The organism is Pseudomonas sp. LjRoot277, assembly GCF_964253845.1.
Taxonomy (GTDB): domain Bacteria; phylum Pseudomonadota; class Gammaproteobacteria; order Pseudomonadales; family Pseudomonadaceae; genus Aquipseudomonas.
This window is the reverse complement of the sequence record NZ_CAXURI020000001.1, coordinates 1,058,269-1,115,364: the sequence shown is the minus strand read 5'-3', so window position 1 is coordinate 1,115,364 and position 57,096 is coordinate 1,058,269. Positions and strand designations below refer to the sequence as shown.

The following is a 57,096-nucleotide window of genomic DNA, read 5'->3' as shown; positions in this document are numbered from 1 at the left end:
CGTTCGGTGGGTGGCCGCTGGCTGATGCGCATGGAAGATCTCGATCCACCACGGGAAGAGCCCGGCGCTCAAGCGGCGATCCTTAAAGCCCTGGAAAGCTACGGTTTCGAGTGGGATGGCGAAATGGTCCGACAGAGTGACCGGCACGATGCCTACGCCGAAGTCCTCAATCGCCTGTTCAACCACGGCCTGGCCTACGCGTGCACCTGTTCACGCAAAACACTTGCGCCCTATCACGGGATTTATCCGGGGCTGTGCCGCAACGCCGGTCATGACACTAAAGATGCGGCGATTCGCCTGCGTGTCCCCGAGCTGGAATATCACTTCATTGATCGCGTGCAAGGCGAATACCGCCAACACCTGGGCCGGGAGGTCGGTGATTTCGTGATCCGCCGCCGCGACGGGCTCTACGCCTATCAACTGGCGGTGGTACTGGATGACGCCTGGCAAGGCATCACCGATATTGTCCGTGGCGCCGACCTGCTCGACTCCACACCGCGCCAGCTCTACCTGCAAGAACTGCTTGGCCTGCCGCAACCGCGCTATCTGCATATCCCGCTGATTACCCAGCCCGATGGCAATAAGCTCGGCAAGTCCTACCGTTCGCCGCCGTTGACCGAAGATCAGGCGACTCCCTTGTTGCTGCGTGCGTTGCGCGCACTGGGGCACAATCCCGATGCCGAACTGGCTTACGCCACCCCACGGGACGTGTTGAACTGGGGCATCGCCCACTGGGATGCAGTGTTGATCCCGCGCACACTCAACCTGCCCGAAGCACAACTACAGTGATCACACTTGCAGTGGCGCGCCCATCCGTTACCATCGCCGCACGTTTTCGGGCACGCGCATAAAAAAGAGAGGCCGGGATGTACATCTATCGCTTGGTCCTGCTCCTGGTAGTGGGGATTTATCTGTTCTCCCCGGCCATCATGGATTGGTGGATCGACGCCACTGGCGCCTGGTATCGCCCTTATCTGCTCTGGCTGATTCTGATCGTCGTGACCTTCATCCTGCAGAGCCAAAAAGATGCCGATGAGCTTTAGCCTGACCCAGATGATCCTGATCAGCGCCGCGTACCTGGCGGTGCTGTTCGGCGTAGCCTGGGTCAGCGAACGGGGCATGATCCCCCGGGCGATCATTCGCCACCCGCTGACGTACACCCTGTCGCTGGGCGTGTATGCCAGTGCGTGGGCGTTTTACGGCACGGTGGGCCTGGCCTATCAGTATGGCTACGGATTTTTGTCCAGCTATCTAGGCGTCTCCGGCGCCTTTCTGCTGGCACCGGTGCTTTTGTATCCGATCCTGAAAATCACCCGCACTTATCAACTCTCGTCTCTGGCCGACCTGTTCGCGTTTCGTTTCCGCAGCACCTGGGCCGGTGCACTGACGACAATTTTCATGCTGATCGGCGTGTTGCCGTTGCTGGCGTTGCAGATTCAGGCGGTGGCCGACTCCATCGGCATCCTCACCCGCGAGCCGGTGCAACATCGCGTGGCCCTGAGCTTCTGCGCACTGATTACGCTGTTCACGATTTTCTTTGGCTCGCGCCACATCGCCACCCGCGAGAAACACGAAGGCCTGGTGTTCGCGATTGCTTTCGAGTCGGTGATCAAACTGATCGCCATCGGCGGTGTTGGCCTCTATGCGCTGTACGGCGTGTTCGATGGCCCGCAACAGCTGGAACTGTGGCTGCTGCAAAACCAGACTGCCCTCGCCGCCCTGCACACGCCATTGCAGGAAGGCCCATGGCGCACGTTGCTGCTGGTGTTCTTCGCCTCGGCGATCGTGATGCCGCACATGTACCACATGACATTTACCGAAAACCTCAACCCGCGCTCATTGGTGAGTGCGAGCTGGGGCTTGCCGCTGTTCCTGCTGTTGATGAGCCTGGCGGTACCGTTGATTCTCTGGGCCGGACTGAAACTCGGCGCCACCACCAACCCGGAATACTTCACGCTGGGTATCGGCATCGCCGCCAACAACAAGGCCCTGGCGCTATTGGCCTATGTCGGTGGATTGTCGGCGGCCAGCGGGTTGATCATTGTCACCACCCTGGCGCTGTCCGGGATGGCGCTGAACCACTTGGTGCTACCGCTCTATCAGCCGCCGGCCGAAGGCAATATCTACCGCTGGCTGAAGTGGACCCGCCGGGCGCTGATCGTCGCGATCATCATGGCCGGTTACGGTTTCTACCTGCTGCTGGGCGCGGAACAGGATCTGGCGAATCTGGGCATCGTCGCCTTCGTCGCCACCCTGCAATTCCTGCCGGGCGTACTGTCGGTACTGTACTGGCCGACCGCCAACCGCCGCGGTTTCATCGCCGGTTTGCTCGCGGGGATTCTGGTGTGGCTGGTGACCATGCTGCTGCCACTGGTCGGCAATCTGCAGGGCTTCTACATACCGCTGCTGAACATGATCTACGTGCTGGACGACACCAGCTGGCACATGGCGGCGATCGCCTCGCTGGCGGCCAACGTGCTGATGTTCACCCTGATCTCGCTGTTCACCAACGCCAGCAGCGAAGAGGCCAGCGCCGCCGAAGCCTGCGCCGTGGACAACGTGCGCCGGCCGCAACGCCGCGAACTGCACGCCGCCTCCCCTCAGGAATTCGCCACACAGCTTGCAAAACCATTGGGCGCGAAAGCGGCGCAAAAAGAAGTCGAACAGGCCCTGCGCGACCTCTATCTGCCTTTCGATGAGCGTCGGCCTTACGCCTTGCGCCGCTTGCGCGACCGTATCGAAGCCAACCTCTCCGGCTTGATGGGGCCGAGCGTGGCTCAGGACATGGTCGAGACATTCCTGCCTTATAAGGCCGGCGGCGAAAACTACGTCACCGAAGACATCCACTTCATCGAAAGTCGCCTCGAGGATTACCACTCGCGCCTGACCGGGCTTGCCGCCGAACTCGATGCCCTGCGCCGCTATCACCGCCAGACCCTGCAGGAGTTGCCGATGGGCGTTTGCTCGCTGGCCAAGGATCAGGAAATCCTCATGTGGAACAAGGCCATGGAGGAGCTGACCGGGATTGCCGCGCAGCGTGTGGTTGGTTCGCGGCTGAGCACTATTGCCGATCCCTGGAAAGAGCTGCTGCAAGGCTTCATCAATCTGCCGGACGAGCATTTGCACAAACAGCACCTGGCGCTCGACGGCCAGACCCGCTGGCTGAACCTGCACAAAGCGGCGATCGATGAACCGCTCGCACCGGGTAACAGCGGCTTGGTGTTGCTGGTGGAAGACTTGACCGAAACCCAGATGCTTGAAGACAAACTGGTGCACTCCGAGCGCCTGGCCAGCATCGGCCGACTCGCCGCCGGCGTGGCCCATGAAATCGGCAACCCGATCACCGGCATCGCCTGCCTGGCGCAGAACCTGCGAGAAGAGCGCGAAGACGATGGCGAGCTGAAGGAAATCAGCGGGCAGATCCTGGAGCAGACCAAACGCGTGTCGCGCATCGTTCAGTCGCTGATGAGCTTCGCCCACGCCGGCAGTCATCAGCACAGCGACGAGCCCGTCTGTCTGGCCGAAGTGGCTCAGGATGCCATCGGTTTGCTGGCCCTGAACCGACGCAATTTCGAAGTGCAGTTCTACAACCTGTGCGATCCCGATCACTGGGTCGAAGGCGACCCGCAGCGGCTTGCACAAGTACTGATCAACCTGCTCTCAAACGCCCGCGACGCCTCGCCTCCCGGCAGTGCGGTGCGGGTCAAAAGCGAAGCCGGCGAACACACGGTCGACTTGATCGTGGAAGACGAAGGCAGCGGTATTCCGAAGAACATCATGGATAGATTGTTCGAACCTTTCTTCACCACCAAGGATCCTGGCGAAGGCACCGGTCTGGGCCTTGCACTGGTCTATTCCATCGTTGAAGAGCATTATGGACAAATCACCATCGACAGCCCGGCTGATGTTCAAAGCCAACGCGGCACCCGTATCCGGGTGACCTTGCCGCGTCATGTCGAAGCGACGTCCGCTGTGAACTGAGACCGTCGAGAGTATCGAATCAATGCCGCACATTTTGATCGTCGAAGACGAAACAATTATCCGCTCCGCCTTGCGCCGCCTGCTGGAACGTAACCAGTACCAGGTCAGCGAAGCCGGTTCAGTGCAGGAAGCACAAGAACGCTTCACCATTCCCACGTTCGACCTGATCGTCAGCGACCTGCGTCTGCCTGGCGCGCCTGGCACCGAGTTGATCAAACTCGGCCAGGGCACTCCGGTGCTGATCATGACCAGCTACGCCAGCCTGCGTTCGGCGGTCGACTCGATGAAGATGGGTGCGGTGGATTACATCGCCAAGCCTTTCGATCATGACGAAATGCTCCAGGCTGTCGCGCGAATCCTGCGTGACCGGCAATCGGTGCAAGCCAGCGGCGAACCTGCCGTCGGCAAAGCCGGCAACGGCGCCGCGAAACCGGGCGCCAGCAACAACAACGGCGAAATCGGCATCATCGGCTCCTGCCCGCCGATGCAGGATCTGTACAGCAAGATCCGCAAAGTCGCGCCAACCGACTCCAATGTCTTGATTCAGGGCGAATCCGGCACCGGTAAAGAACTGGTGGCGCGTGCCCTGCACAACCTGTCCAAACGTGCCAAGGCGCCGATGATTTCGGTGAACTGCGCGGCCATTCCGGAAAGCCTGATCGAGTCCGAACTGTTCGGCCACGAAAAAGGCGCGTTCACTGGCGCCAGCGCCGGGCGTGCCGGCCTGGTAGAAGCCGCGGACGGCGGCACCTTGTTCCTCGACGAAATCGGCGAACTGCCACTGGAAGCCCAGGCCCGCCTGCTGCGCGTACTGCAGGAAGGTGAAATTCGTCGTGTGGGTTCGGTGCAGTCACAGAAAGTCGATGTACGCCTGATCGCCGCGACTCACCGGGACCTCAAGAGCCTGGCGAAAATCGGCCAGTTCCGTGAAGACCTGTATTACCGCCTTCACGTGATCGCCCTGAAACTGCCGGCCCTGCGCGAACGTGGCGCCGACGTCAACGAAATTGCCAATGCGTTCCTGGCGCGACAGAGCGCGCGGGTCAACCGCACCGACCTGAAGTTCGCCCCGGATGCCGAGCAGGCGATTCGTCATTACTCCTGGCCGGGTAATGTTCGAGAGCTGGAAAACGCCGTAGAACGTGCGGTCATCCTGTGCGAGAGCCCGGAGATTTCCGCTGAGCTGCTGGGGATCGACATCGAACTGAGCGATCTGGACGATGACGATTTCATCGGCCTGCCCCCACAACAGGGCAGCGCCACCGGTAACAATAGCCATGAGCCTACCGAAGACCTGTCACTGGAAGACTACTTCCAGCACTTCGTTCTCGAGCATCAGGACCACATGACCGAAACCGAGTTGGCGCGCAAACTCGGTGTCAGTCGCAAATGCCTGTGGGAACGCCGTCAGCGCCTGGGCATTCCGCGGCGCAAGACCGGAGTGGCCAGCGAGAGCTGAACGTCACCTGTCTGATGCGCAGGTAACACGTGACAGGGTTAAAAAACTGTTACCTCACCTTTTTCACGTAACAGAAGCCGGGGCTTACGGTAACGAAGCCCCGGCTTTTTTTGGCCTCTGAAAACCTCATCAGCCGGCCTAACCCCTTGTTTTGCTAGGCCTCGCAAAAGTTGGCACGCACCCTGCTATATGTTTAGTACAAGAACAATAACAAGCAATGCACAAGACAATAAAAATAAGACGTATCGACTCACGCACAATAAAAACAAGACGGCGAGAGGCGCAGCTAACTGATTCTTTTGGAGAGGCGTTGTATTTGGGGCTTGCCCCACGACCAGGCCGAGAACAATAAAAACTGTCACAAGACAGAGCCTGCACTGGTTGGATCGCAAGATCACTGCAACACAGCGACCAAAGCAATCCGTTTGCTCTTGGCTCCCGATTGGGAGGGTCATGAAGGAAAAACTTCATGGCGAGGGCACTTAACAAAAACAAAAAGCCCGAATCAAAAATAAAAATAGAGCATGCAACTACTTTCTTGGGGAGCTTCGGCTCCCCTTGTAGTTTCTGCCGTTTAGCCCTTGTAGCGGCACTTTGTAGCAGCTGTCGAGCAACGCGAGGCTGCGATCGACTGCGGAGCAGTCGCAATACAGGCAACCGGTTTCTTCTGACACACCGCAATCTCAGGTTTTACGACGGCTTCGCCGCCGAACGCAGCCTCGCGCTGCTCGGCAGCTGCTACATGTCCAAGCGTACAAACCCCTGCTTAAAGCGCTTGCGCAGCTTCCTACACCATCCCCCGACTAAATGCTAGAATCCCCGCCCATCATGCGGTCATTCTTCGTTTTGGCCGAACATTCCTTCAAACAGTGCATCCCATGCTGAAGAAGCTGTTCCAGTCATTCCGTTCTCCCAAGCGTCATACGCAACACATTCGCAGTACGCCTGAAGTGCTCAACAGCGGCCAACATTCGCTGCAAAAGGCCCAATTCAGTCGCTACGCGGTGAACATCGTCGAACGCCTGCAGAACGCCGGTTACCAGGCATACCTGGTCGGCGGCTGCGTGCGTGACATGCTGCTCGGCATCACGCCAAAAGACTTCGACGTCGCCACCAGTGCCACGCCTGAACAGGTTCGGGCCGAATTCCGCAACGCGCGGATCATCGGTCGTCGCTTCAAGCTGGTGCACATCCACTTTGGCCGCGAAATCATTGAAGTCGCGACCTTCCGCGCCAATCACCCGCAAAACGATGAAGAGGAAGACAGCAACCAGTCCTCGCGCAACGAGAGCGGGCGCATCCTGCGCGATAACGTCTACGGCACGCTGGAAGAAGACGCGCAACGCCGCGACTTCACCATCAACGCCTTGTATTACGATCCGGTCAGCGAGCGCATCCTCGACTACGCCAACGGCGTACACGACATCCGCAATCACCTGATCCGCCTGATCGGCGACCCGAAGCAACGCTACCAGGAAGATCCGGTACGGATGCTGCGAGCCGTGCGTTTCGCCGCCAAGCTGAATTTCGGCATCGAAAAACACAGCGCCGCGCCAATCCGTGAGCTGGCGCCGATGCTGCGCGAGATTCCATCGGCCCGCCTGTTCGAAGAAGTGCTCAAGCTGTTCCTCTCCGGCCATGCCGCGGACACCTTCGAGATGCTGGTCGACCTGCAGCTGTTCGATCCGCTGTTCCCGGCCAGTGCCGAGGCGCTGGAATACAACCCGACCTATACCCACACACTGATCAGCGACGCGTTGATCAACACCGATCTGCGGATCAAACAGAACAAACCGGTGACCCCGGCGTTCCTGTTTGCGGCCCTGCTTTGGCCTGCCCTGCCGGCCCGTGTGTTGCGCCTGCAAGAGCGTGGCATGCCGCCGATTCCGGCGATGCAGGAAGCGGCTCATGAACTGATCGCCGAACAGTGCCAGCGCATCGCGATTCCGAAACGCTTCACCATGCCGATCCGCGAGATCTGGGACATGCAAGAGCGTCTGCCACGCCGCAGCGGCAAGCGCGCCGACCTGTTGCTGGACAACCCACGGTTCCGTGCCGGTTACGACTTCCTGCTGCTGCGCGAAAGCGCCGGCGAGCAGACTGATGGCCTGGGCGAATGGTGGACGGATTATCAGGACGCCAACGACAGCGAACGTCGCGACATGATCCGCGACCTCAGCGGCAAGGATGATGGCACTGGCGCCCCCCGCAAGCGTCGCCGCAGCGGTGGCGCCAAGCGCAAACGCACCGCCGGCGCACCGAGCGCCACGGGCGAGTAATCCATGGAACGCATCTACATCGGCATGGGCAGCAATCTGGCTGACCCCGCCGAACAATTGCGCTGCGCCGTCGACGCCCTGGCGCAGTTGCCGCAGACCGAACTGATCGGGGTTTCCGGGTTTTATCAGAGCGACTCGCTGCTGCCCGGCCAACCGCGTTATACCAACGCGGTTGCCGCCCTCGACAGCACGCTCCCGCCACTGGAGCTGCTTGATGCGTTGCAAGGCATCGAGAACGGACAGGGCCGCGAGCGCCTTGAACGTTGGGGGCCGCGAACGCTGGATCTCGACATCGTACTGTTCGGTGATCGACTGATCGATGAACCTCGCCTCAAGGTGCCTCACTACCATATGCAGGAACGAGCTTTCGTTCTCTATCCACTGGCCGAACTGGCGCCTGCGGATTTGCGTGTGGCCGATGGCCGCAGCCTGAGTGATTTGCTCGCTGCCTGCCCGTTCGTCGGGTTGGAGCGTCTCCCTCCGAATTAATGTAAATCCCCTGTGGGAGTGGGCTTGCTCGCGAAGGCGGCGTGCCATTCGGCATCAATATTAACTGACACACCGCCTTCGCGAGCAAGCCCGCTCCCACATTGGTTTTGTGTCGAACATGAGATCGGTAGTTGCTGAATCGCATCAGTTACCCCGGTAACACCCCACACGTAACAATGCGGTAACACACACAATTGACTTCCCGAGTTCTCCTCACGACTATAGGCGTCCCGCTGCCGCCGACACGGCGTTGAAGGGCGCAATCCAGGCCTTAAAAGCACGACAACAGACCGTGCGCCTGTATTTAACGAAGAATCACGCGCGTTACTCGCAGTAGTTTCCACAGCGCCTGAATGAGGAACTTTTCATGCCAGCCATCACCCTGACCACTCTGCAAGGTCTCAAGCAAAAAGGTGAAAAGATCACCATGCTGACCTGCTATGACGCGACCTTCGCCCACGCCTGCAATGAGGCTGGCATCGAAGTGCTGCTGGTGGGCGACTCCCTTGGCATGGTTTTGCAAGGTCACGACAGCACCCTGCCGGTCACCACCGCTGAAATGGCTTACCACGTGGCGTCCGTCAAACGCGGTAACACCGATGCATTGATCCTCGCCGACCTGCCCTTCATGGCCTACGCCACCACCGAACAAGCCATGATCAACAGTGCCCTGTTGATGCAGGCGGGTGCGCACATGGTCAAGGTTGAAGGTGCGTTGTGGCTGGCGGACTCGATCCGTCTGCTGGCCGAACGCGGTATCCCGGTGTGCGCGCACATGGGGCTGACACCGCAATCGGTGAACATCCTCGGCGGTTATAAAGTCCAGGGTCGCAACGAAAACCAGGCGCGGCAGATGCGTGCCGATGCGATCGCCCTGGAACAGGCCGGCGCGTCGATGTTATTGCTCGAATGCGTACCGAGCGAACTGGCCGAAGAGATCACCCAGGCGGTAAAAATCCCGGTGATCGGCATCGGTGCCGGCAGTGGCACCGACGGCCAGGTACTGGTTCTGCACGACATGCTCGGCCTGTCGATCACTGGCCGTGTGCCGAAGTTCGTAAAGAACTTCATGGCCGGGCAACAAAACATTCAAGCGGCGCTCGGTGCGTACGTCACTGAAGTCAAAGCGGCGACTTTCCCTGGTATCGAACACGGATTCTCTGCATGAACACCGTAAAAACCGTACGCGAATTGCGGGCCGCCGTGGCCCGTGCCCGCAGTGAAGGCAAGCGCATCGGCTTCGTGCCGACCATGGGCAACCTGCACAGCGGTCATGTGGCACTGGTGACCAAAGCCACCCAACGGGTGGATTTCGTGGTCGCGAGCATTTTCGTCAACCCGCTGCAGTTCGGCGCCGGCGAAGACCTCGACAAGTACCCGCGCACCCTCGCAGCCGATCAGGAGAAGCTGCTCCAGGCCGGTTGCCACTTGCTGTTCGCGCCGACCGTTGAAGAAATGTACCCCGACGGCATGGTCGGCCAGACCCGCGTCAGCGTTCCGCAACTCTCCGAAGGCCTCTGCGGCGCCAGCCGTCCCGGGCATTTCGAAGGTGTGGCGACGGTGGTCACCAAGCTGTTCAACATGGTTCAGCCGGACCTGGCGATCTTCGGCCAGAAAGACTTCCAGCAACTGGCGGTAATCCGCGCCCTGGTGCATGACCTGAACATGCCGATCCAGATCATCGGCGAACCGACGGTACGTGCAGCCGATGGCCTGGCGCTGTCGTCGCGCAATGGTTTCCTCAGCGAAGAACAGCGGGCCGTTGCGCCGGTTGTGTATCGCGGTTTGAGCCAGATTGCCGACGCGATCAAACAGGGCGAACGGGATTTCCCGGCGTTGATCGGTGCGCAGATCAAGCAGCTTGAAGCCGCTGGTTTGCGTCCTGACTATCTGGAAATTCGTCATGCGCTGACCTTGCGCCCGGCGACTGCGCAAGATCGGGATCTGGTGATTCTGGTGGCAGCGTTCCTGGGCACTACGCGGTTGATCGATAACCTGCACCTGAACCTCGACGCATCCGCCTGAACGCTGCAATACCCCTGTGGGAGCGGGCTTGCTCGCGACTGCGGTGGATCAGTAGGCATCAATGCTGAATGACACACCGCTTTCGCGAGCAAGCCCGCTCCCACATTGGGTCGGCGGTGACTCCAAACACCGTATTGCTGGCCCTCAAGCCTTTGGGCACAATGCCCGCCGTTCGATTCCGACCTGGGGAAACACTCATGCACGCCATCATGCTCAAGGCCAAGCTGCATCGCGCCGAAGTCACCCACGCTGTACTCGATTACGAAGGTTCTTGCGCCATCGACGGCGAATGGCTGGACCTGTCTGGCATCCGTGAGTACGAACAGATCCAGATCTACAACGTCGACAATGGTGAACGCTTCACCACCTACGCGATTCGTGGCGAAGAAGGTTCGCGCATGATCTCGGTCAACGGTGCCGCAGCGCACAAGGCCAAGGTCGGTGATCGCGTGATCATCTGTGCATACGCCCACTACAGCGAAGCCGAGCTGCTCAACTTCAAGCCACGCATGCTCTACATGGCGCCAGGTAATGAACTGAGCCATACCAGCAATGCCATTCCGGTTCAGGTTGCCTGATCCAGTCTTAGCCCCTCCCCCTTCCGTTTGTCGGACCGTTCCCTGCTCGATGTATAAAAAAGTACCGGGAACGGGTCAGACAAAGTCAAGACAGATCGCAGCGCGAGGTTTACTGTATTCGCCCTGTGTCATGAAATCGTGTCGACGCAGTTGACCGGACGCCCACCCACAGCGCTCCGGTACTTTTAGTGTTCAAAAGGCCGTTCAAGTAAAAAGGAAACCCGCAGCGATGGCGTATTACCGCACCCCTCAAGACGTTACCGCTCTGCCCGCCTGGCAAGCGTTGAATGACCACCGCCAAGCCATGCAAGATTTCAGCATGCGCGAAGCCTTTAATGCCGATCCGCAGCGTTTTACCCAATTCACCCTCAGCAGCTGCGGCCTGTTTCTCGACTACTCGAAGAACCTGATCAACGCTCAGACCCGCGATCTGCTGGTGGGCCTGGCCAACGAAGTCGACCTCCAGGGCGCGATCAAAGCGCTGTTCGAAGGCGAAATCGTCAACTCCTCCGAAGGTCGTCCGGCCTTGCACACCGCCCTGCGCCGTCCGGTCGGCGACAAGCTGAAGGTCAACGGCGTCAACGTGATGCCGGAAGTGCACAAGGTCCTGAACCAGATCACCGACCTCGTGGGCCGTATCCACGACGGTTTGTGGCGTGGTTACTCCGAGAAGCCGATCACTGACGTGGTGAACATCGGCATCGGTGGCTCGTTCCTCGGCCCGGAGCTGGTCTCCGAAGCGCTGCTGTCCTACGCCCAGAAAGGCGTGCGCTGCCATTACCTGGCGAACATCGACGGCAGTGAGTTCCACGAACTGACCATGAAATTGCGCGCCGAAACCACGCTGTTCATCGTTTCGTCGAAATCTTTCAACACCCTCGAAACCCTGAAGAATGCCCAGGCCGCACGCGCCTGGTACCTGGCTCAGGGTGGTTCTGAAGCCGAGCTGTATCGTCACTTCATCGCCGTCTCCAGCAACAATGCAGCGGCTGTGGCATTCGGGATCCGCGAAGAAAACATCTTCCCGATGTGGGACTGGGTTGGCGGCCGTTACTCGCTGTGGTCGGCCATCGGTTTGCCAATCGCGCTGGCCATCGGCATGTCGAACTTCAAGGAACTGCTGTCCGGTGCCTACACCATGGACCAGCATTTCCAGAGCGCACCGTTCGATCAGAACATGCCGGTGCTGCTGGCCCTGCTCGGCGTGTGGTACGGAAATTTCTGGGGCGCGCAAAGCCACGCGATCCTGCCGTACGACCACTACCTGCGCAACATCACCAAGCATTTGCAACAGCTGGATATGGAATCCAACGGCAAGAGCGTGCGTCAGGACGGCACTCCGGTCTCCACTGACACCGGCCCGGTGATCTGGGGTGGCGTGGGCTGCAACGGTCAGCATGCGTATCACCAGTTGCTGCACCAGGGCACTCAACTGATCCCGGCCGACTTCATCGTGCCGATCGTCAGCTTCAACCCGGTGTCCGACCACCACCAGTGGCTGTACGCCAACTGCCTGTCGCAAAGCCAGGCGCTGATGCTGGGCAAGACCCTTGCCGAGGCCGAAGCCGAGTTGCGCGACAAAGGCATGAGCGAAGAAGAGGTGCAAAAAATCGCGCCTCACAAGGTGATCCCGGGCAACCGTCCGAGCAATACGTTGGTGGTCGAACGCATCAGCCCGCGTCGTCTAGGCGCATTGGTGGCGATGTACGAACACAAAGTCTTCGTGCAAAGCGTGATCTGGGGCATCAACGCCTTCGACCAGTGGGGCGTGGAGCTGGGTAAAGAGTTGGGCAAAGGCGTCTACAACCGCCTGGTCGGCAGCGAAGAAACCCCGGCTGACGATGCTTCGACCCAAGGCCTGATCAACTACTTCCGCGGCCGTCACCGCGGCTAACCCTGTGGGAGCGGGCTTGCTCGCGAAGGCAGTTTGTCATTCAGCATTTATGTCGACTGACCCACCGCCTTCGCGAGCAAGCCCGCTCCCACATTGGTTTTGTGTCTGGCTTGAACCCTTTCGCTACTCGGCGCATCTTTATTACTTGTCGCAAAACAAGAATAAGGAACCGTCATGTTCGATATCAGCACGTTCCCCCAAGCCGATGCCGTCCGCCGGGCTGCACAATTAAGTCAAGACGACTACAAGCGCCTGTACCGCCAGTCCATCGAACATCCCAGCACCTTCTGGGCCGAACAGGCCACACGCTTTCTCGACTGGAGTAAGCCGTGGGATACCGTCCAGCGCTATAACCTGAAAACCGGTGAGGCGAGCTGGTTCGCCGGCGGAAAGTTGAATGTCAGTTACAACTGCATCGACCGTCACCTGGAAAAGCGCGGCGATCAAATCGCGATCATCTGGGAAGGCGACGACCCCGCCGAATCCGCGCAGATCAGCTACAAAAAACTTCATCACAACGTCTGTCGCCTGGCCAACGTGCTCAAAAGCCGTGGCGTGAAGAAAGGCGACCGCGTGTGCATCTACATGCCGATGATCCCCGAAGCTGCCTACGCCATGCTCGCCTGCACGCGCATTGGTGCGGTGCATTCGGTGGTGTTCGGTGGTTTCTCTCCGGACTCTGTGCGTGACCGGATTCTCGATGCCGACTGCCACACCGTGATCACCGCCGATGAAGGCGTGCGCGGCGGTAAAGTCGTGCCGCTCAAGCAGAAAGTCGACAAGGCGCTGCACAGTTGCCCGAACGTCAGCACCGTCATCGTGGTCGAGCGCACCCAAGGCGAAGTGGACTGGGTCGAGGGCCGGGACATCTGGTATCACCAGGCGCTGCGCGACGTCAGCGACGATTGCCCGCCTGAACCGATGGACGCCGAGGACCCGCTGTTTATCCTCTACACCTCCGGCAGCACCGGCAAACCCAAAGGCGTGCTGCACACCACCGGCGGCTATCTGCTACAAGCGGCGATGACCTTCAAGTACGTGCTCGACTACCGCGACGACGAAGTTTTCTGGTGCACCGCCGATGTCGGCTGGGTCACCGGCCACAGTTACATCGTCTACGGTCCGCTGGCCAACGGCGCGACCACGCTGATCTTCGAAGGCGTACCGAGCTACCCGAGCGGCTCGCGCTTCTGGCAGGTGATCGACAAGCACCATGTGAACATTTTCTATACCGCCCCGACCGCCCTGCGTTCCCTGATGCGTGAAGGCCCCGAACCGTTGAAGGAAACCTCCCGCGCAAGCCTCAGATTACTCGGCACTGTCGGTGAGCCGATCAACCCGGAAGCGTGGGAGTGGTACTTCAATGCCGTCGGCGAACAGCGTTGTCCGATCGTCGATACCTGGTGGCAGACCGAAACCGGGGGCATCATGCTCAGCCCTCTGGTCAGCGCTCAACGAATCAAACCCGGCTGCGCCACGCAACCAATGTTCGGCGTGCAACCGGTGCTGCTCGATGAAGTGGGCAAGGAAATCAAAGGCGCCGGCAGCGGCGTGCTGGCGATCAAGTCCAGCTGGCCGGCGCAGATCCGCAGCGTCTACGGCGACCCGCAACGAATGGTCGACACCTACTTCAAGCCCTACCCCGGTTACTACTTCACCGGCGACGGCGCACGGCGCGATGAGGACGGCGATTACTGGATCACCGGGCGCATTGACGACGTGATCAACGTCTCCGGGCACCGCATCGGCACCGCGGAAGTGGAAAGCGCGCTCGTGCTGCACGACAGCATCGCCGAAGCGGCGGTGGTCGGTTACCCCCACGACGTCAAGGGCCAGGGCATCTACGCCTTCGTCACCCCCATGAACGGCACCGAACCCAGTGACGAACTGAAGAAAGCACTGCTCGCTCACGTCAGCGAGGAAATCGGCAGCTTCGCCAAACCGGACCTGATCCAGTGGGCGCCGGCCTTGCCGAAAACCCGTTCGGGCAAGATCATGCGGCGCATTCTGCGCAAGATCGCCTGCAACGAACTGGACAGCCTGGGCGACACCTCGACCCTGGCCGACCCGAGCGTGGTCCAGGAGTTGGTCGATAAACGCCTGAACCAATAATCGCTTGTTTCAAAAGCCTGCGCGGCCGTTAATGGCCGCGCCTCCTTTTCCGCCACTGAGTCGCCATGGAATTCATCCGAACCCGTATCGAAACCCAGATCATGAGCCTGACCGGTCTGTCGCTGGGCAAGCTCGACCTGGAAAACCCCAAGGGCGATCCCGGCCTGTTCGGCCCCGATTCGGTGAGCTGGCAAGTGCATGGTGACTTCAGCAGCATGCTGATCGGCGGCATCAGCGCCCTGATGCTGCAGGCACTGCATCCACTGGCCCTGGCCGGGGTCTGGGACCATTCGAATTTTCGCGAGGACATGCTCGGCCGACTGCGCCGCACCGGGCAGTTCATTTCCGGCACCACCTTCGGTTCGCGAAAGGACGCCGACTGGCTGATCGAGAAAGTCCGCACCATCCACCTGCAAGTGACCGGCACGGCACCAGATGGCCGGCCCTACGCCGCCAGCGATCCCGATCTGTTGACCTGGGTGCACGTGGCCGAAGTCAGCAACTTCCTCGCGGCCCATTTGCGTTACCGCAATCCGAACCTTTCCCTTGCTGATCAGGACCGTTACTACGCGGAAATCGCGCTGGTCGCCGAACGGCTCGGCGCCCGTGACGTGCCGCGTTCGCGGCAGGAAATTGCCGATTACCTTGAACGCATTCGCCCACAGCTACTGTGCGATGAGCGCAGTCGAGAGGTGTTACGGCTGTTGTTGAACGCCCCGTCCCCCAGCCGTTTGGCCAGACCTTTCGGCGGTTTGATGATGAAGGCCGGGATCGACCTGCTGCCGGACTGGGCCAGTGACATGCTTGGCGTCAGCCAGAGCCCGCTGCAACGCAAGCTGATCCGCGCCAGCGTCAATCGCAGCGTGCCGATGCTGCGCTGGGCGGTGCGTAACGGCTCGGCGCACCGGGCCAAACGACGGATGGGTTTGCTCACCTGAGCTCAGGCCCTACACAAAATAACGCTGAATGTCGGTTATCTGTGGCGAGGGAGCTTGCTCCCGCTGGGCTGCGAAGCGGCCCCATAACCTCTGTACTTGTCGAAGATTTTGCGAGCGCTTCGCACTCGAGCGGGAGCAAGCTCCCTCGCCACAGGTGCAATGCTGTTAAACTCCCGCGCCAAATTCCCTCCTGCAAGGCGCCCAGCATGTCTTCCTTGAATCAGGCGCTGCGCGCCGCCCTCGATCGTCGCCAAGACCTGCTGGCCGAACTGCATCAGCAAGGCACCGATTGCTATCGCCTGTTCCACGGCAGCCAGGAAGGCGCCGGCGGCCTGACGATCGACCGCTACGGCCCGCAATTGCTGGTGCAAAGCTTTCACCAGTCGCTGGAACGAGATGCGCTGCTGCAACTGCATGACACCATCAATCAGCACCTGGGCCTCGAAACGCTGCTGGTCTACAACGATCGCTCCCGTGGCAACTCGCGCATTGACCGTGAAGACACCGTCTACCGCGCCGACGAAGCCGCCCTGCAAGACTTGATCGGTCACGAATGGGGCTTGAATTACCGGGTTCGCGGCCGTCACGCCGGCCAGGATCCGCTGCTGTTCCTCGACCTGCGCAACACGCGCGGCTGGGTCAAACAGCACAGTAAAAACAAAAGTGTGCTGAACCTGTTCGCCTACACCTGTGGCGTCGGCCTGAGTGCTGCGGCCGGTGGCGCGAGCGAAGTCTGCAACCTCGACTTCGCTGAAGGCAACCTGGCTGTCGGCCGTGAGAACGGCCTGCTCAATCCGCAGTTGCCGACCATGGACTTCATCCAGTCCGACTACTTCCCGGCCATCCGCCAGTTGGCCGGCCTGCCGATCAGCCTGCGCCGCGGGCAAAAACTGCCGAGCTATCAGCGTCTGGAACAGCGTCAGTACGACCTGGTGCTGCTGGATCCGCCAGCCTGGGCCAAGAGCGCTTTCGGCACCGTCGACTTGCTGCGCGACTATCAAAGCCTGCTGAAGCCGGCATTGCTGACCACCGCCGACAATGGCGTGCTGATCTGCTGCAACAACCTGGCAAAAGTCAGCATGGACGATTGGCGTGAGCAGGTTTTGCGTTGTGCAGAGAAAGCCGGTCGTCCAGTTCGTGAATGGACAGTGATGAAACCGGGCGGCGATTTTCCGTCAATGGATGAGCAGCCGCCGCTAAAAACCCTGATTCTGCAACTCTGAGATTTGTCCGGAAAATCAGATAATTCCTATAAAGCTTGATCACTTCGGAACCGGAAACGCGTGCCATACTCCAACGCACTCCGATTCAGACAGATGAAGCCACACATGCCCAAAGGATTGATTCGCGCTATTGGCGCTCTGTTGACCGCTCTAGCCCTCTACAGCCTGCTGGGGTTTCTGATTTTTCCGGGCATCGCGTTGCGGGTGGCCAATCAACAATTGGCCAATTACGCAACGACGCCCGCGACGATTCAGAGGATCGAACTCAACCCGTTCAGCCTTGAAGTGACCCTGTGGGGCCTGATCATCGGCGAGCCGGGCAAGGAGCAGGTCGGCTTCGAGCGACTGTATGCAAACTTGCAGATCGACAGCCTCTGGACCAAGGCGCTGCACCTGTCCGATATCGAAATAGACAAACCCAAGACCGAAATCCTCTTCGGCAAGGACGGCAAGCTCAATCTGCTTGGCCTGTTCAAAATCCCCGCCAGTGAACCGACCCCGGCCGACCCGAACGCCAAACCGTTCCCGTTGCGCATCGAGCGGATCAAACTGGCCGGCGGTGTCGTGCACTTCCAGGATCAACGCCCCAGCGAACCCATCGAATTCCTCTACGACAAACTCGACTTCGAACTGAAAAACCTCAGTACCCTGCCTGAAGACAGTGCCGACATGACCTTGGTGGCCATCGGCCCGGCAGGTGGACAGATCGACTGGACCGGCAATTTCAGCCTGATCCCGATCGCCTCCGAAGGTAAGCTGAAGATCACCGATGGCAAGATGAAATCCTTTTGGCCCTATGTGCGTGACGCGGTGCCACTGGTGCTTGAAGACGGCGTCCTCAGCCTGAGCACCGACTACAAACTGAACCTGGCCAAGGAGACCGAGCTGCTGTTGAGCAACGTCGCCGTCAGCATCGCGCCGTTTGCGATCAAAGCACCAGACGGTCGACCGCTGGCGAAGCTTGAGCGGCTGGACATCAGTGACACCACCGTGGACCTGGCCAAGCAGCAAGTGGTCGTCGGCAAGATCCGCAGCCAGAAACTGGAAACCTGGGCCGCCCTCGAAGCCGACGGGCAACTCGATTGGCAGAAACTGTTCGCCAGCCAACCGTCCAAAGAAGCCGTCAAAGCCAAGGCCGAGCCGGCCAGCACGCCGGCAGCCGCCGATTCACCGAAACCCGAACCGACGCCACCGAGCAAGCCATGGCAAGTGCTGCTCAAAGACGTGCAACTGCGCAATTACCAAGTGCATCTGGCTGACCGCAAGGCGCAACCCGCCGTAGCGCTGGATGTCGGCCCGTTGAACCTGGACCTGCAGAATTTCGATAGCCTCAATGGCTCGCCTTTTAACCTCAAGCTCGATACGGGCGTGGGCAAGCAAGGCAAGATCACGGCAGACGGTATCGTCAATCTCGCCCCGGTCAGCGCCAGGTTAAACGTACAAACCAAGGACATCGACCTGCGCGTCGCCCAGTCCTACATCACCCCGTTCATTCGCCTGGAACTGCGCAGCGGCATGCTCGGCAGTGATCTGGCGGTCGATCTGAAAAGCACCGAGCCGCTGGCATTCAGCGTCACCGGCCGTGCTCAGGTCGATCAACTGCATACCCTCGACACCCTCAAAACCCGCGACTTCCTCAAGTGGCAGCAGTTGGTGCTTGAAGGCCTGAACTATCAGCACGGCGACAGCCTGTCGATCGACAAGGTCAACCTGTTCCAGCCTTATGCGCGCTTCATGATCAACGATGACCGCACCACCAATATCGATGATCTGCTGATTCCGCAACCGCCCGACTCAGGCGCCAAAACTGCTGAGGCCAAACCTGCCAGCAAGGAAAAACCGCTGGGCATCCACATTGGCGGCATTGCCATCAATGACGGCTCGGCCAACTTCGCCGACTTCAGCCTGACCCCGAATTTCGCCACGGCCATTCAACAGCTCAATGGGCAAATTGGCACCATCGACAGCCGTCAGGCGAAACCGGCCAGCGTCGATATCAAAGGCAAGGTCGACCGTTATGCACCGGTCACCATCAAGGGCTCCGTCAACCCGTTCGACCCGATGGCCAGCCTCGACATCGCCACCAGTTTCAAACGTGTTGAACTGACCACGCTCACGCCCTACTCCGGCAAGTTCGCCGGTTACCGCATCCGCAAGGGCCGCCTCAATCTCGACCTGCATTACAAGATCACCAACGGCCAACTCCTGGCCGAAAACAAAGTGGTGGTCGAGCAGCTGCAACTGGGTGAAAAGGTCGACAGCCCAGACGCCGTGAGCCTGCCGCTGAAGCTGGCGATCGCGTTGCTCAAGGATGTCGACGGCAAGATTTCCATCGAGCTGCCGGTGAGCGGCGACCTGAACAACCCGCAATTCAGTGTCATGCCTATCATCTGGCAGACCCTGCGCAACCTGATCGTGAAGGCCGCCGCGGCGCCCTTCAAAATGATTGGCGGGCTGGTCAGTGGCGGTGGTTCAGAAGATTTGGGCACTGTGTCGTTCGCCCCAGGCTCAAGCGACCTGAGCAAGGATGCCGAGGGTTCGCTGGTGAAACTGTCCCAGGCCCTCAAGGAACGTCCGGCCCTGCGCCTGGAAATCGAAGGCACGGCGGCTGCAAGCAGTGATGGCCCGCTGATCGCCGAGCAACGTCTGGAGCGGGAATTCCAGTACAACTACTACAAAATGCTCCAGCGTCGCGGTGACAAGGTGCCGGCTCAGGCTTCATTGCTGGAAGTACCGGATAACGAGAAAGGTCCGCTGCTGGAAGGGATCTATCGCACGCGCCTGAAGACGCAGCCACCCGCCGAATGGAAGGATCTTGGCAAGGAAGAACGCACGGTAAAAATGCGCGAAGGCGTGATCAAGTTCTGGAGTTCCAGCGACGTGCTGTTGCGTCAGTTGGGTCAGGAACGCGCCAGCAGCATCAAGGACTATCTGGTCGACAAGGGTCAGTTGGCCGATGACCGCGTGTACTTCATCGACGCTAACCTCGGCGAGGCGGAAAGTGACGGTCGGGTGGTTACGCCACTGCATCTGGACGCCGAGTGATGGGCGCGAAATGGCTGATGAGCCTGGCTCTGGCGATGGCCGCCAGTCAGGCCTCGGCAGCCGATACCCTGCGCTGCGGCAGTCAATTGGTCAGTGTCGGGGACAGGTCCAGCGAAGTGTTGCAGAAATGCGGAGAACCGGTCAGCCGTGATCTGTTGGGCTACAAGCGCAGCGCTAACCGACGGGAAGAGTTTCAAGTCGAGGAATGGACCTACGGGCCCAACGGCGGGATGTACCAGTACCTGCGTTTTGAAGGTAATCGTTTGAAGCAGATCACCAGCAAGCGCGGTAACTGAACCCACCACAACCCTAATGTGGGAGCGGCGGTGCGACGATTCGACTTGCTCGCGAATGCGGACTCACATACAACATTGATGTGGACTGACACACCGCTTTCGCGAGCAAGTCGAATCGTCGCACCGCCGCTCCCACATTTTGTTTTGCGTCGCTCAAAAATAGAACAGGCCCCTGACACGAATGCCGGGGCCTGTAATGGCCACATCCTTATGGCCTTTCGCATGAACTCTCCTGAGGCGGCAGACGTATTGCTCGGCCCGTCTGCCGCGCCTTCTCCCAGTCCAGGCGAGAAGCCTTGCCTTACTCGGCTTTCAGGCCGTCAGCGGAGACCGCTTTGACGCCTTTGATTTTCTTGGTGATCGCCACGGCGGTGGCTTTCTGAGCGTCAGTTACCGCAACGGTAGACGACAGAGACACTACGCCTTTGTTGGTTTCGACTTTGATGTCGGTACCAGGAATGCCTTTTTCAGTCACCAGGTCTGTTTTGACTTTGGTGGTGATCCAGGTATCGGAAACATCCTCTTTCGCTTCAGTAACCTCACCAGCGGCCAGCATCATAGGTGCTTGAGTGGCTTGGGTTTGAGCAAATGCAGCGTTGGCCATGGTCAGGGTCAGCGCGGTAGCAGTAGCGGCAGCGATAGCGAACTTCTTCATACGAGTAACTCCTGTTTTTCATAAAGTCTGCTGCGTGTCTTGTCAGCAGGGTTACTGGAGATATTGCGAACGCTATGCCAACTTTGAGACAGACAATAAATACATATAAATCAATAGCTTATAAAAACACCTGATTTTCGGATTCATGCAAAATGCATGACTTCAAAATTATCGACATGCAAGTTGCGGGTTTTACCGCAGGCCTAAGGCCATGAATTGTCGGGATTTTCTTGTTTTTCGAAATTGGAGGGTGTCCTTCTAACAAAAAGCCCCGCTTTTCAGGGCGGGGCTTTGCCTTTCAAGAAAACTGCCGAGCAGTTATGTTGCCGAACCGGTGCAACCTTTAGGCAAGAAGTCCTGCTGAGCGTTGCTGGTGCAAACCCAGCCAGTCGTCGAGCGCGTCAGCGTGACCGTCTTGCCTAAAACCGGTGCAGGCGCGTTAACGATCGTACAAACAATGGTCCCAGCACCATCCGTGGCTGTACCGGACGCTGTCACCGTGCAGTTTGAAGTTGTGGCAGCCCCACCAATTGCCGCCACATTCGCCGGACTGGTCCCGTTATTCATAAGTTCTTCAAATGGCACTTTCAACGCCGAAATCTCTGCCAGGCCAGCGGTGACCTTGGCCTTCGCTTGATATTTGGAGTACATCGGCAACGCAAACGTCGCCAGAATCCCGATGATCGCCACCACGATCAGCAGCTCGATCAGGGTAAAACCTTTTTGAGTCTTCATAGACAAGCTCCATGCATGAGTCGAAATCTCATGATCTGAACTAGCCGCAGCACAGCCCATGCCAAAGCGCCGCGCCCCCTGTTGGCGGGGACGTGAGGCGAGTGCAACGCCCTTTCCTACCCCCAGAATCCGCACTATCTGACACTTTTTGTCACCTGAACGCCGCTGGTTTGGTTCCTTCCCTTGACTAGGCTATAAGTCATGAACTGTCTGCGTCCGGTATCCCAATGAATGACATCGCCCTTAGCGGTCTGGCCAAGCAATTGGTCCTGGCCGAGCTGCTCACTGACAAAAGCGCGCAACAGGCGTATCAGCAAGCCCAACGCAACAAAATATCCCTGGTCAGTTATCTGGTGCAGAACACACTGGTGAAGAGTCGCCAGGTCGCCGAGATCGCTTCGGAACACTTCGGCATGGCCTTGCTCGACCTCAACTGTCTGGACAAGGAAACCCAACCCAAGGGTCTGGTCAGCGAGAAGCTGATTCGCCAGCACCACGCCCTGCCCCTCTGGCGGCGCGGCAACAAATTATTTGTGGGCGTTTCCGACCCGACCAATCATCAAGCCATCAATGACATCCAGTTCAGTACCGGGCTGAATACCGAAGCCATCCTGGTGGAGGAAGACAAGCTCAGCGACGCCATCGAAAAATTCTTCGACACCCAAGGCACCGGCCTGGAAGACATGGCCGACGTTGACCTCGATGGCGTGGACATCGAGTCGATCGATGACAACAAGCAAGACGCCATCGCCGGACAGGATGCCGATGACGCGCCCGTGGTGCGCTTCGTCCACAAGATGCTGCTGGATGCGATCAAAAGCGGCTCTTCCGACCTGCATTTCGAGCCCTACGAAAAAACCTACCGCGTGCGGATGCGCACCGACGGTATCTTGCGTGAAGTCGCCAAGCCACCGATTCACCTGGCCAATCGCATCGCCGCGCGGCTGAAAGTCATGGCCAGCCTCGACATCTCCGAACGGCGTCGGCCTCAAGACGGGCGGATCAAGATGCGCCTGTCCAAGAGCAAATCCATCGACTTTCGGGTCAATACCCTGCCGACCCTGTGGGGCGAGAAAGTGGTGATCCGGATCCTCGACCCGTCCAGCGCTCAAATGGGCATCGACGCCCTCGGCTATGAGCCCGATCAGAAAGACCTGTACATGGCCGCCCTCAAGCAGCCACAGGGGATGATTCTGGTGACCGGGCCCACCGGCTCGGGCAAGACCGTGTCGCTCTACACCGGGCTGAACATTCTCAACACCGTGGACATCAACATCTCCACCGCCGAAGACCCGGTTGAGATCAACATGGAGGGCATCAACCAGGTCAGCGTCAATCCCAAACAGGGAATGGATTTCGCCCAGGCGCTGCGCTCGTTTCTGCGTCAGGACCCGGACGTGATCATGGTCGGCGAGATCCGCGACCTCGAAACCGCCGAAATCGCCATTAAAGCCGCCCAGACCGGACACCTGGTGCTGTCGACCCTGCACACCAACAGCGCCGCCGAAACCCTGACTCGCCTGCACAACATGGGCATTGCGGGTTTCAACATTGCCACCTCGATCAGCCTGATCATTGCCCAGCGCCTGGCACGCAAGTTGTGCAGCCAGTGCAAGAAACCCATCGATATTCCCCGGGAGGCGCTGCTCAGGGAAGGCTTCCCCGAGGAACGCATCGGCTCATTCACGATCTATGAGCCTGTCGGTTGCGATCAGTGCAACGGCGGTTACAAAGGCCGAGTCGGGATTTACGAAGTGGTGAAGAACACACAGGACCTGCAACGGCTGATCATGGCCGAAGGCAATTCACTGGAAATCGACAGTCAAATGCGTAAAGACGGCTTCAACGACCTGCGCACGTCAGGCTTGCTCAAGGCCATGCAAGGCATCACCAGCCTTGAAGAAATCAACCGGGTCACCAAGGACTGAATATGGCGGTCAAAGCAGCAAAAATCAGCGTCTATGCCTGGGAAGGCACAGACCGCAAAGGCACCAAAATGACGGGCGAATTGAGCGGTCAGAATCCGGCGTTGATCAAGGCCCAATTGCGCAAGCAGGGCATCACCCCCGGCAAGGTACGCAAGAAGTCCACCTCGATTTTCAACCTGGGCAAGCGCATCAAGGCCCAGGACATCGCCCTGTTCACCCGGCAGATGGCGACCATGATGAAGGCCGGCGTACCGCTGTTGCAGTCTTTCGACATCATCGGTGAAGGCTTCGATAACCCGGCCATGCGCACACTGATTGACGAGGTGAAACAGGAAGTCGCGGCGGGTAACAGCTTCGCCGCCTCCCTGCGCAAAAAGCCTCAGTATTTCGATGAGCTCTACTGCAACCTGGTCGATGCTGGCGAGCAGGCCGGTGCCCTCGATACCCTGCTGGAGAGAGTGGCGACCTATAAGGAAAAAAGCGAAAGCCTCAAGGCCAAGATCAAGAAAGCCATGACCTACCCACTGGCAGTGGTGTTCGTCGCGATCATTGTGACCGGGATTCTGCTGGTCAAAGTGGTGCCGCAGTTCGAATCGGTGTTCAAAGGGTTTGGTGCCGAATTGCCAGCCTTCACGGTGATGGTCATCGGCCTCTCGGAGTTCATGCAGGACTGGTGGTGGGCGATGCTCGGCGTGCTGATCGCGGCCATCTTCGGTGTGCGCCACGCGTTTAAAACGTCGCAAACCTTTCGGGATCGAATGGACACCTGGCTGCTGAAATTGCCGCTGATTGGCACGCTGATGTACAAATCCGCCGTGGCCCGTTACGCCCGCACGCTGTCGACTACCTTTGCGGCAGGTGTGCCACTGGTGGAAGCCCTGGATTCGGTGGCCGGCGCTACCGGCAACATCGTGTTCAAGCGCGCGGTGCTGCGCATCAAGCAGGACGTATCCACTGGGATGCAACTGAACTTCTCCATGCGTGCCTCCGGCATTTTTCCGAATATGGCGATCCAGATGACCGCGATTGGCGAAGAGTCCGGCGCGCTGGACGATATGCTCGACAAGGTCGCGAGCTTCTATGAGGACGAAGTGGACAACATGGTCGATAACCTCACCAGTCTGATGGAGCCGTTCATTATGGTGGTGCTGGGTGTTATCGTCGGTGGCCTGGTGGTTGCAATGTACCTGCCCATCTTCCAACTCGGCACAGCGATCTGACATGCCCTTGAACGACATTCTGACCCTCCACCCATTGACCTTCGTGATCGCAGCCCTGTTGGTCGGCCTGCTGATTGGCAGCTTTCTCAATGTGGTGGTCTGGCGCCTGCCAAAAATGCTTGACCGCGAATGGCGTGAGGAGGCCCGTGAAGTGTTGGGCTTGCCAGGCGAAACACCACTGCCAACCTTCAACCTGATGCTGCCCCATTCCCAGTGCCCACATTGCGGCCATCGAATCCGCGCCTGGGAAAACATTCCGTTGCTCAGTTATCTGTTTTTACGGGGGCGATGCTCGAACTGCGCAGCAGCCATCAGCAAGCGCTACCCGCTGACCGAACTGGCCTGCGGACTGCTCTCGGCGTTCATCGCCTGGCATTTCGGTTTCGGCTGGCAAGCCTGCATGGCGCTGCTGCTGAGCTGGGGGTTGCTGACCATGAGCCTGATCGATGCCGAGCATCAACTGCTACCGGATGTGCTGGTGCTGCCGCTGATATGGCTGGGGCTGATCATCAACAGTTTCGGGCTCTTCGTGTCCCTGCATGAAGCGTTGTGGGGCGCGGTGGCCGGTTATATGGCGCTGTGGTCGGTGTTCTGGCTGTTCAAGCTGATCACCGGCAAGGAAGGCATGGGCCACGGTGATTTCAAGCTGTTAGCGATGTTCGGCGCCTGGGGCGGCTGGCAGATCCTGCCTCTGACCATCCTGTTATCGTCGATGGTGGGCGCCGTTGTCGGCGTGATTTTGCTGCGTTTGCGCAATGCGAAAACCTCCACACCGATCCCCTTCGGACCCTATCTGGCAATTGCCGGCTGGATTGCCTTGCTCTGGGGTGGTCAAATAACCGGCTTCTATTGGCAGTTTGTCGGTTTGAAATGAATACCCCTGTGGAAAAACCCTGGATTCTCGGCCTGACCGGCGGCATCGGCAGCGGCAAAAGCGCGGCTGCCCAGCACTTCATCGACTTGGGCGTACACGTGGTGGATGCCGATCATGCGGCACGTTGGGTGGTGGAGCCGGGGCGCCCGGCGCTGGCCAAAATCGCCGAACACTTCGGTCCCGGCGTATTGCAAGCCGACGGACAACTGGATCGCGCGGCGTTGCGCAAACTGATCTTCGAAGTGCCAGACGAACGCCGCTGGCTCGAAGCGTTGCTGCATCCGTTGATCGCCAAGGAAATCGCCGATCATCTGGCCAAGGCACAATCGCCTTACGCGATTCTGGTTTCGCCGCTGCTGATCGAGTCCGGGCAGTACGCCACGACCCAACGGGTTCTGGTGATCGATGCCCCGGAACACCTACAGATCGAGCGCACCCTGCAGCGTGACCAGACCAGCGAGCAACAGGTCCAGGCGATCCTCAAGGCCCAGTCCAGCCGACAGGACCGCGTAAGCCACGCCGACGATGTGGTGGTCAACGACCGCGACCTCGCCTGGCTGCACAGCGAGGTCGAACGCCTGCATCACTTTTACCTTACTTTGCGTGGAGGCCAGTCATGAGCCAAATCCCAACCGTCGATTGCCCAACCTGCGGCGCCCCTGTTGAATGGAGCCCAGAAAGCAAATTCCGGCCATTCTGTTCGGACCGTTGCAAGCTGATTGACCTGGGCGCCTGGGCGTCGGAAGAACACAAGATTCCGGTCAGCCCGGATGCCGAAGACGACCTGTTCAGCGAAGACTTCGAGCCGCGTCACTGATCTTCAAGGCCGCATAAAACCGTAGTCCTGGCTGTCATCGAGGTTTTCCGCGAGAAAACGCAACTCATCGGCCAGGTCTTCGGCGCTGCGCACCGCCTTGCTCTGTTGCACCACTGCACTGAGCAAGGCGCGCAGGCTCAACCCCGGATCAAACCCCACTTCCTGCGCCCCATCCAGACTCTGACGCAACTCCTGCCTTGCCCATTCGTAGACACTCATTTCGATGCTCCTGAAGGTTTTCCAGAGCATGGATTCGTGAGCGTTTTTTGCCTTTGATGTGGATCAAGATTTGGGATCGTCGTCTTTCCAAGGGGCCGAAAGGTAGCGCGTGCGATTGAACGTCTCCAGCCACTCGGGACAGAAAACCACCAGCGCGCTGACCACCATGCCGTTGATGAACGCTTCCGGGAAAATCAGCAGCCACAGATATCCGGCAAAATCTTCCAGCCAATAGGGCATGGCAAATCGTTCATCGAACCACAGCAACCACAGCGCCAACAGCAGGCATAGCAATGCCGACAGCGCCGCTGCAAAAAATCCGGACACGAAGATATACACAAAGGGATTACGCGGTTGCGCTCGCTCCACCAGGATCGCGCAGCACTCGGTGACCAGCACCGGCAGCAGAATCAGCAGCGCGCCGTTGACCCCCATCGCCGCCAGATCCTGCCGCCCGAGCAGCACTAGTCCCGCTTGCGCGACCAACCCGCCGACAATCGCCAGCGGCCAGTCGAGCAACAGGGTCACGGCGGTCATGCCGATAAAGTGGTAGGACACGCCGGTGTCGAAGTCTTGTCGCACCAGCCAAAGCATGAACAGCGCGAACACCGTACCGAACAACAGATGCTGACGGCGACTGTCGCTGAACAGTTCGACCCACGGTGCTCGCGCAACGGCCCAGATCAGCACCGGCACATAGATCAACCAACCCGCCGTGAGGGTTTCGGGTGACAGTAACTCGGCGCCGATCATGGCTGGGCACACTCCCTTGTCTTGCCGAAAGAGAACAGGCCTTCAGTCTACACCGCCCCTCGAACGCCCTTCGGCTTCAGGCCGGCACACACATTTGTGGCGAGAGGGTTTGCTCTGGGGGGCGCTCTACTATTGGGGTACATATCCGGTTCTGCGGTAACGGCTGATTACGGTTTCGCTTTTACAGCGAGTCACTTGGAAAAGCCCCAAGTAACCAAGGGCTTCTGCCCCTCCATTCGGTGCCTCGCCTAGGCTCGGCATGCCCTCACTCCGGCATTGCTCCGGGGGCCCGCCGCCATCGGCCATCCATGGCCGGGGGCGGCTACCGCGGCATCCTTGCCGCGGTGCCCCCTGCGCAACGCCTGCGTTCGGCCTCTGGGAAAGGGGCAACAGATCAAAATCAAAAGCAACGGCAACGGCAAGATCAACAGCTTCGCGAGCAAGCTCGCTCCCACATAAAGCAGATCGGCGTATAGCTTTTGCTTCTCACCACTCAACAGGCCGAGCGTTAGCTCGCCTGCAGCTTTTGATCTTGATGCACCGCACCCTCGAGAGGCCGAGTGGAGGTTCTGCGCAGTGGGCAACCCGGCATGGATGCCGGGTTAGCCGCCCCCGGCCATGGATGGCCGATGGCGGCGGGCCCACGGAGCAGGACCGGAGCGAGGGCATGCCGAGCCTAAGCGAGGCACCGAACGACAGGGGCAAGAGCCCTTTGGTTACTTTGGGGCTTTTCCAAAGTGACTCGCTGTAAAAGCGAAACCGCCAGCCGCCCTTACCGAAAAAACGGATATGTACCCGATCAAAGACCCAGCGATTGTTACGTTTTCTGTAAGGCTGAATCAAACCCAGGCCCCTTTATCGATCGCGGGCAAAGACTAGAATTCAGACATCGGAACCCACACGGAGCACAGAAAAATGAAAACCCTGATCAGCCTGTTTCTGACCGTTGTCGCCACCTCGGCCATGGCCGCCGGCAACGAGCCAGCTGCCACCCTTTACAACCCGGCACAGCCGCTGGACATCGCCGAAGTGGTTTCAGTGTCGAACACCGCGACCGCCTGCGGGGTTGTGCCGGCGGCCATGGAGTATGTCGATCATCAAGGCCAGACCCATCGCGTGACGTACGAAGTCATGGGTGATTGCACGAGCAACCTGTAATCACTGGCACTGCACGACTCACACGATCATTCGTTTCGCCTGCAAGGCCAGATCATGCAGGCCGGCCAGGCGCGCCATGATGCGTTCGACCACCTCGACCCTGACAACCGCACCGGTTTGCAGTTCGCCCATCGAGTGCAAGGCCACCCCGGCCTTTTCCAGGCCCAGACGGGTGGAGCCGGACAACTGCTGAAGACCTTTGCGTGCCTGTTCAGCGGACTGTTCCAGCCCCGTCGCGATTTGCCGGATCTGCGCACTGGAGTCCGCTGCCTGACGCGAGAGATTGCGCACCTCATCGGCCACCACCGCAAACCCTCGGCCATGGCTGCCCGCCCTCGCCGCCTCAATGGCTGCGTTCAACGCCAACAGGTTGGTCTGACGGGAAATGTCCTGGATGCTGCCGACAATCGCGCCGATGCGCATCGACTGACTGCCGAGCTCGTCGAACACTTGATCCAGACGCTGCATGTAGAGGTTCAGATCTTCCAGCACACTGGCCGAAGACTGCATGCTCAGCGCACTCGCCTTCACCCGCTCACCTGCCGTGCGCGCCAGTTGATTGGCAAAGCGCATGTCTTCCTCGGTTTGCAGCACGGACTCGGTCAACTGCTCCAGCTTGACCTGCAAGCCGATTTTGTAAGTGGGTTGTTCTTTTTCAGGGTTCATAGCAGCGTCCATGTGTAGCTGAGGATCAAGCGGTTTTCGTCGATATCACTGCGGTAGTTGGAGCGAGCCATCGCGTTGCGCACGCGAATCCCGAGGCCTTTGAGGCTGCCGCTCTGCAGCACATAGCCGATGTCTAGATCACGCTCGCGGTCCTTGCCCTCGAACCCTTTGCCGGTATCGACATTGTTGCCGGTGATGTAGCGCACCGTGCTGGTCAGCCCCGGCACGCCGAGGGCCGCAAAATCGTAGTCGTAACGCGCCTGCCAGGAGCGCTCATCGGTGTAGGCGAACTCGTAGGTCGGCACCTCGTTACCCAGTGGGCTGATGTTGGCAAACACTCGCGGGAAGGCGCTGTCGCCGAACATGCCCTGATAGCCGACATAGAACGTGTGGCCGCCACGCTTGGCCGACAGCAAGGAGAAGAACGCCTGGTTGTCGATGTTGCCCAGCAGCTTTTTGCCGTCTTCGCGCGAATCGTAATACCCGAGGTTGGCGCCCAGGATCCAGTTACCGAGTGGCTCGCTGTGCTTGAGGCCGAGAAAACGCTGGTTGTAGATATCTTCCAGTTGCCCGAACCAGGCGCTGACCGAGCTGCGTTTATCGTTGAAGGCGTAATCGGCGCCGGCAAAGTTGAAGCCATCGCTGCTGACCTGACGCTGCGGTACGTGACCGAGCATGGCTTGCATCTTTTCGTCGCCAGCCTCGTTGCGCAGGCTGGTGGAATTCAAATGGCCACCCTGCATAGTCAGGCCATTGATCTCGTTCGAGCTGATGCTCGCGCCCTGATAGCTGGGTGGCAGCAAACGGATATCGCTGAAGGCCAGCACTGGCAAATTGGGTTGCAGTTCACCCACCTTCAGTTCGGTTTTGGAGAAACGCATCTTCAACGCGCCTTCCAGTCGGCTGTAATCATTCGCCGCGCGCCCGTCACCCTGCACCGGCAGCAAACCGGTATTGACCCGGTCCGGGCTGCTGTCGAGTTTGAGGCCGAGCAGGCCAATGACATCCACACCAAAACCGACGGGGCCTTGGGTATAACCGGATTTGACGTTGAGGATGAAGCCCTGCGCCCACTCTTCGGCCTTCGATTGTTGGTTGGCCCCGACGATGTCGGAAAAGTCCCGGCTGAAGTAGTAATTGCGCGCTTGCAAGGTGGCGGTGGTGTCTTCGATGAACCCGCCCTCGGCCGCCATCGCACCGGCGGAGAAACTCGAGACGACAGCCATGGACAACACTGAACCGGTTGTTGGAAGAATCTGTTTCATCGTTTTTTCTCTTATTTTTATTGATCGACAGGTTGAAGTGCTTCAGCCGCAGCGGATTCGCGGCGGGGAACGGGACGACGGGCGTTTAACAACAAATGGGTGACCATGCCGAAAATCAGCCCCCAAAAGGCGGCGGACAAACCCAACAACGACATGCCCGACGCGGTGGTCAGAAAAGTCACCAGCGCGGCTTCGCGATCACTCGGCACGGCCATTGCGCCAGCCAACGCCCCGGCAATCGCAGCGAACAGCGCCAGCCCGGCCAAGGCTGCGATCAGTTCTTTGGGGAACGCCGAAAACAGTGAAACCAGGGTGGCGCCGAAGATCCCCAACACCAGGTAACACAGCCCACCCACAACCCCGGCCACATAGCGTTTGCCGGGATTTTCATGGGCCTCGCGCCCGGTACAAATCGCCGCGGTGATGGCTGCCAGATTCAACCCATGGCAACCGAACGGCGCCAACAGCGCCGTGCCCACCGCACTGCTGGCGATGATCGGGCCGGCCGGTGTTACGTAACCGCTGGCGCGCAACACCGCCATGCCGGGAACGAACTGTCCGGTCAGCGCCACCATCACCAGCGGCAAGGCGATATTCAGGGTTGCGCTCAGGCTGAACGCGGGCGTGATCCACACCGGCGTGGCCAACCCGATCACCAACGCCTCGCTGTGTAAATCACCGGCGAGAACAGCCATCGAGCAGCCCACCAGCAGCACCATCAACACCGCATAACGCGGCATCACCCGTTTGCAGATCAGGTACGTGACAAACATCGCCAGCACCAGCGCCGGTTTGCCCTGCAACGAGACGAACAACCCAGTACCGAAGCTGAACAGAATCCCCGCCAGCATCGCTGCCGCAATCGCCGCCGGCAGTTTGCTGATGATCCGGTCAAACGCCCCCGACACCCCGACCAGAAAGATAATCAGGCTGCTGACCAGATACGCGCCTACTGCTTCCGGCATGGAGATCCCCGGCAACAGCGCCACCAGCAAGGCCGAACCCGGCGCCGACCACGCGATGATCACCGGGACGCGGTAACGCAGGCTCAGACCGATGCCAAGCACGGCGCTGCCGATGGAAATCGCCCAGACCCAGGAAGACAACACCTCACGCGAGAGGTGTGCGGTCTCGGCGGCCTGAAAGATGATCACCAACGGGCCTGCGTAGGAAATCACCGTGGCGATAAAACCGGCGACTGCCGCAGACAGGGAAAAATCCCGGACGAACGTTTTCATGAAGCTTCGCCAACAGACCCGTCGGGCGAACCATGGCTCAGGCCCGACAGCACTTGCTTGTTACTGCGCCGACTGCTGATGGCGAACACGGTCATGGCGATGGCGGCCACCGCACCGGGCAAGGCAAAGGCCATGAAGTTCAGTTGCAGCGGCAGGCTGATCCCGAGCAACGCACCGCCCAGCAGCGGTCCGACGATGGCGCCGTTGCGCCCGATACCCGAGGCCCAGCCCAAACCGGTGGAGCGAATGGTCATGGAGTAGAACTGCGCGGCGCAGGCGTACAAAAGAATCTGCGAGCCAATGGTGGTGGCGCCGGCAATGGCGATCAGCAGGTACAACAGCGGCATCGGGCTGTTGAAACCCAGCAAGGTGATCGACACCGCAGCCACGGCAAAGAACACCGCCAACACCCGCGGCAGGTTGAGCTTGTCACCCAGCACACCGCCGCCGACCGCGCCGAAAATGGCACCGAAGTTGAGCACCAGCAGGAACGACAGACTCGAGCCCAGGCTGTAACCGGCGTTGGCCATCAGTTTCGGCAGCCAGGAACTCAAGGCGTAGACCATCAGCAGGCAGCAGAAAAACGCCAGCCACAACATCAGCGTGCGCAGCGCACGACCTTCGCGAAACAGTTGCAACACCGGGGTGCCGGTGCCCTTCACTTCACTCATGTGCAGCTGATCGCCGGTTTGCGCGACGTAAGCCGGGTCAACCCGCTGCAGGATGTTGCGCGCCTCTTCATTGCGCCCCTGGCGCAGCATGAAACCCACCGACTCGGGCAGGAAGTACATGATCAACGGCAACAACAGCAGCGGCAGCACGGCCACGTAAAACACCGATTGCCAGCCAAAACTCGGGATCAGCACGATACCGAGCCCCGCCGAGAGCATGCCGCCCACCGAGTAGCCGCTGAACATGATCGCCACCAGCGTGCTGCGGATTTTCTTCGGCGCGTACTCGTTCATCAGCGCCACGACGTTAGGCATCACCCCGCCAATGCCCAGGCCAGCAATGAACCGGCAGAGGCCAAACTCGGTGGGGTTGCGGGCAAAACCATTGAGCACGGTAAAACCGCTGAACAGCATCACGCAGATCGTGATGGCTTTTTTGCGGCCGATCCTGTCCGACAGCGGGCCGAAGAACAGCGCGCCGAACATCATCCCGAACAGTGCATAGCTGCCCAGTGCGCCCGCTTGCAGGGGACTGAGCCCCCACTCTTTCATCAGCATCGGCAGCACAACGCCGTAGATCACCAAATCGTAACCGTCGAAAATGATGATCAGGGCACACCAGAACAGCACCATCCAGTGAAAGCGGTTGAATCGTGCGTTGTCGATAACCTCATGTACGTCGATCTTGCGCATGGCATTTATCTCTTGTTGTTATTTTTTTAAGAGCGTCGGCAACACGGCTAACGTCCGTACAGCCGAGGGTAGAGGCGCCAGGCGCGGGGCAATATCCGCTTTGCGCAGATCGCTATCCGTTTTGTGCAATGCCCTGAACCGGGCGCGGGATGTGGATTGTTACGGGCATGGCGCGCCGCAGATCCGGCGGATCTGACCCTCTCCGATAAACTGTCTTCTTTGCGATCGCATTTGAACGCTAAGCTTGGGCTTATGGATGACTCAGATTATTTACGCCTGCTGACCATCGCGGCCGAGCAAGCCAACGCGTTCCTGTCCAATGCCCGCAAATGGGAGCGTGAGCGTTGGGTTTGTCAGCGCCTGCTGCAAGGCCTGAACATTCCCTATCGCGCCGACGAATTCGCCCCGGCCGGGGAGCCGCCGGACGTGCTGTTTCGTGACGCCAGTTTCGAAGTGTTTTTCGTGCTCGATGAAGGCCGACGCCTCAACGACGAATGGCGCGATGAACTGCAACGCCGGCGCAGCGCGTTTTCCCTCAGTTCGCTGGTGCGCCGCGAGGCCAAGCCCCGGCGCATTCCGGCCAATGAATTCTTGCTGAGACTGGCGCCGACCTTGCGCAAAAAAGCGCACAACTACAAAGAACGCGGCATGGACCTGGGCGAACTGGACATCATCGCCTTCGCCAGCCTCAAGCGCGAAGTGCTGGACCTCAACAGCCATTTCCCGCCACCGACCGAATACCTGCGCCAGGGCTGGCGCTCGTTGTCGCTGGTCGGTCCGACCTTCGCCCGTGTGCTGTTCGCGCACCCGGATGCGCCGGATTTTCTGCGCAGCAACCTGGGTCGCAGCATTGTTTTCGACGTCGGGATCAGCCTGTGAGTCCATTGCAGGAGCTGATTGCCGAAGTGCCGCAAACGGGTCGCGTTCGCTGGATCGGCGTGCGGCCGCAGTCACGTTCTCAAATGATCGAACTCGATGCCGTGGAGGCGCGGCTTGAAGCCGGTTTGACCGGTGATCACACGCGTCCTGGTGTACGCAATGCGCGGCAGGTCACGCTGATGCAATGGGAGCATCTGGCGGTGATCAATTCGCTGATGGGCCGGCCGGAAGATAAACCGGTATTACCTAATGATTTGCGACGCAACCTCGTTATCAGCGGTATCAACCTGTTTAGCCTCAAGGGCCGTCGCTTCAGGATCGGACAGGCGATTTTCGAAACTACGGGCTGGTGCCAACCCTGCGCCCGTCTCGAGAACAACCTCGGCCCGGGGACCTTTCAGGCCGTTCGCGGACATGGCGGAATCACCGCCCGAGTGTTACAAAGTGGAATCATTCGCCTGGACGATACGGTGAGCGTCGAGCCCATTCCTGCCAGCGGCTATGCTCCGTTCAATGTGGGCTAAAACCTGCTGTAGCTTCTACACATTTAGCAACGTCTACCCCTGACGAGGCCCAATATGACCAGCCGCCTGAACCCCGACGACCAAAAGCATGTCGAAGAGTACCTGCAACTGTCCCAGCACCAAGTCGAGCGCCGGCCTTTTCGGCCGTGGATGCTCCTGGTGGTGGTGTTGGCAGTGACCATTGGTTTAGGCCTGTTGAGCCGACTTATCAGTTACCTGACGCTATGAGCTGCATCGCGCTCGCTCGGGTAATTGCACCGATTTCTTTTAGCCTTGCGAGATATCCCCATGACTCATCGTATTGTCATCGTTGGCGGCGGCGCCGGCGGTCTGGAGTTGGCTACCCGTCTGGGTAAGACTCTGGGCAAGCGCGGCACGGCCAGTGTGATGCTGGTCGACGCGAACCTGACCCACATCTGGAAACCGTTGTTGCACGAAGTGGCGGCCGGTTCCCTGAACTCTTCCGAAGACGAACTCAACTATGTTGCCCAGGCGAAATGGAACCACTTCGAGTTCCAGCTGGGGCGCATGAGCGGGCTTGATCGCGCACAGAAGAAAATCCAGCTGGCCGCCACCTATGACGAAGCCGGCGTGGAACTGGTCCCCGCGCGCGAACTGGGTTACGACTCGTTGGTGATCGCGGTCGGCAGCACCACCAACGATTTCGGCACGCAGGGCGCGGCGCAACACTGCCTGTTCCTCGACACCCGCAAACAGGCCGAGCGTTTCCACCAGCAATTGCTCAATCACTACCTGCGCGCCCATGCCGGGCAGACCGACAAGGTGGAGCAGATCAGCGTGGCCATCGTCGGTGCCGGTGCTACCGGGGTTGAACTGGCTGCCGAACTGCACAACGCTGCCCATGAACTCGCGGCTTACGGCCTGGACCGGATCAAACCGGAGAACATGCACATCACCTTGATCGAAGCCGGGCCACGGGTATTGCCTGCGCTGCCGGAACGTATCGGCGGGCCTGTGCATAAAACCCTGGAGAAACTCGGGGTCAACGTCATGACCAATGCTGCGGTCAGCGAAGTGACGGCCGACAGCCTGATTACCGCCGATGGCAAAGTCATCAACGCCAGCCTGAAAGTCTGGGCCGCCGGGATTCGTGCACCGGGTTTCCTCAAGGACATCGATGGCCTGGAGACCAACCGGATCAATCAGCTGCAAGTGCTGCCGACCCTGCAAACCACCCGCGACGAGAACATCTTCGCCTTCGGTGACTGCGCGGCCTGCCCGCAGCCGGGCACCGATCGCAATGTACCGCCACGCGCCCAGGCTGCCCATCAGCAAGCTTCGTTGCTGGCCAAATCGCTGAAACTGCGGATCGAAGGCAAACCTCTGCCTGCGTACAAATACACCGACTACGGCTCGCTGATCTCGCTGTCGCGTTTTTCGGCTGTGGGTAACTTGATGGGCAACCTCACCGGCAGCGTGATGCTTGAAGGCTGGCTGGCGCGGATGTTTTACGTGTCGCTGTATCGCATGCACCAGATGGCGCTGTATGGCGCGTTTCGCACGGCGATGTTGATGTTGGGCAGCAAGATCGGCCGCGGGACTGAGCCACGTCTCAAACTGCACTAACGCGATCTAGTGTGGGAGCGGGCTTGCTCGCGAAGAGGGCGTGTCAGTCGACGTAAATGTTGCCTGACCCACCGCTTTCGCGAGCAAGCCCGCTCCCACAGTTGATCTCCATTGATTTGGAGATGTGTGTCTCACTGTATCTACCCCCACGATTACCCCCCTTCGCTTACAAACTCCCCCCTTGCGCGACACAGTAGCGATACACCACACCCGCTAAATGGCCACACCCGAGCAAGGCACCCCGCCCGCTACGGTTATCGCCGCACTTACGTGGCGTCCTTTATCGAACGGTTGTGTCGTGCAACCCAGGAGTATTGAAATGTCCCGTACCACCAAAAACACTATCGGTCTGCTCGGCGCTGTTTTGGCCGGTGGCATGATGTTGTCCGGCGCTGTTTTCGCCTCGCAACCTCTGACTCAGGGCTACCTGCTGGCCTCGGCCGAACAGGTCGTGAAAACGCCTGAAGGTAAATGTGGCGAAGGCAAGTGTGGCGATGCGTCGATGGCAAAAACTGACACCGATGGTGACGGCAAGGTCTCCCGTGCGGAATTCCTGAAAGTGGCGCCCAAGGCCAACTTCGACAAGATCGACACCAATCATGACGGCCAAATCGACGAACAAGAGGCTTTTGATAACGTGAAAGCCAACTACGAAGCCAATGGCAAAAAAATGCCGAAGGGCTTGTTCGAGCACCTGAAAGACAATAGCTAAGTTGCTGTAGTCCAAGCCCTGCTTCTTCATCGAGAAGCGGGGCTTTTTTTCATTTCACAGTTTTACACCTGAAAGCGCTGCACCATGGTTCGCAACGAATTGGCCAGCTGTGAAAGTTCTTGGCTGGACGCGCTGGTCTGATCCGCCCCGGCGGCAGATCGCACCGAAAGGTCACGAATATTCACCAGATTGCGATCCACTTCCCGCGCCACCTGCGCCTGTTCTTCGGCAGCGCTGGCGATCACCAGATTGCGTTCATGGATCTGATGCACCGACGCGGTGATGGTCTGCAACGCTTCGCCAGCACGCTCGGCCAGGGCCAATGTGCTGGCCGCACGGGTTGAGCTGGCGTGCATGGAATCCAGCGCCTGGGTTGAGCCGTTGCGCATGCCCTGAACCATTTGCTCGATTTCCTGAGTCGATTGCTGCGTGCGATAAGCCAAGGCGCGAACTTCGTCGGCAACCACCGCGAAACCTCGACCGCTTTCCCCGGCGCGCGCCGCTTCAATGGCAGCGTTGAGGGCCAGCAAGTTAGTTTGCTCCGCAATCGCACGAATCACATCCAGTACCTTGCCGATGTCCTGAGACTGGTTGGCCAGGGACTGCACCAATCCGCCGGTAATTTGCACATCACTGGCCAGGGCTTCAATGGCCGTGACTGTTTCGCTGACCCGCTCCTGGCCGGCGTGCGCGGACTCACTGGATTGGCGCGTGGCGTCGGAGGTAGACACCGCGTTTCGCGCGACCTCCTCCACGGCGGTGGTCATTTCGGTGACAGCCGTCGCCGCTTGTTCGATCTCGTTGTTCTGCTGTTGCAGGTTCTGCGTGCTGTCGAGCGTGACCGCATTCAACTCGTCAGCCGCTGTCGCCAATTGCGCCGCCGAGCCGCTGATACCTTGCAAGGTTTCACGCAGATTGCGCTGCATGGTCGCCAACGCCTTGAGCAAGCGACTCACTTCATCGTTGCCATGGGCTTCGATGGGGCGCGTCAGGTCGCCTCGTGCCACGTTTTCAGCGGCATGCAACGCTTCGCTCAACGGCTTGACGATGCTGCGGGTCAGCAACATGGCCAGACCGACGGTGGCCAACGCCGCCAACGCGATGAACAGGCTGACGATCATTCGCGATGTTTCGTAATGCGCTGCGGATTTCTCGCTCTCGGCGGCGACTTGTTTGGCGAACAGATCCGCCAGGTCAGTGAGCTGTTTGCCGGAACCATCGACCACGGTTTTCATGTCGATCAGCAGCAGTTTGGTCAGTTCGTCGCGGCGACCCTGTTCGGCCAGAGAGAAAGACTGAGCAATGCCGGAACGATATGCCGCAAAGGTGGTTTTGAATTGGTCATACAAGGCCTTGCCTTCTGCGGTGTTGACCAACTGATCATAAGCCGCAATCTTCTGGCTCAACTCTTTGTCGCGGGTGTCCATCTGGCCGCGGTAGACAGGGATGTTCTTCGGGTCCTGATCCAGGGCCATGCGCAGGGAAATAGTGCGGATGCGCAGCATGATTTCGCGGATCTCGTCACCACCGCGAATGCTCGGCAGCCATTGTTTCTCCACCGCCACCTCGCTGTCGCGAATGCTCGACATCTGCCCCAAGGCAAAAATCCCGAGCAAAGCGACCAATACGGCAATCAGGGCAAACCCCAAGGCTGCCCGAGGAGCGATATTTAACTGACGAAGCACCATAACGAACGCCCTTTTCTTGTAGTGGCTTGGATAAGGGGTGTTGTTTCGGCAGTACCCCGTCGCCTCGTTATCGGCAAGTTGTACGATGACTGAAGTGTTATTTCTCGAAGACAAAAAATCGAAGACAAAAAAAATCCCCGTATCTTTCGATACGAGGATTTTTAATATGGTCGGGGTAAGGGGATTCGAACTCCTGACATCCTGCTCCCAAAGCAGGCGCGCTACCGGACTGCGCTATACCCCGGTAATAAAAAGGCGACCTTTTAAAAGTCGCCTTCTTCGATCAGTGCTTTTGGCCTCTGATCTTAAGATCTGATCCCAGCGTTGACTGGTTTCAAAAATGGTGGGTCGTGTGGGATTCGAACCTACGACCAATTGGTTAAAAGCCAACTGCTCTACCAACTGAGCTAACGACCCAAAAATGGTCGGGGTAAGGGGATTCGAACTCCTGACATCCTGCTCCCAAAGCAGGCGCGCTACCGGACTGCGCTATACCCCGGTTTGAAATTGGCTCCGTGACCAGGACTCGAACCTGGGACCCAATGATTAACAGTCATTTGCTCTACCGACTGAGCTATCACGGAACTACATATTTCAATTTACAACGGTGAAGCTTTACTGCGTTCTCTTCGACCCGTTCGCATCGCTGCGTTCGTGTGTCTGAGGCGCGCTATTCTACAATCTTAAGCACCTCTGTCAACCCCCTAAATTGCTTTCAAGTTAATGATTTGCAACTTATTTCAGATTCCTGCTTGGGGAGCTGGAACCCTTCAGGGCGACTTACTGCGGGGCGCACTTTACAAGCCTTTTCCTTTCAGTTCAACAGCCTGGCGAAAAAAAGGCCTCGCAATGCGAGGCCTTCTTTTATTGCACTGCCGCCGAGCGTCAGACGAAAACGATTTCGTCGTTTTCCACGACACCTTTGGCGGTATCGCCGGGCATGAATCGACCCGACAGAATCAGCTGTGCCAGCGGGTTCTCGATCCAGCGCTGGATCGCTCGTTTGAGCGGCCGTGCGCCGTACACCGGGTCGTAACCGACAGCGATCAGCTTATCCATCGCTTCCGGACTCAGCTCAAGCTTCAACTCGCGCTCGGTCAGGCGACTGCGCAGACGACCCAACTGGATCTCGGTAATGCCCGCGATCTGATCCCGAGCCAACGGCTCGAAGATCACCACTTCATCGACCCGGTTGATGAACTCCGGCCGGAAGTGCGTGGAAATCGCATCCATCACCGCCGCACGTTGCGCCTCTCGATCACCGACCAGTTCCTGGATCTGCACCGACCCAAGGTTGGAGGTCATGACAATCACGGTATTTTTGAAATCCACCGTGCGGCCATGACTGTCGGTCAGGCGGCCATCTTCCAGCACTTGCAGCAAGATGTTGAAGACGTCCGGGTGGGCCTTCTCGACCTCGTCCAGGAGAATCACCGAATAAGGCTTGCGACGCACCGCCTCGGTCAGGTAACCGCCCTCTTCATAGCCTACGTAGCCTGGTGGCGCGCCGATCAGACGAGCCACGGAATGTTTTTCCATGAATTCGGACATGTCGATCCGCACCATCGCCTCTTCCGTATCGAAGAGGAACTCGGCCAGCGCCTTGCACAGCTCGGTTTTACCGACACCGGTCGGGCCGAGGAACATGAACGAGCCGCTCGGGCGATTCGGATCCGACAACCCGGCACGGGAACGCCGCACCGCGTTGGAAACGGCAATCACCGCTTCGTCCTGGCCGATTACACGTTGGTGCAACAGGCTTTCCATCTTCATCAGCTTGTCGCGCTCGCCTTCGAGCATTTTCGACACCGGAATACCGGTCCACTTCGAAACGACTTCAGCGATCTCTTCTTCGGTCACCTTGCTACGCAGCAACTGGTTTTCAGTTTTGCCGTGCTGGTCGACCATTTGCAGGCTGCGCTCCAGGTCCGGGATGATCCCGTACTGCAACTCGGCCATGCGGTTCAAGTCGCCTTTGCGGCGGGCAGCTTCCAGTTCCTGACGGGACTGTTCGATTTTCTGCTGGATCTGCGCAGAACCCTGAACTTCGGCTTTTTCCGCGTTCCAGATTTCCTCCAGGTCCGAGTACTCACGTTCGAGGCGGACGATTTCTTCCTGGAGTTTTTCCAGACGTTTTATCGCGGCTTCGTCGCTTTCTTTCTTCAGCGCCTGGGATTCCACCTTCAGCTGAATCAGACGACGCTCCAGACGATCGAGCACTTCGGGCTTGGAGTCGATCTCCATGCGGATGCGGCTGGCCGCTTCATCGATCAGGTCGATGGCTTTGTCCGGCAGCTGACGGTCAGTGATATAGCGATGACTGAGCTTGGCCGCAGCGATGATCGCGCCGTCGGTGATCGCCACCTTGTGGTGAACCTCGTAGCGCTCTTTCAGGCCACGCAGAATCGCGATGGTGTCTTCTTCGCTCGGCTCGTCCACCAGCACTTTCTGGAAGCGCCGTTCGAGGGCTGCATCCTTCTCTATATATTGGCGGTACTCGTTGAGCGTGGTCGCGCCAACGCAGTGCAGCTCACCGCGCGCCAACGCCGGCTTGAGCATGTTGCCCGCGTCCATCGAGCCTTCGCCTTTACCGGCGCCGACCATGGTGTGCAGTTCGTCGATGAACAGAATGATCTGCCCTTCCTGCTTCGACAGCTCGTTGAGCAGGGATTTGAGGCGCTCTTCGAACTCGCCGCGGTACTTGGCACCGGCAATCAGCGACCCCATGTCCAGGGACAGCAGGCGTTTGCCTTTCAGTCCATCCGGCACTTCGCCGTTGATGATGCGCTGGGCCAGGCCTTCAGCGATGGCGGTTTTACCCACACCCGGCTCACCGATCAGCACCGGGTTGTTCTTGGTACGGCGTTGCAGGACCTGAATGGTCCGGCGAATTTCGTCGTCACGGCCGATCACCGGATCGAGCTTGCCTTCTTCGGCACGCTTGGTCAGGTCGACGGTGTATTTATCCAGCGCCTGACGCGACTCTTCGTGGTTGGCGTCATTGACGGCCTCACCACCGCGCAGGTTGTTGATCGCGTTTTCCAGGGCTTTCTTGCTGACGCCCTGACCGAGCAACAATTTGCCGAGCTTGCTGTTCTCGTCCATGGCGGCGAGTAACACCAGCTCGCTGGAGATGAACTGGTCGCCCTTCTGCTGGGCCAGACGATCGGCCTGATTGAGCAGGCGCGCCAAATCCTGCGACATGTTGACGTCGCCGGTCGGGTTCTGGATTTTTGGTAGTTGGTCGAGCTCTTTGGTCAGCTCTTTACGCAGGCTGTTGACGTCGAAGCCCACCTGCATCAACAGGGGTTTGATCGAACCACCCTGCTGCTCGAGCATGGCTTGCATCAAGTGCGCCGGTTCAATGCCCGGATGATCGAGGCCGACGGCCAGGGATTGGGCGTCGGACAAGGCTAACTGCAATTTGCTGGTTAAACGGTCTATACGCATGGGTCACCTTCCTTTTGAGCAGGCCGGACCTATAAAACATCCTGAATGAAGAAACCTGCCAGATACCGTTATAGATGCGGTCGATTCTGGAAGATTCAAGCGTCAAACAGTTGATGCAGATCAGCGAAGTCTAGCGCTCGAGCCAGACAAGAGAGGCAAACCGGCCGGTGCGTGGGCTGCGGCGGTAAGAAAAGAAGCGAGGATCGGTCACGGTGCAGAAACCGCCACCATAAACAGCGGTGACACCTCGAGCCGCCAGACGCAAACGCGCCAACTCATAGATATCAGCCATGAATTTGCCAGCATTGGCACTCGGCACAAAGGCTTTGGCGGCTTCGGGCAATTGCTCGACGAAGGTTTCGCGCACTTCCGGACCGACTTCAAAGGCTTGCGGGCCAATGGCCGGACCGAGCCAGACCAGCACTTCTTCTGGTGGCACGGCCAGCGTGTCTAGAGTCGCTTCCAGCACACCTGCCGCCAACCCGCGCCATCCGGCATGAGCCGCTGCTACGCGAGTGCCGGCACGGTCGCAAAACAATGCCGGCAGGCAATCCGCGGTCATCGCCGTGCAGGCGATACCGGGCGTTGCCGTCCAGCTGGCATCGGCAGTGGCCGTAAGGCTTGGGTCTGCGTGGGCCACAGCAATGCCGTGAACCTGCTTTAACCAGGCCGGCTGAATAGAAAAATGATCGGTGAGGCGACGGCGGTTTTCGGCAACAGCTTCGGGGCTGTCATCGACGTGATCGCCGAGGTTGAGGCTGTCGAACGGCGCCAGACTGACGCCGCCCGCACGGGTGGTCACACAGGCTTTCACCCCGGCAGGCGCAGGCCAGTCGGGAATCAGCCAGTCACTCATCCGATGAACGCTTCGCGGTCTTGCTTGAGCAGCGTCAGCAACCAGACGAAATCGTCCGGCAGTGGCGATTCCCAGCTCATGCGTTTACCGGTAGTCGGGTGATCCAGCTCCAGGAACCGCGCATGCAGCGCCTGACGCGGGAATGCCTTCAACGATTCGATCATGGTCACACTGGCTGCCGGCGGAATACGGAAACGACCGCCGTAGGCAGGATCTCCGACCAACGGGAAGTTGATGTGAGCCATATGCACACGAATCTGGTGCGTACGACCGGTTTCCAGCTTCACCCGAACGTGAGTGTGGGAGCGGAAACGCTCGAGCACGCGGTAATGGCTGACGGCTTGCTTGCCACCTTCCATCACGGCCATGCGCTGGCGTTGCTGACCATGACGACCGATTGGCGCGTTGATCTTGCCGCCGGCAGTTACCACACCGATCACGATGCACTCGTAGATCCGGCTTACGCTGCGGCTCTGCAATTGCGTGACAAGCTGTGTCTGCGCCTGAATGGTCTTGGCCACCACCATCAGACCGGTGGTGTCCTTGTCCAGGCGATGCACGATACCGGCGCGGGGCACATTGATGATGTCCGGCACGTGGTGCAGCAAGGCGTTGAGCAAGGTGCCATCAGCGTGACCGGCGGCAGGATGCACCACCAGACCCGCGGGTTTGTTGATCACCAGGATGTCGTCGTCTTCATAGACGATGTCCAGCTCGATGTCTTGAGCGATCCATTCGCCCTGAGCTTCCTGCTCGGCAGTGAGTTCAAGAATGGCACCACCGTGAACAATGTCTCGCGGGCGGATAACCGCCCCATCCACAGTCAGGCGGCCGTCTTTGATCCAGGCGGAAAGGCGCGAGCGCGAGTGCTCAGCGAATAATTGTGCGGCGACTTGATCGAGGCGTTGGCCGCCCAATTCGGACGGCACCTCTGCGCGAAGTTCAATTTTATCGGACATGCTCAGACTAGGCGTCGGCACAGCCTTTGGTTTCGGCTGCGCGCTTGTGGTTAAATACGGCGTCTTTTGCCCCGAGGCTTATCAACGGGGCGCTCATCATAACAGGACGGCCCCGCCCAAGACAGCGGCCGTCATAGGGACGCAAGCCGCCATGCAAGTGAAACACCTGCTGCTGATCGCCATCCTCGCATTGACCGCTGCTTGCTCATCGAAGGAAGTCGTAGACGAAAACCTGAGCGAGGTCGAGCTGTACCAGCAGGCTCAGCACGATCTGGACAACAATAGCTACACCGCCGCCACAGCCAAGCTGAAGGCGCTGGAGTCGCGTTATCCGTTCGGTCGCTACGCTGATCAGGCTCAACTCGAGCTCATCTACGCCAACTACAAGAACACCGAGCCTGAAGCTGCGAAGTCCGCCGCCGAGCGCTTCATTCGCCTGCACCCGCAGCACCCGAACGTGGATTACGCGTATTACCTCAAGGGTCTGACTTCTTTCGACCAGGACGTCGGCCTCTTGTCGCGCTTCCTGCCGTTGGACATGACCAAGCGTGACCCGGGCGCCGCTCGCGACTCCTACAACGAGTTCGCCCAGCTGACCAGCCGCTTCCCCAACAGCCGCTACTCGCCGGACGCCAAGCAGCGCATGATCTACCTGCGCAACCTGCTGGCGGCCTACGAGATTCACGTTGCCGACTACTACCTGACCCGTCAGGCCTATGTCGCCGCCGCGAACCGTGGTCGCTACGTGGTGGAAAACTTCCAGGAAACCCCTTCGGTCGGTGACGGCCTGGCGGTGATGACAGAGGCTTACCAGCGTCTGCACCTGGACGACCTGGCCGCCACCAGCCTCGAAACCCTGAAGCTCAACTACCCGAACCATCCAAGCCTGGTCGACGGTCAGTTCCAGCCTTCGGTGGCCGAAGCCGACAACCGGTCGTGGTTGAGCAAGGCCACCCTGGGCCTGATCGAATCCCGTCCACCGCTGCCGCCGGGCGAAACCCGCGCTAACCAGGACGTGCAGAAGCAATTCCAGGACGCCAAGGACGCGATTCCGAACGATCTCAAGCCTAAAGATGAAAATGGCGACGTGATCGAAGAAGAGGAACACGAGTCCGAAGCCAATAACAGCGACCGCTCGTGGTTCAGCTACATGACCTTCGGCGTGTTTGACTGACGCATCGGGTTGTACAAAAAGGAGCCTTTCGAGGCTCCTTTTTTATGGGCTCGATGATTACGCTGTGCGCTGGTCATGTCCTTGGCTAAACTGGCTCATCACTCGTCGAATAGCTGCTCATCATGCTTCGTTTACTGTTCTGGATCGCCCTGATTGCCGCTGCGGTATGGTTCTGGCGCAAGTTCAAGGGCCAGGCCTCCGTGCCCAAGTCCTCTGCCGAGCTGGAAGCGGCCCCGATGGTCCGCTGCGCCCATTGCGGCGTACACCTGCCACGCGACCGCGCGCTGAGCCTTCAACAACAGTGGTATTGCAGCCAGGCTCATCTTGAGCAAGGCCCGGGCTCCAGTGATCGCTGAGACCTCCAGTCCCGGCAGCAAACAGGCCCAGCGACTGCTGCGCCTCTATCACCTTTACCGTTTGAGCATCGGCATCACCCTGGTGCTGTTGATCTCCAGCAACATGGACAACCAGCTGCTGACGTTCAGCAATGACGACCTGCTGCGCAGTGGCAGCTGGTTTTACCTGGTGCTGAATATCCTGCTGGTGGTATTCCTCGGGAATACCCGGCGCCCGGCGCAACTGTTCAGCCTGGCGCTGACCGACGTCCTGCTGCTGTGCGCTCTGTTCTACGCCGCCGGCGGTGTGGCCAGCGCCATCGGCAACTTGCTGATCGTATCGGTAGCCATCAGTAACACCTTGTTGCGAGGGCGCATCGGACTGCTGATTGCCGCCGTCGGCGCACTTGGCATCGTCGGGTTGAGCTTCCTCCTGAGTTTCAGCCATCCCGCTACCCCCAACGATTACCTGCAAGTCGGCACGCTCGGCGCCCTGTGTTTTGCGGCGGCATTGCTGGTGCAAGGGCTGAGCCGACGCCTGGAGGTCAGCGAAACCCTCGCCGAACAACGGGCCAGCGAAGTCGTCGGCCTCGAAGCCCTCAACGCACTGATCCTGCAACGCATGCGTACCGGCATCCTGGTACTCGACGACAAGCGGCGGGTTCAACTGGCCAACCACAGCGCCTTGAACCTGTTAGGCCGGGAAAATCTTGCAGGCCAACTGATCGACGACTACCTGCCCAGCCTGGTCGAACGCCTGCAACTGTGGCTCAACAATCCGACGCTGCGCCCCCAGAGCCTGAAAGTCGCCAGTAGTGGTCTGGAGCTGCAACCAAGCTTCATTGCCCTGGACCAAAGCCCGCACCAGCAGACCCTGGTCTTTCTCGAAGACCTCGCGCAGATCGCTCAACAAGCCCAGCAATTGAAGCTCGCCGCCCTCGGTCGCCTGACCGCCGGTATCGCCCATGAAATCCGCAATCCACTGGGCGCCGTTAGTCATGCCGCGCAGCTATTGCAAGAATCAGAGGAACTGAACCGCGCGGATCGACGTCTGACACAGATTATTCAAGACCACTCTCAGCGAATGAATCGGGTAATCGAAAACGTCCTGCAACTGTCCCGCCGCCAGCAAACCGTAGCGCAACGGCTTGATCTGAAGCCGTGGCTGGAACAGTTCGTCAACGAAACCCGCGAGGGGGCGACCGAGCATCAGCAGATTCACCTGCGCATCGGCTCAGGAGACTTCAAAACCCTGATGGATCCAGACCAGCTGACCCAGATTCTCGACAATCTGTTGCGCAATGCCTGGCGCCATAGCGCCTTGAATCACGACCTGGCGCAGGTCTGGCTCAAGTTGTTCGTCGACCCGGACAGCCAGCTGCCGGTACTCGAGATCCTCGACGATGGCCCTGGCGTGGCACCGGAGCATCATGTGCACTTGTTCGAACCGTTCTTCACCACCAGCCCCCAAGGCACTGGCCTGGGGCTTTATCTGTCCCGTGAGCTGTGCGAAAGCAACCAGGCCCGCCTAGACTTCAAACCACGCCAAGGCGGCGGCTGCTTTCGCATCACTTTTGCTCACGGACGGAAACAAAGTTGAACATGAGCCCACGGCAAAAAGTCCTGATCGTCGACGACGAACCGGATATCCGCGAACTCCTGGAAATCACCCTCGGCCGGATGAAACTCGACACTTTCAGTGCCCGCAACCTCGGCGAAGCCCAGGCCCTGCTGTCGCGAGAGACGTTCGATTTGTGCCTGACCGACATGCGCTTGCCGGACGGCACCGGCCTTGAGCTGGTGCAACACATCCAGCAACGCCACTCACAATTACCAGTGGCAATGATCACCGCTTATGGCAGCCTGGAAACGGCGATCAACGCCCTCAAGGCCGGCGCCTTCGACTTCCTGACCAAACCGGTGGACCTCACTCGCCTGCGAGAACTGGTCAGCAGCGCACTTCGGTTGCCTGCGCCGGGCGGTACCGGCATCGCCATCGATCGCCGGCTACTGGGTGATTCACCGCCCATGCGCGCCCTGCGCAAACACATCGACAAACTGGCCCGCAGTCAGGCCCCGGTGTACATCAGCGGCGAATCCGGCAGCGGCAAGGAATTGGTCGCGCGACTGATCCATGAACAAGGGCCGCGCGCCAGCCAACCCTTTATCCCGGTCAATTGCGGGGCGATTCCGTCGGAATTGATGGAGAGCGAATTTTTCGGTCATCGCAAAGGCAGTTTCAGCGGTGCCATCGAAGACAAACCCGGACTGTTCCAGGCGGCCCATGGCGGCACCTTGTTCCTCGACGAAGTGGCTGATTTGCCGCTGGCGATGCAGGTCAAACTGCTACGGGCAATACAGGAAAAAGCCGTTCGCGGTGTCGGGGAACAGCAGGAAACCGTGGTCGATGTGCGTATCCTTTGCGCCACCCACAAAGACCTCGACACCGAAGTTGCCGCCGAACGCTTTCGCCAGGATTTGTATTACCGGTTGAACGTGATCGAACTACGGGTGCCGCCCTTGCGCGAACGCCGTGAAGACATCGAATCCCTCGCCAGCCATGTGCTCAAACGCCTGGCCATCAGCACCGGCCAACCCGCCGCAAAACTCCACCCCCATGCCCTCGACGCGCTGAAAAGCTATCGCTTCCCCGGCAACGTGCGGGAACTCGAGAACGTGCTCGAACGGGCGCACACGTTGTGCGAAAACAAACAAATTGAAACCAGCGACCTGCGACTGGCCGAAGGCAACTGCAACCCGGAAGGTGGTATGCCGGACCTGACGCAGATCGATAACCTGGAAAACTACCTGGAAAACGTCGAACGCAACCTTATCCTCCAGGCCCTGGAAGAAACCCGCTGGAACCGCACGGCGGCGGCTCAGCGGTTAAATCTTTCATTCAGGTCGATGCGCTACAGGCTCAAGAAACTGGGACTCGATTGAGTCTCAGATCCGTCCCGCCGGTGCATATGGCGCCGGATCAATGATCGGCTCACGCCCCAGCATCACATCCGCAAACAACTGACACGATGCCGGCGCCAGCACCAAGCCATTACGGTAATGCCCGCAATTGAGCCAAAGCCCTTCGAACCCTGGCACCCGACCGATGTAGGGAATGCCTTCCGGCGAGCCCGGTCGCAACCCGGCCCAGTGGCCCACGACCTCGGCACCCGCCAGTGCAGGAATCAACTCCACCGCCGATGCCTTCAGGCTCTCCAGGGCAGATTCGGTCGGTGTTTTGTCGAAGCCTTCATGCTCCAGTGTACTGCCGATCAGAATGTGCCCGTCGCGCCGGGGAATCGCATAACGCCCCTTGGCCAGAACCATGCTCGGCAGGAAATCCGCTGCGCATTTGTAGAGAATCATCTGCCCTTTCACCGGCTCGACCGGCAGCTCCAGATCCAGGCTCTTGAGTAAATCACCGCTCCAGGCACCCGCAGTCAGCACCACCTGATCGCCATGAATCGCTCCCGCCGAGGTCTGCACCCCGACCACCGTAGCGCCTTCACGGATAAACCCGCTGACTTCACACTGCTCATGAATCGTCACGTTCGGCAGCGCCAGCAACGCAGCCTTGAGGGACTTCACCAGCCGCGGATTACGCACATTGGCCACATCGGCCATGTAGATCGCCCGGGAAAAACCGCTGCCCAGCACAGGCACTGCGTCGTGAGCCGCCGAGATATCCACAGCCCGCAACGGCCGGTTTTCACGCTCGGCCCATGCCAGCGCCTCGGCTTCATCATCCAGATCCAGCCAGTACAACCCGGTGGTATGCACCTCGGGATCGACACCAGTGGCGGCAAACAGTCGCTCACCCAGCTGTGGATAAAAATCCTGGGACCAATGCGCCAACGCGGTGACCGCTGGGCTGTAGCGCCACGGGTAAAGCGGCGAAACGATACCGCCACCCGCCCAGGACGACTCCTGACCGACGTTCGAGCGATCCAGCAGCACAACACTTTGCACTTCGGACGCGAGATTGAACGCCGTCAGCAGGCCAATCACGCCGCCGCCGACAATCACCACTTGCTGTTGCCTGGTCATGTTCTGATCCAACCGTTAAATAAACAGAGGGCACAAAAGGCGCCCGCAAAAGGAACTCAGCGACCCCAGCAATCCTTGGTCGTGGCCGTCGCATTGACCATGCTTCTGACGCCTGTGTTGGTGATAGTGAAATCACCGCACTTGTCAGCCGCCATGGCCTTGCCGGCCTTGCGCACTGCCGTCAGCAGGAAGGTCTGATCGGTCAGGGTCGGGGTGATGGTGTAGAAGTCATTACCGGCGTTCAGGCCGGTGGCATTGGTGTAGACATTATTCTTCGAATAGTAGCGTTCAAGGATCTGCGCTTGTTCGGAGAGCAGGCCGGCGACTTCAGTGCGGCGGCCCTTATTCACGTACTCGGTGAGGCTCGGGTAGCCAATGGTGATGACGATCCCGATGATCGCAATCACGATCATGATTTCGATCAGGGTAAAACCTCGGCTGGATCTGCGCATGCCTCAAACTCTCACTTACTGTATTTGTCGCCACATGATGCGACGGCTGCCGCCGCTGCCGGGCTTTTCCACCAGGGAGCTGATGCCACCGCTGGAGTTGTTCACAATCTTGCGGGACGCATTGTTGACGATCGCGTTCAGCGTCGGAATACCACCGGTGAAAATCACCCCGCTTGATATCGAATCCGTGCTGTCGACCAGCCCGTCACCATTGGTGTCGAGCACCGCGTAATTGAGCATCTTACCGCTGAATGCATCCAGCTCGACCAGTTTGCCGGTACCGAAACTGGCGCAAGGATCGGTGGTGTCCACGCTGGCCGTGGTGAACACGATCCGGCCCGCCGCCAGACTGGCCTGATTGATCACCCGCTCACCGGTTAGCACGTTGTTGTACACCAGCGGCAGGTACCAGCCTTTTTTCGCCGGATAGGTCACGTCGTTCTGGCTGGTGGTGATGAATTGCCCACTGCTACCCGAGAACACGCCAGTCACCGACTGTGCCTGCAAACTGGACGTTGTGATTTGTCCGGAGCCACCTTCCGCATCCCACACGGCATAGAAAGCCTGAAGGTCTTTGTTGGTCTTGTCGGCAATTTCATTGAATTTACCGGTACCGAAAAACACTTCCGTCCCCCCCAACGAATTGTCCGCCAGCAATGGTTGCGCGGTAATCGGCTGGGTGATGCCACCTGCGGTGGTAAACAGCGGATTGCGGGAAAACGCCAGGTCCCACGATTCCGGGGCGGTAGCGCTCAAATCAAACTTCCACATCCGCCCCTTCAAATCGCCGCCATAAGCGGCCTGCACCACATTCTGCGAATTGACCCGAAGTTTTACCGATGACAGACCGTTGGTAGTCTCCGCGCCGTCCACCACGATTTTCTTGATCAGCGTGCCGTCGCGAATGTCGACCACGTACAACGCTGCCACCCCGGAGTTGCTGCCATAACCGTTGGAGATGAATGCAGCCCATCGACCGTCGGCCAAGCGTGCCACTTCCGGTCGTGCGTAGGCATAACCCAGATCATTGAAAACGTTCGCCGTATTTGCTGTGGACGGTGCGCTGATCTCCCACAACGCCTTGGTCACGTTACCTGCCGAGGCGTCGAACAGTTGCAGCGCATAGAAGGTTCGCCCCCCCGCCCCTGTCCCGCCCAACGCGAGGGTTTTCCAGGCACTGTTGAGCTGGGCATCGAACACGCCCACCTGACCGTCCACCAAAAACTTGTGGCTCACCCCGTTTATGTAAGTGGAGTCGGCGATATAGCGCAGTGACGGCAACACACTGGACGGCATAAAAGCGTAACGTCGCGTGCCATTGGCTGTGTTGATGACGTTTACAAAGCCGTCATTGGCGTTCACCACGAGGCTGGCATTCATGCTTGCCGCTTTGGTTGCCAGATAGGTGCTGTAAGTGGTGTCGCCTGACAGATCAGACGCGGTTTTATCCGTGGGTGACGCCAGGGCCAACGGCGAATTGATGATGTCGCCAAGCAGCACACTGCGCACTTTCAGGCCGACCTTGTTGGCGCCCTTGCTCCACTCCACCAGATCGCTGCCGGTGATGCCAATGGGCAAACCCTGGTTGATGGATGTTTGCTGGGCAGGGGAAAAACTGGCGTAGGCCAGTGTCACAGCCGAATTGGTCAGGGTATTCCAGGACTGGTAGGTCGGCGCCGTGGCACCGGGCACGATGGCGGTATCGGTTGTCCACAACACCGAGGCGGTGTTGACCGCGCCAGCGGAGGTAAACCCGTAAGACTTGATCGTGCCGCGCCAATCCTTGGGATCGTAACTGGTCTGAAAGTAACTCGAACCGCTGGTCAGAGTGGTCCCGCTGGTGACGCCACTGCCGCCAGAGCCGGCCCCGGAGGTGATGTCGCTCAGGGCCGAAGACAGTGCGCTGTTGAGCCCGACGCCTTCAGTCGCCTGGTAGTACTTGCCCTGCCCGTAGGTCGCGGCGTCCGCCAGCATTTGGTTTGCTGCGGTAAAACCCACGGTGTAGGTATTCATGTTCTGCCTGGGAAAATCCAGGGCGTCCCAGCTTTTGCCCGCGGCATCGGTCCCCGTGGAGCGCATGTCGATGTCGAAGGCGAACTTGGCGATGTCATCCAGATACAGGGTATCGCCATCGTCGTCGCCGAGGAGGTTGGCGCCATCGTTATTGCTGATCCCGTCCCAGTTCGGTAAGCGGCTGCCACCGAGAGGATCGTCGGCCGGAAAGGTTCGGTCGTAGGTTGGCAGGCCATCAGTAATCACCACCCCGTAGTTTCTTTGGCAGCGATACTGAATCGGACTGGTATAGGTGGTGGGCGTCGAGTTGTTGTACGGCGCCATGCCACGGAAATAGCGGGTGATCTCGTAATAGGCTTCAGCCAGTGGCGTATTGGCCTCCGCGCTCAGTTCGTCGATTCCGGCGATCAATGCGTTGTAGTTGGTATCAGCCTGAGCCTGAGTCACGGTGCCGCTGACAGCCGACAAATCACTGACCGAGCGGGTGATGTAACCGCCGTCATTCTTATGGTTTCCGACAGCCAGGTTGAACGTCGCCAGGCCGATACGCAGCGAGCGATTACCGGCCACCAATGCCTTGGAAACATTGCGCGCCACATTCATCCGGTAATCATCGGGGATCGAGCCATCGGTGAAATCCCGGTCGGAATTGTTGGCCAGGCTTATCAGATACGACAAGTATTTCGCCGAATAGCGAGTGTCCTCGCGCCCTACCGGATCAGGAAGCTTCAGGCAAAGCGAATCCAGACCGGAAACGCTGTTCTTATAAAAACCGTACCATCCGTCCTTGACGCATGTTCCGTGATTCAAACTCGACAAAGCGATACTGGTATCGGTCATGTCAAGTTCCCGGCCTTTCAAGCACGTACCATTCGAGAGGCAAATAGTCACCGGGGGGCGCGCGATCGCTGGGTCGAAGCCTGCCGCCCAGATAATGCTGTTCATACTCCCCGAGTCATCTAGTAGCAGCATCACGTTGGGTGCCACGGCGGCGGCGTTCAACAGCGGCGAATCCGAGGGCGTGAACGCATAGGCCGGCGCCGACAGGTAAAGCCCCAACACCGCGCCGCAAAACAACCTCCACAACCCGTCACGCCACTCAATCCTTTGCATAAATACTCTCCACCACACTGCGCGAGTTGCCCGCGATGCCGACTGCGGTCACCCGGTACAGCGTTGTCGAGGTGTTGCTCGGAACATTCACGGCGGTCAGGGTGGTGCCGATGTTCTGCACCCCGTAAAAACCGCTGCCGGAGGCGATCCAGGTTACCCCCGAGGTGGAATTTAAGCCGGCGCCGATGATTGTCGACGACTCGGCCGGCGGCGCGCATTGGGTGGTGCCGCTGCAGACCGGTAACGAATAGGTCTCCAGTTGCACCGCGCTTTCACCTACGCGCAACGCCGATTCGGCGCCCTGGAACGACTGATTGCGCAAGGTCACGCTGGCAGCCATTTTTTCCTGCAGCGTGGCGCTTTGCATCGATGAAAGACCAATCAGTGTCAGCAACAGAAGAAACACCAGGCTAACCAGCAGCGCCATGCCACGCTGGGTGTGAGGGGTCACGGGAGAAATACTCATCGGCCCTCCCCTCATGGCAAGCGGTTGCGCAGAGCGGCAACCACGTTGAAGGTTTGGTTGTGTACCCGATTGTTCGGGTCGGTGAGGGTCAATGTCAGGCGAACACTACGAATGCGCGCCGGATCAGAGGGGTTGCTGCTGTAACTGGAGGCAGCCACATCAGTGGCCGAACTGGCGAGGCCGAAGCTCACGTTGAAGGCACTGACGTTGTTCACCAGCACCGCCTGAGCCGGCGTGCCAGTGCCGACACCCATCAGCAGTTGATTGTTGCTGAAGCTGTAGATCAAGCGCCGGATCGGAAACGCCAGCTCGCCCGACGCCGGAACTCGGGTGCCCGTGTAGGCCGTTGCATTGTTCCGACAATCGGAAACCACCGTCCAGGTCGGTACCCCGCCACCGCCGCCGACATCCGAAGTCACCAGGGTCAGTTTGAGGTTGGCATTGTCCCAACTGATCGGCGTTGTCTGGCTGACATTGAAGTCACCCGCCGAGCTCGAGTCGGTGATAGCCCCCAGACATCCGAACATGCCGACCATGCGAATTTCCTGAATCAGTTTGCTCAGTACGAAACGCGCATCTTCCTGCATGGCGGCAGCGGTGCTCTGGCTGACATAGGTGTTCTTGGCCGCGATGAAAATCTGCGCCACGCCCAGGACCACGACCAAACTCAACGCCAGGGCGATCAGTAACTCGATCAGGCCGAAACCTCTGTTGGCCTGGTTCATGGTGTCGACACCGGATCGACTGTGGCGCGACTGGTCAGGACAAAACTGCGCCGCGAATTGGCGATGTTCGCAGCCCGCGAGTCATCCCAGGTGATGGTGATGGTGTACACCCGCTGATTGAGCGTAACGCTTCCGGTGGCAGTGGCGCCGCCGAAATCGACAATGTTGGTGGTGAAGTCGTAGAGGTCCTGATCCCGGGCGACGCTCAGGTTGCCTGAGGTCGGTGGCGTGACGGTGTAGTCGGCACCGGAGTTGGCGCGAATTCGGTCCATCATGTCGTAGGCGATAAAACTGGCCTGGCTGGTCATCCGCGAACTGTCTGTGTACTTCAGCGCGTTGAGCTGAATCGCCGCAGCCCCTAACAGCCCCACGCTCAGAATCAACAACGCAACCAAGACTTCGATCAGCGTCATGCCCTCCTGTGCACGCTTGTTCCATCCCCTCATCCGCAATTTCCACCCAATAGAATTCGTCCGTTCAAACACACATTCAGCGTCCTGCTTTGCGCCCCCAGTACATAGCTGATCACTACCGCCGTGGACGGTGCCGACAACCCACCCAGATTGTTGAAATCGATGGCAGTCACCCCCGAGGTTAGCGTTAGAGTCGCCCCGCTGCTCATCGCTGGAACAACCCGCAATACATTGGCCGGATTGCCAGTACCGTCAAAGACCGTTAATTCCCCGGTCCAGACGCTGCCGCCGGCCGTCGGGCGCAGCCGGGTGGTGACACCACGGTCGATAGCCTCCAGTCGGGCGAAATTGAGTCCGCGTTGCAGATCGCCGATTTCGGTGTCGGCCTTGGTGATTTGCACCGAACGGGTAAACGCCGGTACGGCCAGCGTGATCAGGACCAGAAACACCGCGAGCGCGATCAGCAACTCGATCAGCGTGAAACCTTTTGTACGATGATCCATCGGTGCCCTCCGTTGCCGTCGGCTATACCTGCTTCTACACGCTAGAACATTCGACCGGCAGGTGTTCGGTTGTTTTGCCATAACTCGCGCAGGGATCGCGCGAGCCGCAGTACTCCAGGGAGGGAGATGACATGCATCAGCGAGGTTTCAGCCTGATCGAACTGCTCATGGGACTGACAATTGTCGGTATTGTTCTGCTATTGGTCAGTCCGGCGTTTGCTGCACTGACTGAATCGAACCATCGCGAGCAGGTGGCACAGTCGCTTATCAGCGGTATACGCAACGCCAGAACCGTTGCCATCACACGCAACCAGAGCGTCGTGATTCACGGAATCAACGACGACTGGAGTCAGGGCTGGCGGATCATTCTGGATATCAGTGGTAAAGGCGCGGAGGACAACAGCAATCCGCTGCTGGTTGAGCGCGCGAGTGGCACTCGGGTGCCGATTGTCGGCAATTGGCCGGTCAGGCGATACATACGTTTCAACAGTATTGGCGAGCCACAGATGCCCGGACGGGCCTTTCAAGCGGGGACATTGCACATTTGCGCAGCCCGCGAACCGGTCACTCAGCTCCAGGTGGTGCTGGCCGCGACCGGCCGCGTCAGCCTGCGCAGCCATAAGGCTGAGCAGGCGCTGTGCCCTGGAGGCAAAAGCGTTAAAGCAGGGAGCGGACGCGTAACTCTTTAGGCATGGAGAAGGTGATGTTCTCCTCGCGACCGGCCAGTTCATCGGCGCCGGTAGCACCCCACGCTTGCAACTGCTGGATCACGCCACGCACCAGCACTTCCGGTGCGGAGGCGCCAGCAGTGATGCCGATTCGCTCGACTCCGTCGAACCAGCTCTTTTGCAGGTCTTCGGCACCGTCGATCAGATAGGCCGGGGTAGCCATGCGCTCGGCCAGTTCACGCAGGCGATTGGAGTTGGAGCTGTTCGGGCTGCCGACCACCAGTACCACGTCGCACTCGTCGGCCAGTTGCTTGACCGCGTCCTGACGGTTTTGCGTGGCGTAGCAGATGTCGTCCTTGCGCGGGCCACCGATCGCCGGGAAGCGTGTGCGCAGGGCATCGATGACGCGGCTGGTATCGTCCATGGACAGGGTGGTCTGGGTCACGAACGCCAGTTTTTCAGGGTTGTTCACCTGCAAGGCGGCGACGTCTTTCTCGTCTTCGACCAGATAGATCGCGCCACCATTGCTGCCATCGTACTGGCCCATGGTGCCTTCGACTTCCGGGTGACCGGCGTGGCCGATGAGGATGCATTCACGGCCGTCGCGGCTGTAGCGTGCAACTTCGATGTGTACCTTGGTCACCAGCGGGCAGGTGGCGTCGAACACCTTCAGGCCGCGACCGGCGGCTTCGGTACGCACGGCCTGGGAAACACCGTGGGCACTGAAGATCACGATGACGTCGTCCGGCACCTGATCCAGTTCTTCGACGAAGATCGCCCCGCGAGCACGCAGGTCTTCGACGACGAATTTGTTGTGGACCACTTCGTGGCGCACGTAGATCGGCGGCCCGAAGACTTCCAGGGCGCGGTTGACGATTTCGATCGCCCGGTCCACACCGGCGCAGAAGCCACGGGGGTTGGCGAGTTTGATTTGCATGCTGTGCCTCGTGTCTTGCGCGCAAGAAATAGCGAAAACAGTAAAAAACTTCTTACTGTGGGAGCGAGCCTGCTCGCGAAAGCGTCATCACATTCAACATCAATGTTGACTGACACACCGCTTTCGCGAGCAGGCTCACTCCCACATTTTGACCGTGTTCGGTCAGTTACAACGATTTGACGTTGATGATCTCGACGTCAAAGGTCAATGTCTTGCCGGCCAGCGGGTGGTTGAAGTCGATGGTCACTTGCTCGTCATCGAATACCTTCACCACACCGGGCAACTCAGTATTGGCCGCATCGTTAAAGATCACCAGCAAGCCCGGCGACAGTTCCATGTCCTTGAACTGCGAGCGCGGGATGATCTGTACGTTCTGCGGGTTGG

At 59.2% G+C, this 57,096-nt stretch carries 52 protein-coding genes, 4 tRNA genes and 1 pseudogene (2 of these 57 cut by a window edge); 31 read left to right on the top strand and 26 right to left on the bottom strand.

Going from position 1 to position 57,096, the window contains the following annotated elements:
- From gluQRS to ACSQ87_RS05215, 15 genes are all read left to right on the top strand, one after another.
- Positions 1-789 carry the 3' portion of a tRNA glutamyl-Q(34) synthetase GluQRS gene (gene gluQRS / locus ACSQ87_RS05285; RefSeq protein WP_436273482.1) on the top strand. 108 nt of this gene lie to the left of the window's left edge, so the window shows 789 of its 897 coding nt (coding positions 109-897); the start codon falls outside the window, past its left edge; its stop codon occupies positions 787-789.
- A gap of 77 nt (positions 790-866) precedes the next feature.
- Positions 867-1,043, top strand: a complete 177-nt coding sequence (locus ACSQ87_RS05280; RefSeq protein ID WP_003176118.1) for a hypothetical protein — start codon at positions 867-869, stop codon at positions 1,041-1,043.
- Positions 1,027-3,981 carry a sensor histidine kinase gene (locus tag ACSQ87_RS05275; protein ID WP_191623603.1) on the top strand — a complete coding sequence of 985 codons (2,955 nt, stop codon included), beginning with the start codon at positions 1,027-1,029 and terminating at the stop codon, positions 3,979-3,981. Before ACSQ87_RS05280 ends, ACSQ87_RS05275 begins: the two co-directional genes overlap by 17 nt.
- Positions 3,982-4,003: 22 nt before the next feature.
- Positions 4,004-5,440, top strand: a complete 1,437-nt coding sequence (locus ACSQ87_RS05270) for a sigma-54-dependent transcriptional regulator (protein WP_150658158.1) — start codon at positions 4,004-4,006, stop codon at positions 5,438-5,440.
- A gap of 878 nt (positions 5,441-6,318) precedes the next feature.
- Positions 6,319-7,719, top strand: a complete 1,401-nt coding sequence (locus ACSQ87_RS05265) for a polynucleotide adenylyltransferase PcnB (RefSeq protein ID WP_223433345.1) — start codon at positions 6,319-6,321, stop codon at positions 7,717-7,719.
- A 3-nt stretch (positions 7,720-7,722) separates the two neighbouring features.
- Positions 7,723-8,208, top strand: coding sequence for a 2-amino-4-hydroxy-6-hydroxymethyldihydropteridine diphosphokinase (gene folK, locus ACSQ87_RS05260; RefSeq protein ID WP_436273481.1), 486 nt, complete (start codon positions 7,723-7,725; stop codon positions 8,206-8,208).
- A 367-nt stretch (positions 8,209-8,575) separates the two neighbouring features.
- The gene (gene panB / locus ACSQ87_RS05255) at positions 8,576-9,376 is read left to right on the top strand and encodes a 3-methyl-2-oxobutanoate hydroxymethyltransferase (protein WP_436273480.1); all 801 of its coding nucleotides are present in this window, start codon (positions 8,576-8,578) and stop codon (positions 9,374-9,376) included.
- Positions 9,373-10,233 carry a pantoate--beta-alanine ligase gene (gene panC / locus ACSQ87_RS05250; RefSeq protein WP_223433348.1) on the top strand — a complete coding sequence of 287 codons (861 nt, stop codon included), beginning with the start codon at positions 9,373-9,375 and terminating at the stop codon, positions 10,231-10,233. Before panB ends, panC begins: the two co-directional genes overlap by 4 nt.
- Positions 10,234-10,430: 197 nt before the next feature.
- Positions 10,431-10,811 carry an aspartate 1-decarboxylase gene (gene panD, locus ACSQ87_RS05245; protein WP_003228271.1) on the top strand — a complete coding sequence of 127 codons (381 nt, stop codon included), beginning with the start codon at positions 10,431-10,433 and terminating at the stop codon, positions 10,809-10,811.
- A gap of 229 nt (positions 10,812-11,040) precedes the next feature.
- On the top strand, positions 11,041-12,705 hold the full coding sequence (gene pgi, locus ACSQ87_RS05240) for a glucose-6-phosphate isomerase (RefSeq protein WP_223433349.1): 1,665 nt from the start codon (positions 11,041-11,043) through the stop codon (positions 12,703-12,705).
- 174 nt (positions 12,706-12,879) lie between these two features.
- Positions 12,880-14,817, top strand: coding sequence for an acetate--CoA ligase (gene acs, locus ACSQ87_RS05235; RefSeq protein ID WP_223433601.1), 1,938 nt, complete (start codon positions 12,880-12,882; stop codon positions 14,815-14,817).
- 65 nt (positions 14,818-14,882) lie between these two features.
- A complete protein-coding gene (locus ACSQ87_RS05230; RefSeq protein ID WP_436273479.1) occupies positions 14,883-15,755 on the top strand; it encodes an oxygenase MpaB family protein in 873 nt (290 codons plus the stop codon).
- Between the two features lie 206 nt (positions 15,756-15,961).
- Entirely contained in the window at positions 15,962-16,978 is a 1,017-nt protein-coding gene (locus tag ACSQ87_RS05225) for a class I SAM-dependent rRNA methyltransferase (RefSeq protein WP_223433603.1), read from the top strand.
- Positions 16,979-17,071: 93 nt separating this feature from the next.
- Positions 17,072-20,023 (top strand): DUF748 domain-containing protein, encoded by a 2,952-nt coding sequence (locus tag ACSQ87_RS05220; protein ID WP_436273478.1) that lies wholly within the window; start codon positions 17,072-17,074, stop codon positions 20,021-20,023.
- On the top strand, positions 20,023-20,319 hold the full coding sequence (locus ACSQ87_RS05215; RefSeq protein WP_123367810.1) for a DUF2845 domain-containing protein: 297 nt from the start codon (positions 20,023-20,025) through the stop codon (positions 20,317-20,319). The genes ACSQ87_RS05220 and ACSQ87_RS05215 overlap by 1 nt, the downstream gene beginning before the upstream one ends.
- Positions 20,320-20,620: 301 nt before the next feature.
- Here the strand turns inward: ACSQ87_RS05215 and ACSQ87_RS05210 are convergent, their stop codons facing one another.
- Both ACSQ87_RS05210 and ACSQ87_RS05205 read right to left on the bottom strand, forming a co-directional pair.
- Positions 20,621-20,974 (bottom strand): BON domain-containing protein, encoded by a 354-nt coding sequence (locus ACSQ87_RS05210; RefSeq protein ID WP_223433605.1) that lies wholly within the window; start codon positions 20,972-20,974, stop codon positions 20,621-20,623.
- Positions 20,975-21,292: 318 nt separating this feature from the next.
- The gene (locus ACSQ87_RS05205; RefSeq protein ID WP_436273477.1) at positions 21,293-21,709 is read right to left on the bottom strand and encodes a pilin; all 417 of its coding nucleotides are present in this window, start codon (positions 21,707-21,709) and stop codon (positions 21,293-21,295) included.
- Positions 21,710-21,936: 227 nt separating this feature from the next.
- On the opposite strand from ACSQ87_RS05205, the gene pilB reads away from it, so the two are divergent.
- From pilB to yacG, 5 genes are read left to right on the top strand one after another with little or no spacing between them, the layout of a single operon-like run.
- Entirely contained in the window at positions 21,937-23,637 is a 1,701-nt protein-coding gene (gene pilB, locus ACSQ87_RS05200; protein WP_223433607.1) for a type IV-A pilus assembly ATPase PilB, read from the top strand.
- 2 nt (positions 23,638-23,639) lie between these two features.
- A complete protein-coding gene (locus ACSQ87_RS05195) occupies positions 23,640-24,857 on the top strand; it encodes a type II secretion system F family protein (protein ID WP_223433608.1) in 1,218 nt (405 codons plus the stop codon).
- A 1-nt stretch (position 24,858) separates the two neighbouring features.
- On the top strand, positions 24,859-25,731 hold the full coding sequence (locus ACSQ87_RS05190) for a prepilin peptidase (protein WP_223433609.1): 873 nt from the start codon (positions 24,859-24,861) through the stop codon (positions 25,729-25,731).
- Positions 25,728-26,351, top strand: a complete 624-nt coding sequence (gene coaE / locus ACSQ87_RS05185; RefSeq protein WP_223433610.1) for a dephospho-CoA kinase — start codon at positions 25,728-25,730, stop codon at positions 26,349-26,351. Before ACSQ87_RS05190 ends, coaE begins: the two co-directional genes overlap by 4 nt.
- Complete coding sequence (gene yacG, locus ACSQ87_RS05180; protein WP_046049370.1) at positions 26,348-26,548, top strand: DNA gyrase inhibitor YacG; 201 nt, start codon at positions 26,348-26,350, stop codon at positions 26,546-26,548. The genes coaE and yacG overlap by 4 nt, the downstream gene beginning before the upstream one ends.
- A gap of 3 nt (positions 26,549-26,551) precedes the next feature.
- Here the strand turns inward: yacG and ACSQ87_RS05175 are convergent, their stop codons facing one another.
- Positions 26,552-26,767 (bottom strand): hypothetical protein, encoded by a 216-nt coding sequence (locus tag ACSQ87_RS05175; protein WP_033054332.1) that lies wholly within the window; start codon positions 26,765-26,767, stop codon positions 26,552-26,554.
- A 63-nt stretch (positions 26,768-26,830) separates the two neighbouring features.
- Complete coding sequence (locus tag ACSQ87_RS05170; RefSeq protein WP_436273476.1) at positions 26,831-27,520, bottom strand: energy-coupling factor ABC transporter permease; 690 nt, start codon at positions 27,518-27,520, stop codon at positions 26,831-26,833.
- 915 nt (positions 27,521-28,435) lie between these two features.
- On the opposite strand from ACSQ87_RS05170, the gene ACSQ87_RS05165 reads away from it, so the two are divergent.
- Complete coding sequence (locus tag ACSQ87_RS05165; RefSeq protein ID WP_223431633.1) at positions 28,436-28,678, top strand: DUF2790 domain-containing protein; 243 nt, start codon at positions 28,436-28,438, stop codon at positions 28,676-28,678.
- A gap of 18 nt (positions 28,679-28,696) precedes the next feature.
- Here the strand turns inward: ACSQ87_RS05165 and ACSQ87_RS05160 are convergent, their stop codons facing one another.
- The 4 genes from ACSQ87_RS05160 to ACSQ87_RS05145 all read right to left on the bottom strand — a co-directional run bounded on the left by ACSQ87_RS05160 (position 28,697) and on the right by ACSQ87_RS05145 (position 33,211).
- Entirely contained in the window at positions 28,697-29,146 is a 450-nt protein-coding gene (locus ACSQ87_RS05160) for a methyl-accepting chemotaxis protein (protein WP_436275081.1), read from the bottom strand.
- Positions 29,147-29,340: 194 nt separating this feature from the next.
- The gene (locus ACSQ87_RS05155) at positions 29,341-30,609 is read right to left on the bottom strand and encodes an OprD family porin (protein WP_436273475.1); all 1,269 of its coding nucleotides are present in this window, start codon (positions 30,607-30,609) and stop codon (positions 29,341-29,343) included.
- A gap of 17 nt (positions 30,610-30,626) precedes the next feature.
- Positions 30,627-31,847, bottom strand: coding sequence for a benzoate/H(+) symporter BenE family transporter (locus tag ACSQ87_RS05150; RefSeq protein ID WP_436273474.1), 1,221 nt, complete (start codon positions 31,845-31,847; stop codon positions 30,627-30,629).
- Positions 31,844-33,211, bottom strand: coding sequence for an aromatic acid/H+ symport family MFS transporter (locus ACSQ87_RS05145; protein WP_436273473.1), 1,368 nt, complete (start codon positions 33,209-33,211; stop codon positions 31,844-31,846). Before ACSQ87_RS05145 ends, ACSQ87_RS05150 begins: the two co-directional genes overlap by 4 nt.
- A 252-nt stretch (positions 33,212-33,463) precedes the next feature.
- On the opposite strand from ACSQ87_RS05145, the gene ACSQ87_RS05140 reads away from it, so the two are divergent.
- From ACSQ87_RS05140 to ACSQ87_RS05120, 5 genes are all read left to right on the top strand, one after another.
- The gene (locus tag ACSQ87_RS05140; protein WP_008154887.1) at positions 33,464-34,090 is read left to right on the top strand and encodes a DUF1780 domain-containing protein; all 627 of its coding nucleotides are present in this window, start codon (positions 33,464-33,466) and stop codon (positions 34,088-34,090) included.
- Positions 34,087-34,614 carry an MOSC domain-containing protein gene (locus tag ACSQ87_RS05135; protein ID WP_436273472.1) on the top strand — a complete coding sequence of 176 codons (528 nt, stop codon included), beginning with the start codon at positions 34,087-34,089 and terminating at the stop codon, positions 34,612-34,614. Before ACSQ87_RS05140 ends, ACSQ87_RS05135 begins: the two co-directional genes overlap by 4 nt.
- 54 nt (positions 34,615-34,668) lie before the next feature.
- Positions 34,669-34,842, top strand: coding sequence for a DUF3094 domain-containing protein (locus tag ACSQ87_RS05130; protein ID WP_008154890.1), 174 nt, complete (start codon positions 34,669-34,671; stop codon positions 34,840-34,842).
- Positions 34,843-34,902: 60 nt separating this feature from the next.
- Complete coding sequence (locus ACSQ87_RS05125) at positions 34,903-36,201, top strand: NAD(P)/FAD-dependent oxidoreductase (RefSeq protein ID WP_095130590.1); 1,299 nt, start codon at positions 34,903-34,905, stop codon at positions 36,199-36,201.
- 319 nt (positions 36,202-36,520) lie between these two features.
- Positions 36,521-36,913 (top strand): HvfA family oxazolone/thioamide-modified RiPP metallophore, encoded by a 393-nt coding sequence (locus tag ACSQ87_RS05120; RefSeq protein WP_223431638.1) that lies wholly within the window; start codon positions 36,521-36,523, stop codon positions 36,911-36,913.
- Between the two features lie 62 nt (positions 36,914-36,975).
- On the opposite strand, the gene ACSQ87_RS05115 is transcribed toward ACSQ87_RS05120, so the two are convergent.
- The 9 genes and pseudogenes from ACSQ87_RS05115 to rluD form a co-directional block, all read right to left on the bottom strand.
- Positions 36,976-37,839, bottom strand: a complete 864-nt coding sequence (locus tag ACSQ87_RS05115) for a methyl-accepting chemotaxis protein (RefSeq protein WP_411741501.1) — start codon at positions 37,837-37,839, stop codon at positions 36,976-36,978.
- Positions 37,831-38,601 (bottom strand): annotated as a pseudogene (locus ACSQ87_RS05110) (MCP four helix bundle domain-containing protein); the annotation flags it as partial. The gene ACSQ87_RS05115 and the pseudogene ACSQ87_RS05110, both read right to left, overlap by 9 nt.
- Before the next feature lie 167 nt (positions 38,602-38,768).
- Positions 38,769-38,845: transfer RNA gene (locus ACSQ87_RS05105), tRNA-Pro, on the bottom strand.
- Positions 38,846-38,942: 97 nt separating this feature from the next.
- Positions 38,943-39,018, bottom strand: a tRNA-Lys gene (locus ACSQ87_RS05100).
- 5 nt (positions 39,019-39,023) lie between these two features.
- Positions 39,024-39,100, bottom strand: a tRNA-Pro gene (locus tag ACSQ87_RS05095).
- 9 nt (positions 39,101-39,109) lie between these two features.
- Positions 39,110-39,185 (bottom strand) — tRNA-Asn (locus ACSQ87_RS05090).
- A gap of 301 nt (positions 39,186-39,486) precedes the next feature.
- The gene (clpB, locus tag ACSQ87_RS05085) at positions 39,487-42,051 is read right to left on the bottom strand and encodes an ATP-dependent chaperone ClpB (RefSeq protein ID WP_436273471.1); all 2,565 of its coding nucleotides are present in this window, start codon (positions 42,049-42,051) and stop codon (positions 39,487-39,489) included.
- Positions 42,052-42,181: 130 nt separating this feature from the next.
- Positions 42,182-42,907, bottom strand: coding sequence for a peptidoglycan editing factor PgeF (pgeF, locus tag ACSQ87_RS05080; protein ID WP_223431641.1), 726 nt, complete (start codon positions 42,905-42,907; stop codon positions 42,182-42,184).
- Positions 42,904-43,866 (bottom strand): 23S rRNA pseudouridine(1911/1915/1917) synthase RluD, encoded by a 963-nt coding sequence (rluD, locus tag ACSQ87_RS05075; protein ID WP_046048807.1) that lies wholly within the window; start codon positions 43,864-43,866, stop codon positions 42,904-42,906. The genes pgeF and rluD overlap by 4 nt, the downstream gene beginning before the upstream one ends.
- A 151-nt stretch (positions 43,867-44,017) precedes the next feature.
- Between rluD and ACSQ87_RS05070 the strand changes: the two genes are divergently transcribed.
- From ACSQ87_RS05070 to ACSQ87_RS05055, 4 genes are all read left to right on the top strand, one after another.
- Complete coding sequence (locus ACSQ87_RS05070; protein WP_150658187.1) at positions 44,018-45,040, top strand: outer membrane protein assembly factor BamD; 1,023 nt, start codon at positions 44,018-44,020, stop codon at positions 45,038-45,040.
- Positions 45,041-45,162: 122 nt separating this feature from the next.
- Positions 45,163-45,396, top strand: a complete 234-nt coding sequence (locus tag ACSQ87_RS05065) for a PP0621 family protein (RefSeq protein ID WP_008154904.1) — start codon at positions 45,163-45,165, stop codon at positions 45,394-45,396.
- Entirely contained in the window at positions 45,386-46,975 is a 1,590-nt protein-coding gene (locus ACSQ87_RS05060) for a sensor histidine kinase (protein WP_436273470.1), read from the top strand. Before ACSQ87_RS05065 ends, ACSQ87_RS05060 begins: the two co-directional genes overlap by 11 nt.
- A 2-nt stretch (positions 46,976-46,977) precedes the next feature.
- The gene (locus ACSQ87_RS05055) at positions 46,978-48,318 is read left to right on the top strand and encodes a sigma-54-dependent transcriptional regulator (protein WP_223431643.1); all 1,341 of its coding nucleotides are present in this window, start codon (positions 46,978-46,980) and stop codon (positions 48,316-48,318) included.
- 3 nt (positions 48,319-48,321) lie between these two features.
- On the opposite strand, the gene thiO is transcribed toward ACSQ87_RS05055, so the two are convergent.
- From thiO to ACSQ87_RS05020, 7 genes are read right to left on the bottom strand one after another with little or no spacing between them, the layout of a single operon-like run.
- A complete protein-coding gene (gene thiO, locus ACSQ87_RS05050; protein ID WP_223431644.1) occupies positions 48,322-49,422 on the bottom strand; it encodes a glycine oxidase ThiO in 1,101 nt (366 codons plus the stop codon).
- 56 nt (positions 49,423-49,478) lie between these two features.
- On the bottom strand, positions 49,479-49,874 hold the full coding sequence (locus tag ACSQ87_RS05045; RefSeq protein ID WP_223431645.1) for a type IV pilin protein: 396 nt from the start codon (positions 49,872-49,874) through the stop codon (positions 49,479-49,481).
- 15 nt (positions 49,875-49,889) lie between these two features.
- Complete coding sequence (locus ACSQ87_RS05040) at positions 49,890-53,000, bottom strand: pilus assembly protein (protein WP_436273469.1); 3,111 nt, start codon at positions 52,998-53,000, stop codon at positions 49,890-49,892.
- The gene (locus ACSQ87_RS05035) at positions 52,987-53,466 is read right to left on the bottom strand and encodes a pilus assembly PilX family protein (protein ID WP_436273468.1); all 480 of its coding nucleotides are present in this window, start codon (positions 53,464-53,466) and stop codon (positions 52,987-52,989) included. The genes ACSQ87_RS05040 and ACSQ87_RS05035 overlap by 14 nt, the downstream gene beginning before the upstream one ends.
- Before the next feature lie 11 nt (positions 53,467-53,477).
- Positions 53,478-54,191 carry a PilW family protein gene (locus ACSQ87_RS05030; RefSeq protein WP_436273467.1) on the bottom strand — a complete coding sequence of 238 codons (714 nt, stop codon included), beginning with the start codon at positions 54,189-54,191 and terminating at the stop codon, positions 53,478-53,480.
- Positions 54,188-54,637, bottom strand: a complete 450-nt coding sequence (pilV, locus tag ACSQ87_RS05025; protein ID WP_150658194.1) for a type IV pilus modification protein PilV — start codon at positions 54,635-54,637, stop codon at positions 54,188-54,190. Before pilV ends, ACSQ87_RS05030 begins: the two co-directional genes overlap by 4 nt.
- Positions 54,634-55,107 carry a GspH/FimT family pseudopilin gene (locus ACSQ87_RS05020; protein WP_150658195.1) on the bottom strand — a complete coding sequence of 158 codons (474 nt, stop codon included), beginning with the start codon at positions 55,105-55,107 and terminating at the stop codon, positions 54,634-54,636. The genes pilV and ACSQ87_RS05020 overlap by 4 nt, the downstream gene beginning before the upstream one ends.
- A 131-nt stretch (positions 55,108-55,238) precedes the next feature.
- On the opposite strand from ACSQ87_RS05020, the gene ACSQ87_RS05015 reads away from it, so the two are divergent.
- Complete coding sequence (locus ACSQ87_RS05015; protein WP_436273466.1) at positions 55,239-55,796, top strand: GspH/FimT family pseudopilin; 558 nt, start codon at positions 55,239-55,241, stop codon at positions 55,794-55,796.
- Here the strand turns inward: ACSQ87_RS05015 and ispH are convergent.
- Complete coding sequence (gene ispH, locus ACSQ87_RS05010; protein ID WP_033054296.1) at positions 55,765-56,712, bottom strand: 4-hydroxy-3-methylbut-2-enyl diphosphate reductase; 948 nt, start codon at positions 56,710-56,712, stop codon at positions 55,765-55,767. The two genes, ACSQ87_RS05015 and ispH, sit on opposite strands and share 32 nt — an antisense overlap.
- Positions 56,713-56,878: 166 nt before the next feature.
- Positions 56,879-57,096, bottom strand: partial view of an FKBP-type peptidyl-prolyl cis-trans isomerase gene (gene fkpB / locus ACSQ87_RS05005; RefSeq protein WP_176471593.1) — the 3' portion only. The gene runs 220 nt beyond the window's last position; 218 of the gene's 438 nt are visible here — the last part of the coding sequence; its start codon lies beyond the right edge, outside the window — the gene reads right to left on this strand; it ends in the stop codon at positions 56,879-56,881.

Bases quoted from the DNA above. Each gene is read 5' to 3' on its own strand.
- rluD (WP_046048807.1), bottom strand. From the start codon at position 43,866: ATGTCCGATAAAATTGAACTTCGCGCAGAGGTGCCGTCCGAATTGGGC.
- pgi (WP_223433349.1), top strand. From the start codon at position 11,041: ATGGCGTATTACCGCACCCCTCAAGACGTTACCGCTCTGCCCGCCTGG.
- ACSQ87_RS05165 (WP_223431633.1), top strand. From the start codon at position 28,436: ATGAAAACCCTGATCAGCCTGTTTCTGACCGTTGTCGCCACCTCGGCC.
- ACSQ87_RS05055 (WP_223431643.1), top strand. From the start codon at position 46,978: ATGAGCCCACGGCAAAAAGTCCTGATCGTCGACGACGAACCGGATATC.
- ACSQ87_RS05040 (WP_436273469.1), bottom strand. From the start codon at position 53,000: ATGCAAAGGATTGAGTGGCGTGACGGGTTGTGGAGGTTGTTTTGCGGC.
- ACSQ87_RS05045 (WP_223431645.1), bottom strand. From the start codon at position 49,874: ATGCGCAGATCCAGCCGAGGTTTTACCCTGATCGAAATCATGATCGTG.
- ACSQ87_RS05065 (WP_008154904.1), top strand. From the start codon at position 45,163: ATGCTTCGTTTACTGTTCTGGATCGCCCTGATTGCCGCTGCGGTATGG.
- folK (WP_436273481.1), top strand. From the start codon at position 7,723: ATGGAACGCATCTACATCGGCATGGGCAGCAATCTGGCTGACCCCGCC.
- ACSQ87_RS05210 (WP_223433605.1), bottom strand. From the start codon at position 20,974: ATGAAGAAGTTCGCTATCGCTGCCGCTACTGCTACCGCGCTGACCCTG.
- panD (WP_003228271.1), top strand. From the start codon at position 10,431: ATGCACGCCATCATGCTCAAGGCCAAGCTGCATCGCGCCGAAGTCACC.
- ACSQ87_RS05225 (WP_223433603.1), top strand. From the start codon at position 15,962: ATGTCTTCCTTGAATCAGGCGCTGCGCGCCGCCCTCGATCGTCGCCAA.
- ACSQ87_RS05155 (WP_436273475.1), bottom strand. From the start codon at position 30,609: ATGAAACAGATTCTTCCAACAACCGGTTCAGTGTTGTCCATGGCTGTC.
- ACSQ87_RS05230 (WP_436273479.1), top strand. From the start codon at position 14,883: ATGGAATTCATCCGAACCCGTATCGAAACCCAGATCATGAGCCTGACC.
- coaE (WP_223433610.1), top strand. From the start codon at position 25,728: ATGAATACCCCTGTGGAAAAACCCTGGATTCTCGGCCTGACCGGCGGC.
- pilB (WP_223433607.1), top strand. From the start codon at position 21,937: ATGAATGACATCGCCCTTAGCGGTCTGGCCAAGCAATTGGTCCTGGCC.
- ACSQ87_RS05140 (WP_008154887.1), top strand. From the start codon at position 33,464: ATGGATGACTCAGATTATTTACGCCTGCTGACCATCGCGGCCGAGCAA.
- ACSQ87_RS05190 (WP_223433609.1), top strand. From the start codon at position 24,859: ATGCCCTTGAACGACATTCTGACCCTCCACCCATTGACCTTCGTGATC.
- ACSQ87_RS05205 (WP_436273477.1), bottom strand. From the start codon at position 21,709: ATGAAGACTCAAAAAGGTTTTACCCTGATCGAGCTGCTGATCGTGGTG.
- acs (WP_223433601.1), top strand. From the start codon at position 12,880: ATGTTCGATATCAGCACGTTCCCCCAAGCCGATGCCGTCCGCCGGGCT.
- pilV (WP_150658194.1), bottom strand. From the start codon at position 54,637: ATGAGGGGATGGAACAAGCGTGCACAGGAGGGCATGACGCTGATCGAA.
- ACSQ87_RS05130 (WP_008154890.1), top strand. From the start codon at position 34,669: ATGACCAGCCGCCTGAACCCCGACGACCAAAAGCATGTCGAAGAGTAC.
- ACSQ87_RS05015 (WP_436273466.1), top strand. From the start codon at position 55,239: ATGCATCAGCGAGGTTTCAGCCTGATCGAACTGCTCATGGGACTGACA.
- ACSQ87_RS05115 (WP_411741501.1), bottom strand. From the start codon at position 37,839: ATGCAGCGCAATCTGCGTGAAACCTTGCAAGGTATCAGCGGCTCGGCG.
- ACSQ87_RS05175 (WP_033054332.1), bottom strand. From the start codon at position 26,767: ATGAGTGTCTACGAATGGGCAAGGCAGGAGTTGCGTCAGAGTCTGGAT.
- ACSQ87_RS05035 (WP_436273468.1), bottom strand. From the start codon at position 53,466: ATGAGTATTTCTCCCGTGACCCCTCACACCCAGCGTGGCATGGCGCTG.
- ACSQ87_RS05030 (WP_436273467.1), bottom strand. From the start codon at position 54,191: ATGAACCAGGCCAACAGAGGTTTCGGCCTGATCGAGTTACTGATCGCC.
- ACSQ87_RS05145 (WP_436273473.1), bottom strand. From the start codon at position 33,211: ATGCGCAAGATCGACGTACATGAGGTTATCGACAACGCACGATTCAAC.
- ACSQ87_RS05275 (WP_191623603.1), top strand. From the start codon at position 1,027: ATGCCGATGAGCTTTAGCCTGACCCAGATGATCCTGATCAGCGCCGCG.
- ACSQ87_RS05070 (WP_150658187.1), top strand. From the start codon at position 44,018: ATGCAAGTGAAACACCTGCTGCTGATCGCCATCCTCGCATTGACCGCT.
- ACSQ87_RS05215 (WP_123367810.1), top strand. From the start codon at position 20,023: ATGGGCGCGAAATGGCTGATGAGCCTGGCTCTGGCGATGGCCGCCAGT.
- ACSQ87_RS05220 (WP_436273478.1), top strand. From the start codon at position 17,072: ATGAAGCCACACATGCCCAAAGGATTGATTCGCGCTATTGGCGCTCTG.
- ACSQ87_RS05280 (WP_003176118.1), top strand. From the start codon at position 867: ATGTACATCTATCGCTTGGTCCTGCTCCTGGTAGTGGGGATTTATCTG.
- ACSQ87_RS05170 (WP_436273476.1), bottom strand. From the start codon at position 27,520: ATGATCGGCGCCGAGTTACTGTCACCCGAAACCCTCACGGCGGGTTGG.
- ACSQ87_RS05125 (WP_095130590.1), top strand. From the start codon at position 34,903: ATGACTCATCGTATTGTCATCGTTGGCGGCGGCGCCGGCGGTCTGGAG.
- ACSQ87_RS05265 (WP_223433345.1), top strand. From the start codon at position 6,319: ATGCTGAAGAAGCTGTTCCAGTCATTCCGTTCTCCCAAGCGTCATACG.
- clpB (WP_436273471.1), bottom strand. From the start codon at position 42,051: ATGCGTATAGACCGTTTAACCAGCAAATTGCAGTTAGCCTTGTCCGAC.
- pgeF (WP_223431641.1), bottom strand. From the start codon at position 42,907: ATGAGTGACTGGCTGATTCCCGACTGGCCTGCGCCTGCCGGGGTGAAA.
- ACSQ87_RS05270 (WP_150658158.1), top strand. From the start codon at position 4,004: ATGCCGCACATTTTGATCGTCGAAGACGAAACAATTATCCGCTCCGCC.
- ACSQ87_RS05160 (WP_436275081.1), bottom strand. From the start codon at position 29,146: ATGCAGCGTCTGGATCAAGTGTTCGACGAGCTCGGCAGTCAGTCGATG.
- ACSQ87_RS05150 (WP_436273474.1), bottom strand. From the start codon at position 31,847: ATGAAAACGTTCGTCCGGGATTTTTCCCTGTCTGCGGCAGTCGCCGGT.
- ispH (WP_033054296.1), bottom strand. From the start codon at position 56,712: ATGCAAATCAAACTCGCCAACCCCCGTGGCTTCTGCGCCGGTGTGGAC.
- panB (WP_436273480.1), top strand. From the start codon at position 8,576: ATGCCAGCCATCACCCTGACCACTCTGCAAGGTCTCAAGCAAAAAGGT.
- panC (WP_223433348.1), top strand. From the start codon at position 9,373: ATGAACACCGTAAAAACCGTACGCGAATTGCGGGCCGCCGTGGCCCGT.
- ACSQ87_RS05020 (WP_150658195.1), bottom strand. From the start codon at position 55,107: ATGGATCATCGTACAAAAGGTTTCACGCTGATCGAGTTGCTGATCGCG.
- ACSQ87_RS05195 (WP_223433608.1), top strand. From the start codon at position 23,640: ATGGCGGTCAAAGCAGCAAAAATCAGCGTCTATGCCTGGGAAGGCACA.
- ACSQ87_RS05120 (WP_223431638.1), top strand. From the start codon at position 36,521: ATGTCCCGTACCACCAAAAACACTATCGGTCTGCTCGGCGCTGTTTTG.
- thiO (WP_223431644.1), bottom strand. From the start codon at position 49,422: ATGACCAGGCAACAGCAAGTGGTGATTGTCGGCGGCGGCGTGATTGGC.
- yacG (WP_046049370.1), top strand. From the start codon at position 26,348: ATGAGCCAAATCCCAACCGTCGATTGCCCAACCTGCGGCGCCCCTGTT.